Below are 57,671 nucleotides of genomic sequence, written 5' to 3' on the forward strand. Positions count from 1 at the left end.
GTCCGTGCTTCGCCCTCAATGAACCTACTCATGGAATACTCCAATTAACTGGAAAGTAAAATTATATAACCAATTGGGTTTTCACACAGTCTGGGCCGATTGCTGCCGAAATCCGAGTCAATCCGACCGTCAGCTTTTACTGCCGTTTGACATTATCTGTCAGGTTAGAATGAAATAATACAATTTACTTTACAGCATTCGGGTTCTGTCTCCACCGGAAAAACCAATCAGCGGTTCAGTAATCTGTTTACCAAACGCAATAACCTTGAAGAGTTCACCCATTTCGGCGGGACTGACTAGCTTTTGCAATTGATTGGCCAACGGCAAGTAATTGTGCACATCTTCAGCAGGCGTCCGGGCAAGAATTTCCGTCACGCCACAATTCAACAAAAAATGGGCTTGTGTCGTGTAGCCCAGCAACGTCATATCCGTTTCGACAGCGGCTTCGGTCACTGCGCTGAAATCAACATGACTTGTGATGTCCTGCAGCCCCGGCAGAAAAAAAGGATCACCATGCGCATGATGCCGGTAGTGACACATGAGCGTACCCTGATCGCGTTGCGGATGATAATACTCGCCCCGGCCAAACCCATAGTCGATCAGCACCGCCGCACCCACATGAAGAATTTTGGCCAGTGTTTGCACCAAAAAGCCGGCATTCAGATTGATTTCGCTGATATAGGTAATGTCATTATGGAGTTCAGGATTGATTAAACCAGACAATGCAGTCGCAGCCGTTTTGAGTGCATTGTTGTCAACAGGCTGATCAACCCAGACAAATTCATTCGCCTGTTCATGGTTATTCCAGGCCACGCCACGCTCGTAAATTTCATGGCCCTGCCACTTAACAAGATGCACCGGCAGCGCATCGAATACTTCATTCGCCAGAATGGTGCCGCAAAATTGATCGGGAAGCCGGTCAAGCCAGCTAATACGCGATTGCAAGTATGGCATTTTTTCAGCCAACAGGTGTTGCTGACGCTCGCGCAACTCTGCGCTGACTTCGAGAATATAATAGTGCCGCGGCAGGCAATTCTGCCGTTCCAGCTCCTGCAGCAAATCTACCGCCAGCTTGCCGGAGCCTGCGCCTAATTCAAGAATATCGGCTGCACCGGTTTTCTTGTTTACGCACTCGAAAATCTGCCGTACCTGTGCTGCCAGCGCGTAACCAAATAACGATGAAATTTCAGGCGCAGTAACAAAGTCGCCGCTGCCGCCCAGCTTGGTTGCGCCGCCATTGTAATAACCGAGCCCGGGATGATACAGGGCATACTCCATATAACGCGCAAAAGAAATCCAGCCACCGGCTGATGCTATTGCGTCACGAATAAGCGACTGCAGTTTCCGGCTGTGCGCCAGCGCGTTATCATCACATGCTGGCAAACCCGAGGGCATTGTGCGGGTTGAAGATGTAGTATCGGCAAACATCGTTAATTTGTTCTCAATATGATAAATTTCACTTGGATAAAATCTGTGGTTTTATAATACGCTCAATAAGCAATCAGTATGTATTTTACGGGAGATCACCGTGCAGGGAAAAGTTGTTCTGGTAACCGGGGGCGCGAAACGCGTGGGCGCGGCAATTTGCCGCAGGCTCCATGCGCACGGAGCTACGGTTGTCATTCATTATCGCAGCTCGATTGAAGAAGCGCGTGCGCTACAGCACGAGCTGGACCAAAAAAGAACGAATTCGGCTTCTCTGGCCCAGGCTGACTTACTGGATACCGGGCTGCTGCCGGACCTTATCGAAAAAACCGTGGCGCGCTATGGCCGGCTGGACGTATTAATCAATAACGCTTCCAGTTTCTTTGCAACACCACTGCACGCATGCACAACTGATGCATGGCACGACCTGGTAGGCAGCAACCTGATGGCACCGTTATTCCTGATACAGGCAGCCGAACCGCATCTCAGGGAACAACGCGGTTGCGTGATCAATATCGTGGATATCCACACCGAGCGGCCGCTGAAAGATTTTGTCATATACAATGCCGCCAAAGGCGGGTTGCAGGCACTCACCAAATCTCTGGCGCTGGAAATGGCACCCGATGTGCGCGTAAACGGTGTATCGCCCGGGCCCATATTATGGCCCGAAGACAGTACATGGTCGAATACGGAACAACGTGAAAAAATCATTCAGGGAACGCTCTTAAAACGCACCGGCGAACCGGAAGACATCGCAAAAACGGTGCAGTTCCTGATTGACGATGCGCCGTATATCACAGGCCAGATAATCGCCGTGGATGGCGGGCGCAGCATTCACTTGTAACTGATCGCAGCCGTTTGGTCTATGATTCACCAAACGCATTTTCGATCCAGTTTATGACCGGATTGCGAGTGCCTGTAATCAGTACCACATCGAAACGACAGGCAGGCTCGGCATCGAGTCGGGACGACAGGTAATGCCGTGCCGTGCGCAATAACCTGTTCTTTTTGGTGGATGTTATACTTCCGGCAGCACCGCCAAAAGCCTCGCTGGTTCTCATCCTGACTTCGACAAATACCAGTCGCGCTCCATCTGACATTATCAAGTCGATCTCCCCGAAACGACAACGGTAGTTTCTTTCTCTCAATACAAGGCCTCGACGCAACAGATAGTCTGCCGCCATTTGTTCAGCATCACGGCCTTTCATTTGCAGTAATTACCGCTTTTTTTCCAGTATTCGGACTTTACCCTGATCAAACCGGGCAGCAACTGGTTCACGAATGAAATGTGCCGGCGGGGTAAAACGGATATCGCCGGTAACGCCATCAAATGCGATGCTGTACGGCGAATGCGTTTGCAGCATATGACGCATTAAACGAAATGCATCAATACCCAGTGCAAAAAGACGCTCTTTATCCTCGTCTCTGGTATTGTCTGAATCCCGGTACGCCATAACGGCAGGGTGATCGGGCTGCAACAACCAGGGCATATCCATAAATCGAACGCCGTTCAGATCATGATTGAACAATGGGTCCTGATTTGTGAAAAAAACCTGTGAAGTTGCAAACACCGGTGTTTGCGGATCGAGATACGGCCTGACGCGGCGCACTTCGTCAGCATCCAGTGTCAGAAAAACAAGGTTCTGTTCACCACCCGTATATTGTCTCAGTTGTGAAAAAAAACCCTGATGATCATCATAGTCAATCGACTCCACCGTATTACCGTATTCTGCAAGCCAGCGATCGGCGAACGCCTGTTGCAAACGCTGCGACAGGCCGCTTCTGTCCTTGATAATAATGGCATGGTTTTTTTCAGTAGACAGCGCCATTTCGGCTATATGTGCAGCCTCGGATTCCGACTGCAGACCAAACAGGAACAAGTTCGGTGGCAGCATCATGTCCTGGTCCGTTGCATTCAACGCCAGTGTGGGTACCATGACCACATGACTGGATGCCAGCGCGGTAACGCCATTGCGGGTAAGCGGGCCGACGATGAATACTGCGCCGGCATCCAGCGCCTGATGATAGGTTATCAGAATATCCAGCGGATCTTCCGTCGTCGAATATATGCGCACTATCAGTGGCAGCGCCGCTTCGCGTTCAGCCGCGATAGCAAAGCCCTGTTTAACCATTTCCGCCGCCGGACCGAATGACCGCGATTGCAATGGCAATAGCAGCGCAACATGCGGTACAACTGTCAGCTCCGACATGGGCCTTGGCGCGGCAGCTTCTGGAAAATACCCATCCGGGTGAGTAGCAAAAACAAGCTGGCTGCCGTATAGTGTCACGCATGTCAGCCAGACAACAAGACAGAAACGAACGATGATAAAACGTCGCATTGTATTCAAATATGTCAGTCAAAAGTGCATTATATGTGGTAGCAACGCCAATAGGAAACCTAAACGACATCAGCCTGCGCGCAATACAGATGCTGGGTCATGTTGATGTTATCGCTGCTGAACATGTTCAAAACTCCATGCACCTGTTGTCACATCATGGAATCGCCGTAAAAAAAACCCAACTGATTGCACTGCACCAGCACAATGAAAAAAACGCCGCTGACAGAATCATCACTTTTTTGACGTCAGGAAAATCTGTTGCATTGCTCTCTGATGCGGGCACGCCGTCAATCTCGGACCCAGGCGCTCTGCTGGTGCAACGTGTTCTTGAGCATAGTTTTGCAGTTATTCCGATACCTGGGCCCAATGCGGCCGTCTGCGCGCTGTCTGCCGCGGGTATAGCATATCCGCACTTTCTGTTTTATGGATTTCTGCCGGCAAAACCCGGCCTGCGCCGACGTGCATTAGCCGAAATTGCTACATTTCCCTATACACTGATTTTTTATGAAGCGCCGCATCGAATCGTCGAATGTCTCGCAGACATGGTTATCATTTTTGGTCCTCAGCGCAAGCTGGTCATCGCTCGTGAATTGACAAAATTGTTTGAAACAATTCATGCATGTACACTCGAAGAGGCAACCATATGGATCGACGCAGACTGTCACCACCAAAAAGGAGAGTTTGTTCTGCTGGTGCACGGCACGCAAATCGAGAAAAAATCCAGCATCAGTGAACATGCCCAACATACGCTCAGTGTGCTGCTGAACGAGCTGCCACTGAAACAGGCGGTCAAACTGACTGCAGAAATTTCTGGAGAAAACAGGAATGCGCTCTATCAGCTCGCATTGTCACAAAAAAACTGATCCGCCAACAGAAAAAATACACTTTGTATACTATGGCCACTTTGATAACACACTGAAACCATTTACCAGATATGCTCCATACACTGACTATCACCCGACCCGATGATTTTCATCTGCATCTGCGAGACGGAACGCAAATGCAGGCGATACTTCCTTTTTCCGCTAGGCAATTCGGGCGTGCCATTATTATGCCCAATCTGAAGCCGCCGGTTGTGACGACCGAGCTGGCATTGGCTTATCGGCAACGGATTCTGGCAGCGCTGACTGATGAACAAAAAAAGACTTTCGAACCGCTGATGACGCTCTATCTGACCGACAATACCAGTCCCGAAGAAATTACACGCGCAAAAGACAGCGGTTTTATTCATGGAATCAAGCTTTATCCCGCCGGCGCCACAACCCATTCCGACGCAGGAGTCACTGACATTACACGCTGTTACGCCACGCTGGAAGCAATGGAGAAAAATAACCTGCCTCTCTTGATTCATGGTGAGGTAACCGATCCTGAAATTGATATCTTTGACAGAGAAAAAGTTTTCATTGACTGCATACTGTCACCGCTAATACACCAGTTTCCCGGGCTTCGTATTGTTCTGGAGCACATCACAACCCAGGATGCCGTTGCATTCATATCTGCTGCCCCCGACAATATTGCCGCCACGATAACCGCACACCATCTGCGCTATAATCGCAACGAGATTTTCCGTGGCGGTGTGCGTCCACATTATTACTGCCTGCCGATATTAAAACGTGAGAACCATCGACAGGCCCTGATCAGAGCGGCAACGGGGGGATGTAAAAAGTTTTTTCTGGGTACCGACAGTGCTCCGCACACGCGCTTGTTGAAAGAAAACAATTGCGGATGCGCGGGAATTTTTACCGCGCACGCTGCGATCGAACTCTACGCGGAAGTGTTTGATCAGGCTGGCGCACTGGACAAACTGGAAGCGTTTGCGAGTTTCCACGGCGCGGATTTTTATCAATTGCCGCGTAACACATCGTCAATTACGCTCCAAAAAACCGACTGGCAGGTCCCTGGAAAAATACCGTTTGTTTCCGATACACTGATTCCGCTTTGCGCGGATGAACAGCTCCATTGGAAAATGGCTGCAAAGACATAGAAGGGATCATCAGGTTAGAAGAAGTCGATAGTTCCAGCCTTCTCGTGTTCTACCAGGTATCCGCGTCTGATAAGATCCTCGTAAAAATGAATCTGGTTTTTGCCATTCTTTTTTGCAAAGTATAGCGCTTTGTCCGCTCTGCCTATTATTGTGGTCGCAAACAGATTATTCTTTTTAATCATTGTAGCGCCAACACTGACCGTAACCGTTCTGACTTTCGGGAAGCGGTAGTCGGCAGTAACTCTTCGAAAACGGTCGAGCACTGTATGCGCGTTCTGTTCGTTTTCAACGCGGCAGATCACAACAAACTCTTCTCCACCGAAACGAAACAATAAATCCCTGGTGCGAAAATTCTGTTTCATGATGTACGATATTAACAGCAGCACTTCGTCACCGATAATATGCCCGAAATGATCATTGATCTGCTTGAAATCATCAATATCCATAATGGCAAGACAATAACCCAAGCCATCAAGGGTCTTCCTTCTGTTTTCACTGTTCCATAGCTGGCCGCAGTTATGCCCGGCATTAAGTGACAATGATTGAATTTTAAGAATGCTTTCCTCAAAGGTGTGCCGGTTCAGCAAACCTGTTAACTTGTCTCTCTGATTCTCATCCAGAAGACTACGAAAATTGTGTGCGATACCGAGTAGATTGGCTAAAATCTGAATTTCTTTTTCAATCAAGGCATGTGAAAGCTCAAAGGATAACAGGCTGTCAACCTTGTTGTCCTCAAACACAGGATATACAATCGAGTATTGCTGGTTCTGCTTATCACTGATATACGGTTCACCAGTCGTATTTATCCGTTTAAATGCGGATTCAATATCAGGTGGCAGGATGATTTCACTTGTGTAGTTTTCGTGGGGTCGGCTTGAGTTTGTTTCAGGATCTTCTTCTGCACTGACTGCCGATGAATAAACCATCAAAGTGCATTTTGAACTCGCCCCCCTCACTTTATACATTGAAATCTCTTTGATTTCCAATAGCTCGGCCATCGTTTTCAACAGGCTGAACTCAAACTGCTCGATATTCCGTATCGTCGTTAATGAGGCCAGTTTGTCCAACAGAGAAGGCTCTTTCTCAGCACTCTGAATATTCGGCTCTGAAGAATGTTCAGTCACATAGTCACCTGATATTATGAAAAATTAATAGGTATTCATGCTCAGCACCTCATCAATATAAGTTACATGAATTAGGTTCAGAAAATTAACTATCGAATAATTACCGGATACACATTGGTCATTTAGATAGATCTGCAAACTTTGAATACCGGGTTTCAAAAAATTTCATGTAAAAATTGAGTAATTGATTGATAAGCGCGAATCGCAGCTGTTTCGTTATAGACTGTACCGAAATCCGGATTGTTCGCCACAGGATTGGTGAATGCATGCATAGTGCCGCCATACACATGCACCTGCCAGTCAACACTGGCATCAGTCATTTCCCGTTCAAAATCCAGCACCTGTTCGGGCGGCACCATTGGGTCGTCATGACCGTGCAGGCACAGGACCTTGGCGGTAATCCTCTCATTCACCACATTCCCGGGCGCGAAGATGCCATGAATGCTGATGACACCTTTGACATCGGCGCCTGATCGCGCAAGTTCCAGTACGCACATACCCCCAAAACAATACCCCATGGCCGCCACTCGTGAACTATCGACCTGCGGCAAATTCCGCACAGCCTGTAAGGCCGCATTGATTCGACGTCTGAGCAATGCCCGGTCGCTGGCAAAGGGGCTCATCAACGCGCCATTACCTTCAATATCTCCATCCTTGCCATATACACCCTTTCCATACATATCCAAGGCAAAGCCGACATAACCCATCTCGGCTACTTTTTCGGCGGCATTGCAGGCAAATTCGCGCCGTCCGCTCCAGTCATGCGCCACAAGTACGGCCGGTTTCGGTGCACCCGTTTCAGCATTGTCAGCAAGATAACCTTCAAGCAGAGTATCGCCGTCATGATAATCGATCGTTTGCGTTTTCATCGTATCATTGCCCTCACATTCATTCATATTTGCCAATTGTTCATCACGTTCAGCTGCCCTGAAAAAACGCCCAGGTGTTTCAGAAGCGGTCAGGCACACGAACTAACACGAACTAGGGTATTGATTAATTCTGGACTTGCCAAGTGTAAAAATAATATTTTTGTATCCGGCCGATGCGCTACCGAATAGTGATATTCAAAATTAATGCAAGTACGGCCCGACTCCGTTACAATTGATGCCATGGGAAAATTATACACAAATTAATACACGATCGAATGACTATAAAAACAAATTCCGGGATTTTTTCATCATCTAAACCAGCGTTGCAACAAACAGAGATAACAGAGATATTCAATTAACAGGATTAACAGGAGTCATGCAATGAATTATTTAAAAATCAGGTTGCTTTCAATTCTGGCCTTCATTTGTGTATTTGGAGTCATCAATATCGCATGGGCCGAGCAAGTGGTCATCAAACGCGATCTCATCTTCATTGCCGATCGCGGCTTGACCGTCAAAGATCTGCATACCGGTGCACTGAATCAATGTGCGGCACCGCCATTACTTGATCCCGCCGGCAGCGATGTTACCGGACTGCTGGCTACCGCGACCGACGTAGCGATTAAACATGACTATGCAGTTGTCACGATACACCCGCTGGACAGTGAGGGTAATCCGTATGTCGATACTGTAACGGTCGATATATCGCACTGTTTCGAAGTTGAAGCTGTCACTGTGGACAAGTGTATTTCAACAGTGGATATCCAGCACGGTCTGCTTATTATCCCGTGTGTTGAATATAACGGATCATACCTGACCGTTCATATGGACCGTCGTGGTAATTCCGATAACTGGGAAGTCACTTTTTTCGGGAACAATCTCGATCTGAAACATTATCGTCGATACGATGACGACCATTACCATCATTATCATGACGACGACGATGATGACGACGATGACGACGATTAATTTTCTGCCGGTTGTGTGTGTCGCATAACCTGTTGAAGATTGATCAATACTGATCGCGCAGTCTGCTGCCAGTCAAGCGTTCGAACTGCGCGATCAGTAATTGTTCTGTCTGTTACCGTCGTGCCTGTGATCACAAATCGTTATTTTGAAACGGCAGTATTTCAAGGTAAATGACATTCAGTACACATAGGCAATTCAGCAACCCAGGCTGACACTAGCCCCTCAGTTCCTTAATGTTTGCTTACCCGTTTGAAAGATTATATTCATCTGCGCCGGAATCATTGACCAGCTGCACCAATTCCAGAAGATTCGCAACGCCTGATTTACGCATGATATTTTTTCGATGGATTTCAACGGTTCTATGGCTGATACTCAAAAGTGCGGCTATCTCCTTGTTTGCCAGCCCCTGCACAACCAGAGCCATGACTTCCTTCTCGCGTTCAGTCAGCTTTAAAAAAAATGATTTTGCTTTACGGTTATGTTTACTCGCCCGCATTTGCTTTTCACATTCCGAGAATGCTGAGCGAATACCCGCGACCAGTTCGGTACGGGCAATCGGTTTAGTCAGAAAATCAAGGGCGCCCGCTTTCATGGCTTTTACGCTCTGCGGTATCGTGCCAAAACCCGTGAGGAAAATTATCGGCAGTGTGCACTGACGGTTTTGCAGTATTTCCTGAAGACGCAAACCATCCATGCCGGGCATATGGATATCAACAATGATGCAGCCCTTGTCATGCAGGCTATATTCATCAAGAAAAGCTTCAGCGCTGTCGAAAACCCGGACGGGTATGCCTTCCTGTTCGATCATCAGCATCAGCGAATGACGAACAGCGGCATCGTCATCAATAATGAAAGCAGTGTAGGCGTCTGTCATGATGCATAAGGCAGCGTGAAATGAAACTGCGCCCCTTCCCGAAAATCGGGGTCAATCCAGAGCTGCCCACCGTTGGCCTCGATCAGGGCGCGACTGATTGACAGTCCCACACCAAACCCTGTGGGCTTGGTGGTAAAAAAGGGATCAAATACATGGCTGATCGTCTTCTCGTCTATACCGGGACCGTTATCCCTGATGGTCACGATGGCCATATTCTCGCCCGGCAATGTTTTCAAAATAATAGCAATCTCTGAATGAACAGTACCCTCACCCCGCATCGCCTGCACTGAATTTTTGATCAAGTTCACCAGCACTTTCTGGACTTGAATCTTGTTTGCCGTGATCAGGGGCATATCCGGCTCCAGGTCCAGCGCCAGATGAAATGCCCCGTATCCGTCACTGTGCAACTGTAGCAGCGCATCCTCTATGATTCGATTCAAATTCAGTTTTTCAGTTTGAATTTCGCGTTTTTGTAGAAACTCGATCAACTCATGCAGTTTTCTTCCAGCCTGCAGCGCCTGTTGTATGCACCCTTCAAGCGCTTCCTGTGCTTTATCTTTTTCTATCGGCCGATGACTCAACGCCCGATGCGCCACATCACTATAGGCAGCAACGGCCGTCAAGGGTGAATTGATTTCATGCGCAATCGCAGATGCGGTGATAATGGCAACCTGTTGACTAAACAGCGTTTCTATTTCGCTTCGCTGCTGCTGTAGCGCCTTTTCCAGCAATTTCCGTTCGGTAATATCACGTGCAATACCGACAACGCGTTTGGCCTTCCCGTTTTCAAACTGCGCCTGCCCCAATATCGCAACCCAGCGCTCTCTTTGATCCGGTGGCTGCATGACCCGAAACTCTCCACGACAGGTATTACCGGTTGACAGGTCAATCACATCATCAAAGATCGCCCGGAATTTAACGCGATCATCAGGATGAACCACGGCAAAGAATTTCTCCAGCGCCATGATTTCTTCGGTTCCGTTATTCAATAGCTCGCACATGCGGCTATCACAATAAACACGATTATTCGCGCAATCGATATCGAATACGCCCGCACCCGCCGCCTGCTGTATCAATCGGAAGCGTTCCTCACTTGCCTGCAATGCCTGTTCCACCTCACCACGCCGGTCCAGCGTACTGATGGTAACCAAAATATAGATTTTTGTCTCGACGTAGATAGGGCTCAGGCTTGCACGCATCGCCATCTCCTGTCCGCCATGCTTCAAAAGCTTCAGTTCGCAGGAGTTGCCCATCGATCGCTTATAAGGTTCGGCCAGATACATTTTACGGTACTTCCGATGGTGTTCCCGGTAACGTTCCGGTACAAGCGCTTCTATCTCCAGACCAAGCATTTCATCCAGTGAATATTCAAACACACGCTGCGCAACGCAGTTTGCCATCACGATATGCCCCGCTGCATCTACCAGTAACTTGGCTTCAACTGCAGCATCAAATAATTCCCGAAAGCTGATTTTGTCAAGGCAGTCGTGCCGCGAAACATTGGGGACTAATGAATGATTTGCCATAAACAGTCCGTAAAAAAAACAACTACCTGAAGATATAAACAAACGACAAATCGCCACGTTGTCAAGCCTGAACCGTAATCGTGTAACCGGTTTAATTGAACGATATAAGGGTTAACCCTTACGTGTCAATACGTATTTTCTTTTATTTTCATTTTGCTAGACTGTCTGCAAGTAAAGCAAAAAACAAAAACAATCCAGTTTTTACTTTTTTTTATTAATTTTTAAGATTCAGGAGAGCTGGATGAAAACATCAGAAACAGGGCCTCGGCAACGTAGCAGAGCGACTTCCAAGACAATCGGCGCACGCATCAAGACGGCCACACTCCAATCCGCGGAAAACCTCGAACTGCAATCCCAAATTAGAGAGGCCGCTTATTACAAAGCACTCGAACGCGGCCTTGCGCCCGGGCACGAACTGGATGACTGGCTGACAGCCGAGAAGGAAATTAACCAATGAACATAACATCGGAAAATACAGCGGAACTGTACGATAGCCGCCTGCAGCTGCGTAATAAAACTACACCTGTGACTTTGATATTAACCGAGAACGGCACGGTCATAGAATCCAACGAGAAAAGTGAAAAATTGCTGGGGCTTACCATTGGTAAAACAGGAAGAAAACATATCTCAAGCCTGATACCGCTACTGACCGAAATCGACCTTCTGGAAAAAGGAAACGAACGCGTCAATCCCTATTTGCGCTTCCTGTCACGCATCGGTCACCGTTTCAAAGTAACCGGTGCACAAGGCAGGGAACTATCATGCCTGCTATATTTCAGTGATATTGAATATGACAATCAGCATTTGATCATGGTCATGATTCATCCCGCATGACGAATGCCCAAACTGATTCGCACAACCGACAGAAACCGGTGACTGGTACATGCACTGGCTTTCGGTCGGTTCGTATCGGTTGCTCCCAAGCGTGACTCAGTGCCGCGAACAGTGATGGAAATGGTTGCGTTTACTGTTTAAGTTGACAACCAGCTTCAAGCAAAAAACAGTTCCAGCGCACGCCTGAATTGCTGCCGCAGGAGAGTGGTTTTGTCGGGATTAAACGGGACATCTCCATCTTCTTCCCGGCAACCGGCTTCAAGATAGAGCGCACGGTTCATTTCGATCTGAATGCACGGCAGCGGATTATGACCGTACTGTCGGGTAATATAACCACCTGCGAATGGCTGATCTATCACAACCTGGTTTTCTTTGAGGCCAAAAGCACGACGCATCGCTGCTGCCAGCCGACTCACGGTCGCATGACTGCAGCTGTTGCCATGCCGACTTCCCAGACACAGCGCCGGGCGTACGGCACCATGATCAGGACCGATTACAGGGCCGACCGCTTCCATCGAATGACAGTCAAGCATTAATTCCAGATCCTGGCGGCTGTGAAGAACGGACTGAATGTCCTGATGGTAGGGATAGTAATATTTTTCCAACAGGATGCTGACCAGTGCTTGGTCGTTCCATACCGCATCACGATAAATTTGTACGCCATGACAGCTGAGTCGCTTGATCACGCCATCGGGATTGACTGGCGGCAAATCGGCTGGAGCGCGATTCAAATCTACAAAGATACGTGCTATCGGCGTATCAAGCACAACAGCGGCCTCATCCCCGAGACCGTATATTTCACGTGTGAAAATATCGCTGTCAGCCAGCATGGCATGCCTGGAAATCACGATATGCCCGGCCAGTTCAGGTGGCGTTTGATCGCCACCGTGCGGAATGGAAATCAGAACAGGAAATGACATTAAACTGACCCATTAAGGTTTGATACACCGGCTGCACTGCCGTCCCTGCGTATCTCTGCGACACCCTGAAATAGCGTGCTGGTCTGACATTTGAGCACAGCATGCACAGCGCCAAGATAAAAGGAATAAGGTTCGCGCAAATCCATTTTGTAACCTGCAGACTGCAGATAATCGAGCACTTCCGGCGGAAAACGGTCGGCTTCGATACTCAGCGTTCCACCAACAGAACAGTGAAATCTGGGATAGGTCATAGCCTGGCTGATCGGCATGCCGCCGTCGACGATATGAAACAGAAACTGGCTCATGGTTGAAAATATCCGCTCACTGCCCGGACTACCTGCAACCAGCCAAAGTTTATCCTTGTAAAAACAGATAATCGGCGCCACAGAACTCCAGGGTATTGCATTCGGGCGCAGATAATACGGATGCGACGGATCGTTAAATTCAAGCGAGCTCATATAGTTGTTATACAAAAAGCCGAGGCCTGATGCCGCCGTTTTAGAGCCATACACCAGTTCTATCGACTGGGTGATGCCGATTGCGTTGCCCTGATTGTCCATCACCGACAGATGCGTGGTATCGTATTGACTGGGATAGATATCCTGCGACGGCAACGAGGCATCGATCACGTCGCAAATCGATGCAGACAGCCTTTTGGCATAATCACTGCTTAACAGTTTCTTGTCGTCCGGCAATTGTGGATAAACGTTAGGATCAAATGGTCGCTCTTTATGATTCAGCAGCGCTTTCCTGAATGCTTCAGCGATAAAGTGAAATGATTTCGGATCGCGTTCCAGCAGTAAATGCGGCGGCAGATACTTGAGAATCTGCAACATCAGCAGTAGCGTTCTGCCAGCCGAGGGCGGCGGACAGGTAAATACTTTTATACTGCGATAATTTCTGCGCAGCGGCTTTCGTTCCACGGGCCATGGAATATGAGCCAGGTCCTCTGTCCTGAGAAATCCGCCATGTTGGCGCATATCCTGATCTATCTGCTCAGCGACCGATCCTGTATAAAATGCCTTGACACCATGCCAGGCAATTTTTTCGAGCAATCTGGCCAGATCGGGTTGTTTGAACAGGTCACCAACTTCGTAAGCCCGCTTACCATCCTTGAGAAAGTATTGTGCACCGGATTGTCCAGGTATTTTCAAAAAACTTTTCAGTTCACGTTGTTGCAAATCGTGCTGCAACTGAGTGATCCGATAGCCGTCGGATGCCAGTTGAATTGCCGGCTGCAGTATTGCGGACCAGTCAAGCGAACCGTACCGGAAATGCAAATAACCGAGTACAGCTGGTGTACTGGGCACGGTTGTTGCGCGATGTCCTTTGATCAACTGATGGTTTCCAACGATCTGATCCAGATGGGCCAGTGAAGGAACGCGGCTGGAACCGTCTAAGGCAATGGTTTTTCCCTGAAAATGCAATATCGCATGTGACTGGCCGCCCAGTCCGCTTGCTTGTGGCTCGCAAACACCAAGCGCAAACGCCGCAGCGCAGGCCGCATCAATAGCGTTACCGCCTTTACGCAGCATGTCAACGCCGGCCTGGGTGGCCTGAGGAAAAGCGGTTGACACCATACCATCCGATGCAATGGCGCATTTGTTGTCATCGGACGGTGCAAAACGCCCCTCAATAATATTCAGATCCATCAGCCGAAATTTTTTCCGATTTTATAAATCAGATAAGCCAGTAAAACACTACGGTCGATCATGCTGTCGCGGACGATATACTTGTCTCTCGAACCATAACCACCGGTTCGCGGCCCCATGCCATCCACTGCTGCGACTCCTTGAGCAACGTTGGCCAGCAAAGATGTTATGCCGGCATTTTCCTGAGTGACACGCACCTCGACTATTTGGGCGATTTTCTCGATATGATCGTAAAACTGCAGCGTTTTCTCGTTCAGCAAAAACGGTTTTCTGTGCGCCCCTTTGGTAATATTAACACGGATGGCCGGGTGCATTCTGGGATCGAACATCCGCGTTATCTGGCTGTCCAGCTTGATACTTTGTTCCGGATTCTGAAAATGTAAGATAAAAGACAATGCGGCATGATACGCCGGGAAATCGGTATTGCTTCGTGTCTCGAATCCGGTCAGGGTTACATATACACTGGTTTCTGCGGAATTCAGTTTTTTCAGCTGATTGATTTTCTGGGCACAATATAGAATCGGATCATGCTCATCCGAAAAAAACTGATTGGATACCTTCCCTTGCTTGCGGTTGATCTCGATATTGAAGCAGGTGGCACCAAGACTCGCAGTCACTATCTCACCACCGAGACCGGCACCGCTCAACCCCAGTATATAATTAGACCGGGAGGAAAATTCGTGCATTAATTTGCGCGATGCCACACCGCCTTTTGAGTCATCCGTGATAAACAGCAGGCCGATCTTTACGCGCTTTAGCATTCGCGTATAGCGTAATGCTTTCAACGCGCCCAGCAGAACGGCGATCCCCCCTTTTCCTCGGGCCACGCCGGTTCCGTAGATGCGTCCGCGTTCCTCGGAAAAAGGAATATAGTCTTCATAATCCACTGGATTATCGAGATTGCCAACAATCAGCACGTCATTGTTTTCTTCTGCATGATTGGAGAAATAGAGCATATTGCCGAATTCGGACATCGAAAACACCTGCCTGTCGAATCCGGCGCCAGACAACTGGCTTGAAATCCACCGCCCCAGTATATTGACACCCTCGGTATTTTCAATAAAGGAATTAATATCCACCATTTTGGACAGATAATCTTCCATTGTGTCGATATTGCTGCGCAGATAACTTCTGAGCCTGATTCGCAACGGGTCTTTTTTCGGCGTAATCGCCGAATGCGCAAGACCCGATGTGACTTCTTCAAATTCTTTGCCGAAATAACGCTCAACCGCGACATCCAGCATGCGGTTAATTAATGATTCATACGTATAACCGGCAGACTTTGCCGCGCTGACATAGGTGCCTGTCAGACCAAGACTTGCCATTGAATTCAACTCAAGAATATACAAATTGCCGTCCTGGTCCATACGAAAATCAACACGGCAAAAATCGAAAATTCCGAGTACCTTGAATGTTTCCAACGTGAGCCGACGCAGTTCGCCTGCAAGCTTGTCATCAATCTGTGCCGGACAAATCTTGTTTCTGGGTTTTTTCAGCTTGTCCTCCAGACTCTGGATGCCGCAGGGATCGCCTTCCAGATCGATTTCAACAATCGGAAATACTTCCGGATTCAGATTACCCAGTACTCCCACAGCAAATTCTCTGCCGGGAATAAACTGTTCAACCAGAACAGGCTGCTTGAACTGGTCAATCAATCCGGTAATCGCTGTCCTTAGCGAATTCATGTCGTGAATCACCTGGATACCAAGCGAAACCGCTTCCATTTTGGGTTTCGTGATCACAGGAAATGGCAGATCGCCCTGAATCTGATCCGCATTGTTAAACACCCAGTATGGCGCCGTCGGGAGCCCCGCCGCCTGAACCATTACTTTGGTGGTCACCTTGTCCAGGGCGATACCGTGACCGGCAGGACTTGACCCAACATAGGGAATACCAAGCATTTCCAGCAGTGAAGGTATATGCGTGTAACGACTCACGCCCTGAATGCCGTACGCCATATTAAAAACCATACCAGGTTGATCACCTTGAACCACCCGCGGCATAAATTCCTGAAGCTGTTCAATGACATGAATATTGCCGTCAATAACGCGCACATTATGCCCCCCCTGCTCCAATGCAGCCGCAACACGTTCTACAGTTGCAGGGTTATAAGTTTCCTGATTCTGCGCGCCAAAAACATTGATCACGCCCTCGCCCGTGCTTTTTTTGCGTTTATTGAAAATAACCGCCACTTTCACCGCACCACCCCCATCATCAAATCACCATCCCCTTCGGTAACGAGCAATAACATAGCGAATCATGCCGACCAGAATGCCTGCTTTCGGCTCCACGCAACTGTTCCGGTCTTTGACTCGGTCAACATCAACAGACCCTGCCAATCGATCTGCGAGATTAGCATAAATCATAATGTTTGAAACCAGCCGCCATAAAGGACATACGCAGAAAAAGCCTGCACACTTGAACAATCAGTTCAGGCAACCCGGATCGGAATGTCGAACAGCCGGGTCATGCGAAGGCAAACTGGCACAGAGCTTGTAGTACAGAATGGCTGCCGGCAGGTATCTTAAAAAAACCCTAATAATTGCTTGTTATTTACCATATCACCCCCGGTTGACATCTTTCATAATGCATAGCAATCAATTTCGGAGTCAATGAAATGTCTGATACCAAAGCAGAAAAGACCAGCAGTAAAAAAGGGCTGATTATCATGATACTTGTCTCAGTCATCGCTATCGGCGCAGGCGCGGGCGGCACATGGTTTTTTATGCAAGGGCAACAGGATGACGAATACGAACCTGCGCGCCCGAAGAAAATACCCACAGCGTTCAAGGAACTGGACCTCTTTACGGTCAACTTGCAGCCAGAGGGCAGAGATCAGTATCTTCAACTGGGCCTGACTGTGAAAATCCGTGCTACCGATGTAGCGCTGGAAATCGACCGTCAAATGCCCGAGATACGTAACCGCATTCTGCTGTTATTAACCAGCAAAACCGCCAACGATCTCTCAACTTTGATAGGAAAAAAGCAGTTGGGTCTTGAATTGACCAATGAAATCAAGAAAGCCATGGATTCTGAACTATTTCGCGAAGAAATACTGGAAGTCTTATTCACATCGTTTGTTATTCAATAAATCAAAATGGCAGAAGATTTTCTCTCACAGGATGAAGTCGATGCACTGCTGAGAAGTGCAACGGATGAGCAGGACGATATCAACCAGGAAGATAACGATTCCGGCATCAAAACGTACGATCTTGCAACGCAGGAACGAATTGTCCGCGGGCGCATGCCAACATATGAAATTATTAATGAGCGTTTTGCGCGCCTGCTGCGTATCGGGCTTTTCAATTTCATCCGCCGGACGGTCGACATTGCTGTTGGTCCTGTCAGAGTAATCAAATTTAGTGAATTTATCCGCAATCTGGTCGTGCCGACCAATCTGAACATGGTCCATATTAAACCGCTGCGCGGCACTGCCTTGATGGTTTTTGAACCGGACCTGGTTTTTTTGATTATCGACAATCTGTTTGGTGGCGACGGCCGCTATCACTCGCGAGTCGAGGGACGCGACTTCACTGAAACCGAACAGCGCATGATAAGACGGCTACTCAATGTAGTTTTCGAGGAATATGAAAAATCCTGGAAAGCAGTTTACCCGGTGCATTTTGAATATGTCCGCTCTGAGATGAATCCGCAGTTCGCATCAATAGCCACACCCAATGAAGTCGTAGTCTGCGTCTCATTTGACCTCGAAATCAGCGGAAACAGCGGCGAATTTCATGTCTGCATTCCTTACTCGATGGTCGAACCGATTCGCGACGTATTGTATAGCACATTGCAAGGTGAACAAATGGATATTGATAAACGTTGGGTGAGATCGCTGTCAAAGCAGATACAAGGGGCCGAAGTGGAACTGATTGCGAACCTGGGCCAGGTCAAAATGACATTTGACCAGATTCTCAGCATGCAGATTGGTGACGTTATTCCACTAGATGTCCCTGAAACTGTCGTTGCACAGGTTGACAACGTACCGGTGATGGAATGCCGCTATGGCATCATCAACGGACAGTATGCACTCAAGGTCAATTCAATGATTTCGCAAAGAGAAGCCGATTAAATTACCGGAGAATCAAATGACAGATACATCGACACAACAAAACGAAATGGACAGCTGGGCAGAAGCCATGGCTGAGCAGGAGGCAGCAACACAGAATGCGGGCGCCGACAGCGTCGGAGCAACGTCCAATCATGGATCGGCACCTGAAGCCGACACAAAACTGGACAGAAATCAATCTGCAGACTCTGACAGTCAAACCACTGCTTTCCGGGAACCAAAAAACACCAACAACTCAATTTTCAAGGAATTCAGCAACGACGGCGTATTGAGCAATTCGTCTAATGACATCGATCTGATTCTGGATATTCCGGTACAACTGACGGTGGAACTCGGCCGCACCAAAATCGCCATTAAGAATTTACTGCAACTGGCCCAGGGTTCGGTTGTTGAACTTGACGGACTCGCAGGAGAACCGATGGATGTACTGGTTAATGGCTGCCTGATCGCCCAGGGTGAAGTTGTAGTCGTAAACGACAAATTTGGTATCCGGCTCACCGATATCATCACACCGAGCGAAAGAATTCGCAAACTCAATCGATAACCGGTTTTTCTGTCATGTTAAAGCATTTCTGCCTGTTTCTAGTACTTACCTGCCCGCTGGCGGCATTTGCCGAGGCGGAAACTAAAGTTCCGTCACATCCTGAATCGGTTATTGCTGCTGAAAGTATAACGAAGATGATTACCGGTCTGCTTTTGGTATTGGCAGTCATTGTTGTCGCAGCATGGTTGCTCAAGCGCTTTGGCAATGTCCGGACCGCGGCGACAGGACACATAAAAGTTGTCGCTGCAGCGAGTATCGGCCAGCGCGAACGCGTGGTGATTGTAGAAGTCGGAGATACCCGGCTGGTACTCGGTGTGGCCCCCGGTCATATCAATACACTGCACCGCATGGCGGCATCACCTCCACAAGCAACCGAACAGGCGTCCGGGAAATCAGGCGAGCAATTTTCAAAAGTTTTGGACAACCGTATCAGCCAGGCAGACTCGCAAACCAGGGACTGTGGCTGACTTTCAGTTTAATCACTCAGGTATATGAATCCAGATGCGACCTAACCTGCACAATATTTTCAAGCTAGCCTGCCTGCTCTCGGGATGCGTTGCCATGCCGGCAATGGCACAGCAAGCGGGTTTTCCCGCATTCACCAGCACACCTGCAGCCGATGGCGGGGCCACCTACACCCTCAGTCTGCAAGCACTGATACTGCTCACCTCACTGACGTTTATTCCGGCGGTCGTGCTGATGATGTCCAGTTTTACACGTATTATTATCGTCCTGTCATTGCTGCGCATGGCACTGGGCACACAGTCTTCACCGCCCAACCAGGTATTGATAGGCATTGCCTTGTTCCTGACTTTCTTCATTATGTCGCCTGTCATCGATCGTGTTTACAACGAAGCGTATCTGCCTTTCTCGGAAGACAAAATCGACATCATGGAAGCCGCCGACATTGCCGGCGGCCCGCTGCGTACGTTTATGCTGCACCAGACCCGGGAGAGCGATCTGGCACTGTTTGTGCAGATTACCGGACACGATGACATCGAGTCTCCGGACCAGGTGCCATTCAAGATACTGGTACCGGCCTATATCACCAGCGAGCTAAAAACCGCATTCCAGATCGGTTTCATTATTTTTATTCCATTTCTTATCATTGATATGGTGGTAGCCAGCGTGTTGATGTCAATGGGTATGATGATGCTGTCGCCGATGATTATCTCTCTGCCATTCAAGCTGATGCTGTTTGTTCTGGTGGACGGCTGGCATTTACTGATTGGATCGCTGACACAGAGTTTTTTTACCTGACAGAAAAAGATAAAGGAAAACCATGACTCCAGAAAATGTAATGACCATCGGCCGGCAGGCACTCGAAATCACTTTTATGATTTCCGCGCCATTGCTGCTGACCGCTCTGGTTACGGGCCTGATTGTCAGTATTTTTCAGGCCGCGACACAAATTAATGAGATGACATTGTCTTTCATACCAAAGCTGCTAGTCATGTTTTTGGTCATGTCAATTGCCGGCCCGTGGATGCTCAGCATCATGACCGACTATATGCACCGCTTATTCACCGGTATTCCCTGGCTCGCAGTCAGTTAATCGATCGCTGTCTCTCAGGAATCACATAAAAGCTGAAACATGATCAGCATCACCAGTACTGAATTGAGTGCAGTCATGGCGGCACTCATATGGCCGTTGTTCCGCATTCTGGCATTGATTGCCAGTGCACCAATCCTTGGCAATCCCAGCGTGCCTGTCAGAGTAAAAATCGGACTGGCCGCACTGATTACCATACTGGTCGCTCCAACGATCGAACAACCTGTCCCTTCAGTAGACCCTTTTTCGGGTACAGGGTTATTAATTCTGGTTCAGCAAATGATTATTGGCACAGCAATAGGGCTTGCCATGCGAATCGTTTTCGTTGCCGTTGAAATGGCCGGAGAAATAATCGGTTTGCAAATGGGGCTTGCTTTTGCCATATTTTTTGATCCGCAGAGTTCAGGACAAGTCGCCCTGATCGGTCGATTTCTTGGAATTATAGCAAGCCTGGCATTTCTGGCGATTGATGGACACTTGCTTATGATTGCCCTCATCGCTCAAAGCTTTAACACGCTGCCAATTGGCACAGATGGTATCACTACGCTGTCACTCAGTCTGCTGGCGGAATGGGGCGGCGAGATTTTCAAGTCAGGTCTTCAGCTTGCCCTGCCGGTACTGACAGCCTTGCTGATTACCAATCTTGCGCTTGGTATCCTGACGCGTGCAGCGCCTCAACTGAATATTTTTGCCGTTGGTTTTCCGATTACGCTGGCAATCGGTTTCCTGATGCTCGCGTTAAGTATTATTTTTTATGCACCGATACTGGAAAATCTGATTCATAACGGTTTCGAATTCATGTCGAATCTGGTCAATCTGCCCAACATCGCACTACCATGAATTCAGTCATGGCGATCATACGAAAAGCTGATCGGCTGATTCATGTTTGTCCACTAACTACCCTTCAGACAAGAAATAACCCTTATTTGGTCTTTTATCCGAATAGTCAAAACAAATATAAATGATACACTGTTCCTATTAACTATTTTGCTTATAGAACAGACTAAAATGAACCGGTTGTTTGTAATCAGCTTTCAGCCCCTAGTGCCTCAACCGATTACTTAACAAGGGTTGCGCTGTATTATCTGGTACCCCGAGACATGACATTCAAATTTCGATTAATTGAATCCTTGCGAAAAAAATCACCTGTGGATGAATCTTCTGGCACGGTAGAAACGGACGCTGCAGACGACGATATTTATTTTCTTGATCCTCCGGCATACTCACCTCGGCAATCCGGCACGCCAGAATCGTATCACTCTGCGTCAAATGACGATATGACACTCGCCGATATAGAGCAGCAAATCAGGCATGAACATCGCGAGCGACTGAGAACAGAAGATCAGGCTATTAAAGAAGCGCAAAAAAGACTGGAAGTAGAGACAAAGGCGAGAGTTGCCGCTGAAGCCAGGGCGAGGGCCGAGGCCAAAGCCAGGATTGCCGCCGAAGAACGGTTAAAGGCTGAAATGCTGGCCACCGAAGAAGCCAGGAAGCGCGCGCAGGCGGAAACATCGGCACTGAACGAAGCCAGAGCAAACAGGCAAAAGGAAATCCAGGCGCAGCAGCTTGCAGAAGAAAAGATCAAAGCCGAGAAAGAACTGGCCGTAATCCTGCATACCAGGCTCAAAACGGAGTCTGCCATAGTAGAAGAAGCCCGGGAACGTGTCAGTCAGGAAGCAGCCGCGCTCGACAAATCGGACGCGAAATTAAACGCAGAAAAAAAAGCGGCGGAAACCGCCAAGGACAGCGCAGAAAAAGCTGAAACAGCCCGCCAGACTGCGCAGGACGTGATTGAGGCCGAGAGCCGGGCCAGGGAAATCGCAGCGGCGAAAATCTGCGAAAATGAAAAGCAGCTGGCTTTGGCTCAGGCAAACGCCGAAGCCGAGCAACAGGAACTTGAGGAAATCCAGCAGCGAACACGCCTGGAAGCAGAAATCCAGCAGCAAATCTCAAAACGTCTGGAGGCAGAAACAAGCGCCCGCCAGGCAGCGCAGGCAAGGTTGCAGGCCGAATCTGAAGCAACACAGACCGCGGAAGAAAAAGCAAAAGAGGAAACGCTGGCCGCCGAGGCTGCACAGCAACGTGCGCAAAAGGATGCACAAGCAGCACAGGCAGCGCGTGAGAGAAAAGAAGCAGAAGCAGCTGCTGCGAAAATTTCGGAATCTATACTGCAAAAAGAATCAGCTGCTGCGGAAGCCATGCAGGCACGTATTGCTATAGAAACCCAGACGCTGGAAGAAAAAAACAAGCGCTTGCAAGCTGAGCTTGAGGCAAAAGCCGCGGCCGAAATCAAACTGAATGCCGAGCGCGATGCACGCACAGCCGAAGAACAGAAAAAAATCGAGGAAATAGAAGCGGCACAGGCGGCACAGGCTCGACAAGAAGCATGCCAGCAAGCCGCCGCGGCAGCACAGGCACGTAAACAGACAGATATCGAGACCAGAGATGCAGCCGAAAAAAAAGCCGAGGCCGATCGTCAAGCAAAAGAAATTGCAGCAGCCAGACTCCAAGCTGACCTTCTGGCTGCCGAAGACGCCAACGCCAAAGCCGAGACTGACCAGCGCTTGCTCGCAGATGCGCAATTGCGCGCCCGGGTTATGGCTGATGCCAAACGCGCCGCAGCCGAACGGCTGGAAACCGAACAGAAAATCACCGAACTCGCTGTTATTCGGGCACAGGCAAAAATAGACGCTGCAAACAAGACCAAAGCACGACTCGAGGCCGAAAACAAAGCCGCTGAAGCAGCAGCAGCAAAAGCCAGAGCCGAATCTGCCACACTGGCCATTATCAGCAAACGCGCAGAACTGGAGGAAAAAGCGTGTGAAGAGGCCTTACGGCGCGAAGCTGTCGAGCGCATGGCCAGTGAAGCGATAATCGCACGAACAGAAGAAGACAAAAAAGCAACTGCCGCAGCAACGGCAAGAATACGCACCGCATTGGCCGCAACTGCACAGCAACAGGAAAAACCACTCGTACCCTCGCTGTCACCTGATGCTGCCATTCAAACAACTCACCAGGCCCTCGACACCACCAGGTCCTGCCCTGCACCTGCTCCAACTGATAAAGATCAGGCAACACCCGCTATTGCTGCAACAACACGCACCCCCCGAAAATCCTGACACACTGGTACAATTGCCTGATGAGCTATCAGGCTCGGCACAGTTGGTGCCAAACAACAACGCGAAATCCAGAAAGTTTTTCTTCTCAGACTTCTGAAACAGGAGTTCAACCATGATTATTACATTTGCCCCCTGCCAGGCTGCTTACACCATGACGCGGCTCGGTCTGCTCGCTGTAACCGCCATGACCGCTTTCAGCCTGCAAGCAGCATTTGCCTCCGCGACGACTGTCACAACCCGTGAGGACCAGACGAACATAACGCTTTCTCTGTACCAGCACGATCTTGCACTGGTTAAAGACACCCGACAGATCAAACTGCAAAACGGCATCAATAATCTGGCCTGGGAGGAGATTTCTGCCAGCATCAAACCGCAAACGGCCTGGATAAGCCATTTAACACAACCTGGTCAGTTGCATACTGTCGCGCAATACTTTGATCTGAATCCGCTGAGCCCACAGCAATTACTGGAAAGCCATACCGGCAAACAAGTCACGGTTATCCAGACAAACCAGGCTACCGGCGAGGAAAGCAGGGAGTCGGCCACGGTACTGACCACTAATGGCGGTGTCATTCTTAAATTTTCCGATCGTATAGAGACAGGCATACCCGGACGCCTGGTGTTCTCAGAAATTCCCGGAAATCTGCGCGACAAACCGGCAATGACAGTCGTATTGAACAGCCACGCAACACCACAAAAAAAACCGCAGCCATTGCGTTTAACTTACCTGAGTCATGGACTTTCGTGGCAGGCGGACTATATTTTAGAAATTGACCAACAGGACCTGAATGCCAGTTTGACCGGCATGGCAACGCTCACCAACCAGAGTGGCATTGATTATCACCAGGCCAAAATTGATTTAATCGCGGGCGATATCAATCTGGCACGACCTGCCAGCCGTCCTGTAGCAAAACAATTCACCCGTGAACTTGAGGCCATGAGCGCAACAACAGCCGGCATCGACAGCGTCCCGCATTTTGAGCTGCACCGCTATCCCCTGCCCGTCAAAACCACATTACGTAATAATCAAAGCCAGCAAATTACTTTTTTGTCCGCACGCGGTATCCCGCTTGAAAAACAGTTTATTTTGACGGGACAGAATCATTATTATTCTGGATACTATCGTCATCCCGAACAAGAACGGGCCGTCGATGTTTTTATCAATTTTCGTAACAGTGATGGCGAACTGGGCACACCGTTGCCGGCCGGCGTCATACGCACCTACAAACAGGACCAGGAAAACAATGCACATTTTGTCGGTGAAGACACAATAAACCACACACCCGGCGAAACCATGGTGCGGTTGCAGCTAGGACAGGCATTCGATATCACAGCTGACAAAAAGCAGACGGAATTCAAAAAAATTCCAACGCCTGACCCCAATACGCGGCAATTCGAAACTGCGCACCAGATTACTCTCAGCAATGCAAAAAAAGAGGCAGTCACCGTAATTGTCCGGGAACCCGTTCCGGGTGACTGGCGGATATTGTCCGAATCGCATCCACATCAAAAAATCGCTGCCGACATGGCCGAATGGCATATTAACTTGCCTGCTGACAGTACCACAACATTGACATTTCGTGTTCTGACAACATCATGGTAATTAGTTTCAGTCCCTTTTTAAGCGTGTGCCGATCTGCTTATTCTTCCAGCGCCATTTCGAGTTCCAGCCAACTTTCTTCCAGATCGGCGATTTGCTGTTCCAGCGCATCGTGCGCCACACTAAGCTGGTCAATTTCGGTCCGCGTACGCTGCGAATAAATAGCCGGATCGGCCAATTGCCGGCGCGTTTCGGCAAGCGCCTGCTGGGCGGCATCAATCGCTGCCTCCAGTTTCGACTGCTTGGCGAGCAATGTTTTTTTGTTAGGTCTTGCAGACGATTTTTGCCTTGTTTTTTCTGCTGCAGGGCGTGATTGCACCGTCTCATCGCGTCTGGCATCAATCCATTGTTTGTAATCGTCCAGATCGCCGTCAAACAACCGTACCCGGCTGTCTGCAACCAGCCACAATTCATCTGCGATCGCACGCACCAGACTACGGTCATGGGATACCAGCACAACAGCACCTGAGTATGCTTCCAAAGCCAGCGTCAATGCATCGCGCATATCCAGATCAAGATGATTGGTCGGTTCGTCGAGCAGTAGCATGTGCGGTTTTTTCCAGGCCAGCAACGCAAGCGCCAGGCGACTTTTCTCACCGCCGGAAAATGTGCCCACCACTCGGTCTTCAGTATTTCCACCCATACCGAAGCGGCCCAGAAAAGTACGCAACTCAAGTTCAGTATGCGCGGGGGCAAGACGTGCGAGATGCTGCAGCGGTGTAGCACCTGCATCCAGCAGGTCAAGCTGATGCTGCGCGAAATAACCGATGCGTAGATTCGGCGCCCATTCCACAGTGCCTGAGCCAGGTGATATATCTTTTGTCAGCAGTTTGATCAGTGTTGATTTTCCGGTGCCGTTTGGTCCCAGCAATGCAATACGCGCACCCGCTTGAAGTATCAGCTGCACGTTCTCGAACAGTGGCTTGTTTTCGGTATAGCCAAAGCTCACCTGATTGACGCGTAACAATACATCGGGGCTGCGTTCAGGCGCGTCGATCTGCAGTTCAAAATGACCGTTTTCCATGTGCACGGGAGCGATACGGGTTAACCGTTCCAGCGCCTTGATGCGGCTTTGTGCCTGCTTTGCCTTGGTCGCCTTGGCGCGAAAACGGCGCACGAAGTCCTCCATGTGTGCAATCTGCTTCTGCTGCTGCTGATACGCCTGCGCCTGTTGTTGCAGACGTTCGGCGCGGGCACGTTCGAAATCATCATAATTACCCGTATAACTGTCAATTCGCCGGTGATGAATATGTGCGATACGATTGACGCAGGTATTGAGAAACTCACGGTCGTGCGAAACTACAATCAGACTTCCGGAATAGCGCAGCAGATATTGTTCGAGCCAGAGTATTGCTTCCAGATCCAGATGGTTGGTCGGTTCATCGAGCAACAGCAGGTCGGCGCGGTGCATCAGTGCGCGCGCCAGGTTCAGACGCATGCGCCAACCGCCCGAGAACCGGTTTACCGGCTGCCTTAAAACGTCGCTTGCAAAACCAAGACCATCCAAAAGCTGCGCCGCGCGTGCCGGGGCGCCATAACCGTCAATTGCTTCAAACTGCTGCTGGGCCTCAAACCAGGCGGTATCGTGCCGCGACTGTCCCAGAATGTCTTCAAGCTGGCGCAATTCGGCATCACCATCGAGTACGAATTCCAGCGCAGGCTGTTCTGAGTCGATAATTTCCTGTTCGACAAACGCGATGGTTTTGCCTGCCTGTAAATAAATCTCACCGGTATCCGGCTTGATTGTGCCGCGAATCAGGCGAAACAGCGTAGATTTGCCGCTGCCATTGCAGCCCACTAGTCCAACGCGCTGTCCCGCGAAGATTTGCAGATGACAATCCTGCAGCAATGGCATGCCACCCTGCAAAAATGTCAGCGATTGTATCGTGAGCATGGGATCAAACGGTCATAAATTACATAGTTTAACCGTTTACGCTTATCAATAAAAACTGAATGCCGGACAATTTTCAGTGAAAGCGCACACAGATGAAAAAAATATTTTTTTCTGTCACACAAATGTCACATAAACGTAAACTTAAAACGATAAACAACAGTCATTTATCATGTTTATTTCAACAATAGGTTGAAAATTTTTACACTTGCTGACAACCAAACAGACGGTTTTTTTTATAAAAAAATGCTTGACAATTTAAAATCATCCACATTTTTTTTGGCGGTTTTTGAATTTAACGCAAACCCGCATGAACACTAGACAAAAAATTATGTCATTGATTTAAAACATAAAATAATCGTATAATAATTAATCGAATTAAAAAAAAACGTTATGTAAAGGGACGTTAAATGCAAAATGTACACGCTGTCCACAGAGTTATCCACAGCTTTTGTGGACAAACGAAAACGACTACCAGAATCCCAAATTGGTTATCAATTTTTTAATAGCGCACTACAATCATCGTCAAAACGGTTTTATCGCAGCAAAACGCTATTCAACAGCACGATAAACGGTATGCCGGTTACAGTTCTGGTACACGATAAGCGAATCGGGTTCTGTGTGCGCCTCCAAGTTCCCATGAATCACATACCAACACAGCCAAGTACATGGCAAACACATGAATTATGCTATAGTTTCAACAGGCAAGGCGTTACTCTCATCTAACGGAGACTCACCATGACTGAAGATATGAATCTGCGCGAGGCGATCGTCGATCAGGCGGTTACTATTGCGGAACGTTCGTGTTGGGAGGCTGTACGGCTGTTTGACGTGGCGGCCGAACTGAAGATTACGCTCGACGATATCCGTCCGTATTTCCGCGAAAAGGAAGATATCATCGATGCCTGGTTCGACCGCGCCGATGGTGTCATGCTCAAAGTTGCCGAACAGGATGATTTCCTGGCGCTATCATCGCGCGAGCGCCTGCATCGTCTGATCATGGCATGGCTCGACGCACTGCATGCACATCGTACGGTAACGCGTCAGATGATCGGATCCAAGCTCGAACCCGGACATATCCACATTCAGATTCCGGCAATCATGCGCATCAGCCGCACGGTGCAGTGGATGCGCGAAGCGGCACAGCGTGACGCTACTTTTTTACGCCGGGCACTTGAGGAAACCGCGCTCACCACACTGTATCTTGCAACTTTTACCCACTGGATGTTCGACGAATCTGACAACACACAGCGCACACGCACCTTTCTGGCGCAGCAACTGCAAATGGCGGAAATTCTTGACCAGGTGATACATGGCCGCCCACGGGCTGACAACAGCCACGGGAAAAACCCCGCATCAGCTCAAAAAATCAGACAGATTACATACACCGCCACAACCGGCGCCGACACCAGCCAGTCAGCGGCCGCACCACCCAGCGAGAATGCGGCGGCCGGAACGAACGCGCAACCCGAATAATTCATGGATCCACTCACACATGCGCTGAGCGGCGCATTGCTGGCCCGCGCCGCCGCGACTGACCAACAGCAGCGACAAGCGACCGGATCAACCGGGATCAGGCCGCTGCCGGTTCGTCTGCAGGTCGCAGCCGGTTTTACTGCAGCGCTATTTTCCGATGTCGATTTTGCGCTGCGTATGTTCGATACCCTGACCTACCTGAATTGGCACCAGGGTCCGACGCATTCGCTGGTACTGCTGCCAGTCTGGGCATGGTTGCTCGCGCGGCTGCTGGCCTGGCTGAGCAGTTTGACCGATTCAGATCGATTTGGCTGGCGGCAGTTTTATCTGCCCGCATGCCTGGGACTGGCCATTCACATTGCCGGCGATCTGATCACATCGTATGGCCTGATGCTGTTCGCCCCGCTTTCAACCGAACGCTACGCGCTGCCACTGGCGTTTGTGATCGACCCATGGTTCACCCTGATCATACTTACCGGTCTGGTGATTTCGTGGCGTTATCCATGCCAAAAAACAGGTGCAACGGCGGCCCTGTTCGTTCTGGCCGGATACCTGACGTTTATATTCATGCTGCGTACGCAGGCGCTCGCGATCGCAGAAAATCACGCCGATTCCCTGCCGCACACACGTATCAGCGCACTGCCGCAGCCGTTGTCGCCTTATCACTGGACCGTCATCATTGAAGAAAGCGAACGGTATCATGTCGCGCTGATTGATCTCGATCCGGGCAGCACTTCCTCGAACGAACCTGAGAACGGTTGGCTGCTGAAGAAAATTGCAGCCGCATACCGGCCGGTATCGAACATTCACTGGCGAAAACTTGAACGATTTGGCAACGAAACCGAACGAACCGAAGCGATCCGGACCGCCTGGCAGCATGCTGCATTTGAACCGTTTCGCCGGTTTGCCCGTTATCCGCTGCTCCAACGCATCGATAATTCTGACGAAATGCTGTGCTACTGGTTTTATGACATACGTTTCAAATTCCCGGAGCTACCGCCCTCGTTTCAGTTCGGATTATGCCGTGCAGACGATACTTCGAACTGGCAGATGGTTCGGCATCGGGGGCTGTTTTACATTGACTGAAATCGATTCGTGGCAGCTGCCGGCTATTCCTCAAACTCGGGCACAGTCGATCCGGCTGCAAGCAGTCGACCGTACTGAATGAAAATTTCCTCCAAAAACAGACGTTCATTAACAGGATGACGCGATAGCGACTGACGTGCATTCAAAAACTGCAGAAACGACAGGCAGGCCCTCAGATTAATCCGCTGGCACAGTGACTGAATCCGTGCCTCCAGAAAAGGATGATAGCGCACACGTTCGGCAGCATGGAATGCTGCCAGATCGTAGCACCACTTTTGCAGCCAATCGATGGTCACGGTCAGTTCCTGTTTCTGCATCGCCTCGGCCAATGTCAACGGATCGAAACGTCCATGCGTGCTGACGGCGTCAATAAACTGCCGATGCTGCTCCATCGTCTCCAACAACGGCAATGCTGCAAACGGTGAAAAACCGGACAACGCCAGCAACCTGTGTGCATCCTGCTGTTTATTCAACTGCTGCGGTTCCGTGCTTTTTTTGGCATCAGCCTGCTGCGGCCAGTGTTGCAATAACCATTGAACCGCTGCATCAATATCCGGCGCAGGCATCGCAATTTGCAGACAGCGGCTGCGAACGGTTGGCAACAAACGCTGCGACTGATGCGTAACCAGAATAAAAAGCGTGTTCTCGGGCGGCTCTTCCAGTTTTTTTAATAACGCATTTGCCGCCGGCGTATTCATCGTCTCCGCCGGATAGATCAACACAATCTTGTAACCGGCCTGATGGCCAGTGAGATAGACAAAATCGTCAAGACCGCGGATCTGATCGATACTGATCTGCTGACCGGTTCGCGGCTTCGTTTTTCGTTCGCCCGCGGTCTGCAGGCGCGTTTTAGCCGAATGGTCCTCAGTACCGGCCTTGTTGTCCAGCGCCATCGCCAGCGACATGGCATCTGGTGTGATCAGCTTGAAATTGGGATGTGTATGCTGATCAAACCAGTTGCAGCTGGCGCATTGCCCGCAGGCAATACACTGCGGGCCCGTACGAGTACATAACAGCGATTTGGCCAGCAGGCTCGCGAACCAGTATTTTCCGATTCCGCGCCTGCCTTTGAGCAGCCATGCGTGACTGCGTAGCGCTCCATGGTGCGTCAGTGTTTTCCAGATACCCTGTTGCCAGGCCGGCAGTAAATTCATAACAGATGGTCTGCAAAGAACGCTTCAATGATACCGGCCACCTCAGCCCTGACGTCGTTGACGGGCTGACGCGCGTCCAGAACGCGGATACGCTCCGGGAATTGACGTGCGCGCGCGTGATACGCATCGCGCACGCGCTGAAAGAAATCCTGCTGTTCCCGCTCAAACCGGTCTGGCGCTTTCACTGTGCTGACGCGCTGTTGCCCGATTTCGACCGGTACGTCGAAAAAAAACGTCAAATCGGGTTGCAGCTCACCCTGAACCCATTGTTCAAGCAACGCCAGCTTGTTCCAGTCAAGTCTCCTGCCACCACCCTGATAAGCAAAACTGGCATCGGTAAAACGATCGGATATCACCCAGCTGCCGTTTCGCAGCGCCGGTTCAATGACCTTGTCGACATGCTCGCGCCGGGCCGCAAACATGAGCAAGGCTTCGGTCTCCGGATGCATAATACTGGATTGATCGAGCAGCAGCGCGCGCAGCCGTTCGCCCAGCGCCGTGCCGCCCGGTTCACGGGTTACGACCACGGTTTGTCTTTTCTGCTGCAGCAATGCAGTCAGGTATTCAAGCTGGGTCGATTTACCCGCACCATCGATGCCCTCAAGGGTGATAAATTTGCCTGGTTTCATAACCGGTATTGTAGAGCATCGGCTGCGCAATCAGGTATCATTCGCTCATGCATGTTCAATCCAGGCGTGAACCATTTGAGCAAATTCATGAAAATAGACACTGACGGATGCCTTCAACAAGCTGATCGCTGCCGTTTCATTGCCTCACCCAATTACGACGAGCGCCCCGACAACGCTGAAATCACCCTGCTGGTCATCCACAGCATCAGCCTGCCGCCGGGAAAATTCGGCGGCGAAGGGGTCATTGAACTCTTTACCAACCGGCTCGATCCGGAAATACATCCGTACTATGTAGCCATCGCGGACCTGAAGGTTTCCTGCCACTTTTTCATCCACCGCAATGGTGAAATGATCCAGTTCGTCCGCTGCCGTCACCGCGCCTGGCATGCAGGACTTTCAAACTGGCGGGGAAGATCATGCTGCAACGATTTTTCCATCGGTATCGAGCTTGAAGGCAGCGACGCCACGCCGTTCACCGAAGCGCAGTACAGCACGCTGACCGCTTTGACCCGGTGTCTGCAACAGCACTATCCGATCGCAGACATAGCCGGCCACGCAGATATCGCACCCGGGCGGAAAACGGACCCCGGACCCTGTTTTGACTGGGCCCGTTACCAGGCATCATTGGAAAAACCATAATGGAACCAGACTTAATACAGCGTTGGAACCAGGTTTTTATAGGCCGCGAAGAAGAACTGCAATGGCTGCAGGACAAATGGAATCTTGCCAAAAAAGGCAGACCACAATTATGTGTTTTACGCGGCGAAAGCGGGTTTGGAAAAACCAAAATAATTCAGAAATTTTATAGCTGGTTGAGCAGCAGCAAAGGAGAAGACCCCAAGCACTACTGGCCTGACACCCTGCTGCGGGAACAAAACAATCTACGCATCAATCCGTGCCCGGAAGAATTTGGCCAAACCACGAAGATCCCTTGGCTCTGGTGGGGCATACGCTGGACCAACCCGGAATTGACCAATCGCGACGAAGCGAATTCCTGCGCGCTACTAGCCAATCTGGATCATCTGAAACCGCACGAGATAGCCCTGATCGAACATGAAAAACGGCAACGCCGTTTTACTCAGATCATCGGAGAATCATCACCTGAAATTACAGAACAGGTTTTAAACACCGCCACTGGCGGCCTGGTCGCCGCATTCAAATCGCTTTTCAAGCTCGGAAAAATCGCTCATGAAGAATATCAGGATAATACGCGACAAAATCTGACCATTGCAGAAAAACAGCAACAAATTATTGACGAACGCCTCGACACTATAATGGATTTTTTAAGCCATGTTTTATCTGTCAACGACCAGTCTGCAGAACTGCCACTTGTGTTGATACTCGATGACACGCAATGGATCGATTCACAGTCGGCACGCTTTATTGAACGATTGTTAAATAATGCAGTTCGGTATCACTGGCCGTTGCTCGTCATAGCAACCCACTGGGAACAGGAATGGAACCTGGCACAGGATCGACAGGATGTGCGACACACGTTGCCATGGTTCTATAATCGCGTCCGGGCAAACAATCCAAACACCACCAGCATACGCAATATTGATCGTCTGTCCGGACTTCGAGAAATAATTACACGCGCCCTGCCCGGTCTGACTGGCTACCAAATTGAATTTTTGCTGCACCGAGCCGACGGCAATCCGGGCTTGCTCCATGAGATCATCCTGGAACTGCTTGACGACCCATGGTATTTCCTCAACCAGGATATCACGCAGGCGCTCAATCCCACCACAGTAGAAGCAATGACGCAAAAAAGCTTTCAGTTACATGATATACAGAAGCGCCGTTTTCGTCGTCTGGATAATCAATTGCAAACTTTGCTATCTTATGCGAGTCACCAGGGCATGCGCTTTTTGAAAGACTTGTTACTTGAAATAGCCGTTCAACTTGACCAATCGTTCGACAATTCAGATTCAGATCATTTGTTATCCACTGCTATCAATCCATATGCCATACTGGCAGATTTGAGCACTGTCACTTATGAATTCCGCCATCGTGTTTTTTACGATCTGGCACAAGAACGTTTTGAACGACTGCCTCACATCAAACAATCATTGTCTGAACAACTCATTCAGACCGGAAAGCACTGGATACATCACGGCAGGACTCAATTGCTTCCTGCTGATGAGCTGTTAAGCTTTTACCAGCTGATGCTGCAACAAAAAGAATCGCTACAAAATCAACCGGATTTTCATCTGCAGTTGCTGGCCTATCTGCTTCAATCCTGCTTTCAAAGCGGTTATTATCACTATACCACTGATTATTTGTATCAATTCAAACAGCAATTGCCGCCGGACCGAATAATCGATTTTTCGGTTATCGACATCTGGACACAGTTCGACATCATCAATTTATTCAAGGAACACGGAGACTTAGAAACTGCTGAGAATTTGGCGCACGCTGTGCTGCAACAGAATTCGATTAATTCTGAACAAGATGAACCCGGCGAACAACAGCTGCGTAACGAATCTGTTTCACAAATCAAGAATGCTGATTTAATGTTATTACGCGATCAAATTGATGCAGCTGCCATTCTATTTGAGGCTTCACTTAAAACCTGTAAACTCATTCTCAACACCTACGGGCAAAGCGAACAGCGATTGCGCGATGTATCTATCTCTCAGGACAGAGTCGCCGATGTGCTGCTCAAGCGCGATGACGTCGATCAGGCTTTGACGCTCTATCAGGATTCGCTCAAAACAAGTGAACTCATTCTCAACACCTACGGGCAAAGCGAACAGCGGTTGCGCGATGTATTTATCTCTCAGAATAAAATCGCCGATGTGCTGCTCAAGCGCGATGACGTCGATCAGGCTTTGACGCTCTATCAGGATTCGCTCAAAACAAGTGAACTCATTCTCAACACCTACGGGCAAAGCGAACAGCGGTTGCGCGATGTATTTATCTCTCAGAATAAAATCGCCGATGTGCTGCTCAAGCGCGATGACGTCGATCAGGCTTTGACGCTCTATCAGGATTCGCTCAAAACAAGTGAACTCATTCTCAACACCTACGGGCAAAGCGAACAGCGGTTGCGCGATGTAGCGCTATCCTGTTTGAGAGTTGCCTGTTGTTTTTCCGAACGTAAACAATGGCACTGGCTGCAACAGGCATTAAGTCATAATGAAATACGGCTGCAAACCTACCCGCAATACGCGCACGCGATCATGAATGAACATGAATTGCTGCTGGAATTTGCCTTTGCAAGCATTAAATCCGTCAACGACGCTTCTTTAAACGCGCAATTATCGGCATTTCAAGAACGATATGCGGTTTTTAAGGAAAACAGATAACCTGCAAACTTCCTCGATCAGTCTGGATAAATTCTGTCTGCAGTGCAGCTCAAAAGCATATAACAATGTTTCACCGCGTGCCGCATGATAATCCGGCAACCAGTTTCTTATTGCCGTAAAGCTTATAACCGGGCAGAATAAACAGGATCAGTGACATGCACTGTTATCGGCAGTGTATTGTTTCAGTCCTGCCATTAATGGCTTAGCGTGTTTACAATAACAAAGGAGTTTTTTCATGGCGAATTCGAGTAATGCGCTCTGGATCGGCGGTATTGTGATCGTCGCCGCTTTAACCGTGGTTGAGCTGATGTCGACCCGGGAAAATGGCGATGCCACTGAAACTGCCGGCAGCGCAGCGCCTGCCGGTACGCCGGCGCCCAATTCAGTGCAGCAGGACGCCGGTCAAATTACAGCGGGCACCATCGGCACACCTGACCCAATTGGCGTACCTGACACAAAAGATACAACGATCGTTCCAGGCACCGATGCACCCGGCGCAGAATTTGGCGCCGACTCCGAATTCGCATCCAATCTGATTATAGACCTGGACAATCCACAGACGAATGTCGAGGCCATCACAAAAGATCTGCTGCACACACCCGAGGCAGACACAACTGAATCGGACACCAGCATGGCGGGCAACGATACGCCTGTCGACACGTCAACTGACGCAGCAGTCGATTTTGATACGGCTGGCGATGGGACCAGGGCAGCGAATTCAGATTCAGTCGCACCTGCACCGGCAGCATCCGCTTTATCCGGTTCGAACGATAACGAAACCCAACCAGAGCAGACAGCATCTCCTGTTCCTTCCGCCGGTACTGCTGATGCACTGGCACCGGCTCAATCCGCCGAACCTGCGCAAGCCGGAACCGGCTCCACACACACGACGATCGCGCAGCATTTGGCCGCTGCCGAAGCTGCGCTTAAGGACTTGCGCATGACCACCCCACCAGGCGACAACGCTTACGAGCATTACCAGGCGGTACTGGCTGTCGAGCCCGATAACGCCGAAGCGCGCGCCGGCATCCAGAAAATGGTCGACATGTATATTTACTTTGCGGAAAAAGCGATTACCGACGGCGAGGAAAATACCGCCCGGGTCTATCTGCAACGCGCCGAAAAACTCTCGCCGGGTTCACCCCGGTTGAAAAATCTGCATAACGAACTGGATTGACAGACGAGCCATAGACAACAGCGCTGGGGACGTACGCGACAATCTGTCCCCATGACACCCTGTTCAATGGGGCGGCAGTTACTGGCCGGACAGTTTTTTCCTGAGTATGGTGTTCACCTGCGCCGGGTTCGCTTTTCCCCGGGTCGCTTTCATTACCTGACCGACCAGTGCGTTAAAGGCTTTTTCCTTGCCACTGCGAAAATCGGCTACCAGGTGGGCGTTTGCCGCAAGTACATCATCAACCTGCTGCTCGATTGCGCTGTCGTCCGAAATCTGCTTCAGCCCTTTCGCTTCGATAATGACATCAACCTGCCGATCCATTTCACCCTGCCACAAACTGTCAAAAACAGTTTTTGCAGCTTTGCCGGAAACCGTGCCGTCTTCGATACGTGACAGCAGCGCCGCCAGTGTTTCCGGCGCAACCGGGCACGACGCCACATCCATGTCCGCCTTGTTCAGACGCGCGCTGATCTCGCCCATGATCCAGTTGGCACACAACTTGGCCTGCGCAGGTAGCCGTTGTATTGTTGCTTCAAAATAATCGGACAGTTCCCGCGAACCGGTCAGTACCGAGGCATCATACGCCGACAAGCCAAATTCGGTCACATAGCGCTCACGTCTTGCCTGTGGCAATTCCGGCAACGTCTCCCGCAACTGGTCAACCCAGTCGGGCGAGATTTCCACCGGCAGCAGATCCGGATCGGGAAAGTAGCGATAATCGTTGGCGTCCTCTTTGCTGCGCATGGTGCGCGTTTCGCCTTTATTGGCGTCATAAAGCCGCGTTTCCTGCCGCACGCTGCCTCCATCCTCGAGAATATCGATCTGGCGTTCCGCCTCAAATTCGATCGCTTTCTCCAGAAAGCGAAACGAATTCAGGTTTTTGATTTCGCAGCGTGTGCCGTATGTGGCACTGCCACGCGGGCGTACAGACACATTGGCATCACAGCGGAACGAACCCTCCTGCATATTACCGTCGCAAATGCCAATCCAGCGCACCAGCGAATGCAGTGATTTCGCGTAGGCAACGGCTTCTGCGCTGCTGCGCATGTCCGGTTCGGAAACGATTTCGAGCAACGGCGTACCCGCCCGGTTTAGATCGATACCGCTCATGCCGTGAAAATCTTCGTGCAGTGATTTGCCCGCATCTTCTTCGAGATGTGCGCGCGTCAACCGGATGGTTTTTTCTGCTTCTTCCGTCTGAATGCGGATATTGCCGCCTTCTACAATTGGCAGCTCATACTGGCTGATTTGATAGCCTTTGGGCAAATCGGGATAAAAGTAATTTTTTCGTGCGAAAATCGACGGCGAATTAATTGTTGCGCCGATTGCCAGACCGAATTTGACCGCGCGCTCAACAGCGCCTCGATTCAATACCGGCAATACGCCAGGCATCGCCAGATCGACTATGCTGGCCTGTGTGTTGGGCATCGCGCCATAAGCAGTCGATGCACCCGAGAAAATCTTGGATTGTGTAGACAGTTGCGCATGAATCTCAAGACCGATGACAATTTCCCACTGCATGTTTGATATTCCAGTTCGATGAGATTGATAAAGATAGAATGATGCTGAGTTATAAATCAGGCATTTTAAGATGCCAGTCCGTTGCCCGCTGATACTGGTGTGCCACGTTAAGCATTCGGCTCTCGGTGAAATAATTACCGATGATATGCAGCCCGATCGGTCTGTTCTTTTCCCCGAACCCAACCGGAATCGACATGCCTGGCAGTCCCGCAAGGCTTGCTGCACTGGTATAAATATCCGACAGGTACATCTGCACCGGATCGCTGCTTTTTTCACCTATATCAAAAGCCACCGACGGCGCTGTCGGGCCCATGATGACATCGCACTGAGCGAATGCGTGCTCGAAGTCCTGCGCTATAAGGCGGCGTACCTTCTGTGCCTGGATGTAATAGGCGTCATAGTAGCCGTGCGAGAGTACATACGTGCCGATCAGGATGCGGCGCTTAACTTCTGCACCAAAGCCCTCCGCACGGGTTTTGCGGTACATGTCTGCCAGATCCTGATAGGATTCGGCGCGATAGCCATAACGTACACCATCAAAACGCGACAGGTTGCTGGAAGCCTCGGCAGGTGCAAGCACATAATATACCGGTATCGATAATGGCGAATTCGGCAGCGAAACCTCCAGTGTCTCCGCGCCGAGCCTGCGGTACTCGTCAATAGCGCTTTCGATCGCCCGCGACACATCGCCATGCATGCCTTCGGCGAAATATTCTTTGGGCAGGCCGATACGCAAACCGGACAAGGGATTTTCCAGATCGCGCGTATAATCTTCCGCATCGCGTTGCAGGCTGGTTGAATCACGCGCGTCAAAACCGCTCATGACATTGAGCATTAACGCCAGATCCTCAGCAGACCTGGCCATCGGACCACCCTGGTCCAGACTCGACGCAAATGCGATCATACCGTAACGCGAAACCGTGCCATATGTTGGCTTGATTCCGGAAATACCGCAGAATGCCGCTGGCTGCCGAATCGAACCGCCGGTGTCTGTGCCCGTTGCCGCCGGCGCCATGCGCGCCGCAACCGCGCAGGCCGAACCGCCCGAACTGCCGCCCGGAACTGCACCAATGTCCCAGGGGTTTCTCACCGGGCCGTAATACGAGTTTTCATTACTCGAGCCCATGGCAAATTCGTCCATATTGGTCTTGCCGATATTCACTGCACCGGCCGCATTGAAGCGTTCAATAACGCCGGCATCATAAGGCGAAACAAAATTCGACAGCATTCTGGAACCGCATGTTGTTAACCAGCCTCGAGTACAGAAAATATCTTTCTGCGCCACTGGAATCCCCGTCAATGGGCCTGCATCGCCGGACGCAATTTTCTGGTCTGCAGCATGTGCCTGCTGCAGCGATTTATCAGCATCCACGGTTATAAATGCATTGTATTCCGGATTGAGCCGTTGAATTCGTTCAAGATATTCTGTGGTCAGTTCCACGCTGGATACTTGTTTATCCGCAAGCCGCCTGGAAAGTTGCTTAAGACTGTCATTTAACATGTTATTATTGATGAAAAATTCAAAAAGCTTGAGTGGGTTAAAGGCTATTGAGTGATATCGGGTTATCCTAACCGGATTGTCATTTGTCTGTGATTTGTAATTTTGTGCCGGGATGTATTAAAGCATTGTCGAGCGTTCATCCGCGTTAAATCCGATACTGCCGGATTATAATTCAACAAACCATGAAAGTCCGCCGGCATGATGTTACGCTCCTATCATCTCGGTGCTGCATCAATGCAGTCATGACCGGAAAGTTGTATAAATCTTGAAATTTATGAATGTCACATACACGCTCCGCCAGGTAACAGAAACGGTCGCTGTTCGAGGACAAAAGGCGAAAAAGGCGAATTTACTCAATCACTTTGGGTACCAGATACAGGCCTTCCTCGACCTGCGGCGCGATCGACTGATACAATGCACGCTGATCGGAATCACTTATCCGGTCTTCGCGCAGACGCTGCACGACATCCTGCGCGTGGGACATCGGTGTCACACCGGATGTATCGACCGCCTGCATCGTTTCAATCAATTTAAAAATATCAGACAACTGAATCAGTGCGGCTTCCGTTTCATCTTCGCTGATCTTAATGTAGGCAAGGTCAGCAACTTGTTTTACATCGTCAATCGATAAAGTCATATAACGTGAGAATCTTATATTTAAGGGAGTAATAGGGTATCATGACGCCGTTTGTTTGGCGTACCAATTTTTACTCATTTTCTACGATCTACTAATGATGATATGTCCTCTACCTTTCACTAAAAACGGATATTGCCACCATGTTTAATTTTCTCAGCAACAATTTATTAGGCAGCTATTTTTCAACCGATATGGCAATCGATCTGGGCACGGCCAATACACTGATTTATGTTCGCGGTCAGGGTGTTGTGCTTGACGAGCCATCCGTGGTGGCGATTCGCGAGGAAAGTGGCACAAACGGAAAGAAAATGATTCAACAGGTTGGCCTGGCGGCAAAGCAGATGCTTGGTCGCACACCCGGCAATATCACGGCCATTCGACCCATGAAAGACGGCGTTATCGCCGACTTCACAGTCACCGAACAGATGCTCAAAATGTTTATCCGTAAAGTGAATCCTCCCCGGCTTTTTTCCGCCAATCCGCGCATCGTCATTTGTGTACCCTATGGTTCAACACAGGTAGAGCGGCGCGCAATTCGAGAGGCCGCATATGGTGCAGGAGCGCGCAAGGTAGAATTAATCGAAGAACCCATGGCAGCAGCCCTGGGTGCCGATTTGCCTGTGGAATCACCGACGGGATCCATGGTAGTTGACATTGGCGGGGGCACCACCGAAGTCGGCATTATTTCGCTGGGCGGCATTGTATATTCAAATTCGGTGCGTGTAGGCGGCGACAAATTCGATGAAGCGATCATCAATTATATACGCCGCAACTACGGCATGCTGATCGGCGAGGTAACAGCCGAATTTATCAAAAAGGAAATCGGCTCGGCATTTCCGGGATCAGAAGTACGTGAAATCGAGGTCAAAGGGCGTAACCTTGCCGAAGGCATTCCACGTAGCTTCACCATTTCAAGCAATGAAATTCTGGAAGCGTTGAACGAGCCGCTCAACAGCATTGCAAGTGCTGTGAAAACGGCGCTGGAACACACGCCACCCGAGCTGGGGGCCGATATCGCCGAAAAAGGTATGGTAATGACCGGGGGGGGTGCCCTGCTTCGCGATATTGACCGACTGCTGATGGAAGAAACCGGCTTGTCTGTTATAGTTGCCGACGACCCGTTATCATGTGTAGCGCGCGGCGCCGGCATTGCACTGGAAAACATGGATCAATCCATCGGCATCTTTGCCAGCGATTGACATACGGCACCAATTGTATTGATAACCTATTCGCTGAACAGGCAGCTCAAATTTGTTGAACGTTTGTAACTGTCCAGTTAGCATTTGAATTTATTATAAATTTTGCACGACTGAATAAATGGATTCAACGCCTCAGTTTTTCAGGCATGGACCCGGCCCGCTTGCGCGTTTACTTTTATTTGTACTGTTATCCTGTCTGCTCATGGTCGAGGACCTGCGCTTCAAAGTCATACCGGAATTGCGCCAGGCGATCGCGATGATCATTTATCCTATACAGCAAGTAGCGCTTTTACCTTCCGAAGTGCATGGCACGGTGATGGATTTTATTAACAGTTTTCATATCATTGAAGAGAATACTTATCTCAGGGAACATTACCTGCGCAACAGTGAAAAACTGTTACGCTTAAAAGCACTGGAAGCTGAAAATACGCACTTGCGCAAACTGCTTGGCGCCGTTAATACCATCCATGCAAAAACAACAGCCAAGGCAGTAATGGCGGAGATTCTCTATACTCCGCGCGATCCATTCAGCCACAAAATCACGGTCAATAAAGGCCGTCAACATGGAATTCAGCCGGGTCAGATTGTTATCGATTACAAGGGCATCATCGGGCAGATCACGCGTGTATACCCTTTAGTATCCGAAGTCACGCTGATTACAGACAAAGATCATTCAGTACCGATACAGATCGTCCGTAACAATATTCGGACTGTCATTTCGGGAACCGGGAAAAACAATGAAATCGAGCTACGCTATCTGTCGGTAAATACCGATATCCGCGAAGGTGACCTGCTCGCAACTTCAGGTATCGGCGGCGTTTATCCACGCGGATTGCCTGTTGCTGTTGTTACAGGAATCAAACGGCATCCATCGGATAATTTTGCGCAGATTACCGGCACGCCGGTCGCGGGCGTCGATCGTAACCGGCAGGTACTGATTTTATCACTGTCTCCAGCCTTACCGACTTCGCCAGAAAATCTTGCTGAGGAATCCAGCGTTGAGTCTGAAAATAATTGATGAATCCAAAATTAATCCTAAAAAGTATATCAGTAAGGATATGCTTGCTCCTGCAAATTCATGGTATGTGATTGTCAGCCTTGTTGCAGCATTGATCCTGAATTTTGTGCCACTGCAGTCATTTGCGCTGGCCATGCGTCCTGATTTTACCGCGCTGGTTATTCTATACTGGGCTATCAATCAACCACAACGACTGGGCATGAGCCTTGCGTTCTGTACCGGTTTGATGATGGATGTGCATCACGCCTCGGTTTTGGGGCATCACGCACTGGTCTATTGTGTTATCGTATATATTGCTTCAGTTTTTCGCCGTCGTATCAATGTGTTCAGCCTTGTTCAGCAGATCCCCCAGATTTGTGTGATCCTTCTGGTTATGCAAAGCATACTTATCGTTATCGAATTGCTCGGCGGCGCCAATCTGCCAGGCTGGCATTATTATCTGAAATCTTTGAGCGGTGCGATTGTCTGGCCTATTGTAGCATTTCTACTGAGTTATCCGTTGAAGCACAGGTCTAACCCCGATGCATTATGAGATCCATTGTTGAACTTCGAAATCATCCGCTTGAACTGTACAAATTCCGTAAACGCCTGACCATATGCGCTGGCTTCGTTCTGCTGCTGTTTCTGACACTTTTTACCCGTTTTTTTTATTTGCAAGTCACGCAGGGTGAACACTACCATACACTGGCGGAAGCAAACCGCATCTCCATTGCACCGCTGGTACCAAACCGGGGGTTAATCCTTGATCGCAACGGTAAAATTCTGGCGCAGAACTATTCAACCTATACGCTCGAATTAACTCCCAATAAAATTCCGGATCTCGATGCTACTCTGAAAGAACTGGCCAACTATGTCGAAATCACTCCCAGCGATCTGGAACAGTTCAGAAAACTGTTGCGTGAAAATAAACGCTTTAAGAGTTTGCCTATCCGGAGCCGGCTGACCGATGAAGAAGTCGCCCGTTTCGCAGCTAACCGCTATCGGTTCCCCGGTGTGGAAATTCAAGCCCGCATTTTGCGCTACTATCCTTACGGTGAACTGGCTGCGCATGTTGTCGGCTATATCAGTCGCATCAGCGATAAAGACCTTGAACAGCTTGAAGCATCCGGTGAGCTTGATAATTACAGGGGTTCGCATTTTATTGGCCGCATTGGCATCGAGCAGAGCTATGAGCAGGAACTGCATGGCATCACCGGTTTCGATGAAGTGGAAACCGACGCGGCCGGCCGGTCGATCCGGGTATTATCGCGTACTCCGCCAATTTCAGGAAACAATCTGGTTCTCTCGCTGGATATCGATTTACAGCAGGTCGCTAATGACGCCTTTGGCGACCGGCGCGGCGCTCTGGTTGCTATCGACCCGACTAACGGCGAGGTACTGGCATTCGTCAGCAAGCCGGGATTTGACGCCAATTTGTTTGTTGGCGGCATTGATCATAAGAACTGGAAGCAGTTGAACGAATCAATTGACAGACCATTAAATAACAGAGCGTTACGTGGTGTTTATCCACCCGGTTCCACATTCAAGCCGTTTATGGCGCTTGCTGCACTTGAACTTGGATTACGTTCGCCCTGGTATACCATCAGTGATATCGGCTATTTCAGTCTGCCCGGCACGGAACGCCGTTATCGCGACTGGAAAGTCGGCGGGCACGGCAGGGTCGATCTGCATAAATCACTGGTCGTTTCCTGTGATACTTATTATTACGGTCTCGCGCATGACATGGGCATAGACCGTATACACAATTATATAAAACAGTTCGGGCTTGGTGAAAAAACCGGTATAGACATCAACGGCGAGGTCGATGGTCTGCTGCCCTCGCGAGAATGGAAAATGCGCAGACATAATCAACGGTGGTACGCTGGTGATACAATTTCAGTCGGCATTGGTCAGGGTTATGTACTTGCCACACCACTACAACTGGCTTTTTCGACCGGGATCATAGCCAACAGGGGTAAAGCCTTCCAGCCACATTTTGTCAAACAGGTCACAAACAGCCAGACAGGGGTTACGCGCGAGCTGCCTAAAAACCTGTTGTATACTGTCGATCACGAAACACAGAATATGGAACTGGTTCATCGAGCGTTAGTTGATGTCACCAAACCCGGCGGCACCGCCGCCAGCGCGGCTGCCGGTGCACGATACACATTTGCAGGCAAAACCGGTACTTCCCAGGTAATCGGTATCAAGCAGAACGAGCGTTATAAGGAAGAACTTGTCGCAGAACGCCACCGTGATCATGCCATGTTCGTCGCTTATGCTCCCGCCGACAACCCGAAAATTGCCTTGTCAGTGCTCGTCGAAAATGGCGGCAGCGGCGGTTCAACCGCAGCTCCGGTAGCGCGTCAGGTCTTGGATTATTTTCTGCTTGGTATACTACCGGAATCAAAAACAGCAGACCCTGTTGCAGCTTCGGAGCATACGCACCCGCACTAATCTTATCTTATGTCCAGTTTATCCGATTCAAAACTAAAAATGCCGCTGGTTGGCATCAGAAAGCTCTGGCATTATCTGACGCGCTATATTGACAGTTTTCTGTTGACAGGAATATTACTCCTGATGGTCGTTGGTCTGATTACGCTTTACAGCGCTACTGGCGGCGACATCAACAGAGTCATCAAGCAGGCAGTTCACATGTTTATCGCACTGAGCATCATGTGGCTGGTCGCCAATATCCCACTGCAGCAAATCATGCGGCTCGCACTTCCCTTGTACGTGCTCGGATTCGTTCTGCTGATCGGGGTCGCACTCTTTGGCGAAATCAATAATGGCGCGCGCCGATGGCTAAATATTGGTATAACACGGATCCAACCCTCTGAAATCATGAAAATTGCTGTACCGTTAATGATGGCATGGTATTTTGATAAACACGAAATAACATTACGCCTGAGAGAGTATCTGGGCGCCGCGATCATTCTGCTACTGCCGGTCCTGCTGATATTGCGCCAGCCTGACCTGGGGACAGCGCTATTGATCGCAGCCAGCGGCTTTTATGTACTTTTTCTGGCCGGGTTGTCATGGCGCATTATAGGTGGCCTGATTGTTGCTGCAGCAGGCAGCGTACCCGTACTCTGGTCATTCATGCACGATTATCAGCGCCAGCGTGTATTAACATTGATTGACCCCTCTCAGGACGCCCTGGGTGCCGGTTATCATACCATACAGTCGTCAATTGCCATTGGCTCCGGAGGTATCGTCGGCAAAGGCTGGCAAAACGGCACCCAGACTCAACTGGACTTTTTGCCGGAGCAAAGCACTGATTTTATTTTTGCTGTATTTTCAGAAGAATTTGGCCTAATTGGCAATTCTCTATTATTATTACTGTATTTAATAGTCATAGGGCGTTGCATGGTAATCACTGCAAATGCATCGACACAGTTTACACGGCTGATTGCCGGTTCAATCACACTGACATTCTGCACGTATATATTTGTCAATATGGGCATGGTCAGTGGTATCTTACCTGTTGTCGGTGTTCCACTGCCCCTTATCAGTTATGGCGGCACATCCCTGGTAACCATGTTACTCGGTTTCGGTATTTTAATGAGTATTCAAACACATCCTAAACTCGTAAAAACATGATGAGCAAAATACACTTTCAGAAAATTTTTACACAATTAATACGCTTACGATTTCCCTCCTTTTCAACGCTGTTTGTAAAAATAATCGTACCTGCAGTTTTATTATCTATCTCTGGCTGCGCAAGTACGTCCCAATATAATGCAAATAACGACGGCGACATATCGGACACAAGCCCAGTCCAGCAACACACCGCCAAGCAGAGCGAAGGCGGCGGCTATTACCTTGATGACGGGCCGGGAGACAATCCACCCGACGATCTGCATCTGATACCGAATGCCATACCCAAACTGGAACCACTGCGTGAAGCGAATATGCGACCCTACGAAGTCATGGGACAGACATTCGAGCCGATGACGACGCTCGAGGAATATAACGCTCAAGGCACGGCTTCATGGTATGGACGGCGATATCACGGCAATCAGACTGCATCGGGTGAAGTTTACGATATGTATGCAATGACTGCAGCGCACCCGACATTACCACTGCCAAGTTATGCGCGTGTTACCAACGTTGAGAACGGAAAAACAGTGATTGTAAGGGTCAACGATCGCGGCCCGTTTTTATCCGAACGTTTGATAGATCTCTCATATACAGCAGCCTACAAACTCGATATTATTGAAAACGGGAGTGGCGAAGTGATTGTTGAATCCATACTGCCCAAAGAAATCAAACAGCTTGCTTCAACGGATACCCAGTCAAACCGTTCCAGTGAAAAATCAGGAAGCGAGACCGGCGCTTATCTTCAGCTCGGCGCATTCGGCAATGCAGACAATGCGCAAACCTACCTGTCCCATATCCAGACCCGTATTCCCTGGCTGCGCAAGGTAACCGGCATTACCAAGCAAAACGGTTTGTTCAAAGTTCATGCGGGGCCCTATGCCAGTCATGTACTGGCACGACAAGCCGCGAATACAATCACTCAGCGGCTGGCCATCAGGCCACTGATTGTTGTTGACTGACTTTATCAACAACGTATTTAACTGCAACCAAATGGTTTATCTACCGCAAAAAAATCCCTACCTTTCAGTAGGGATCAAAGGGCCTCGTCATAAAACCATTAACTAAACTCAAATGACGTCAACTAATCGGTATCATCAACACGCCGTCAATATTACTCTACCTGTCCATTGATTCAAAAGATTAGGCATCACGTGGAATACACTATAATACGATTTGAATCCGTACAAAGGCAGAAACAGGTGCAGAAATTACCCGTTGTTCTGTTGAAGTGCCGTGATTTTTGTCACATGCTTTCGTTAAAATAGGCCAGAGCCATTATTATTACGATCATGGCAATCTGATAATTCCAACAACAAGCTGATTGACAGCAGTGGTTGTACCTAACAGGAACCATTCTCTGTCATCACATAACCAGTAAGCTTTTTATCCATGAGCACTAACCAATCACCCGAACTCGCAATTCCACAAAATAATGCCCCGGTGACCGAGCCGATAGAAACGGTTCTGATTGACCAACGCAGCATCACGATGCTGGGTACCGCACATGTATCAAAAGCCAGTGCCGATAAGGTTCAGGAACTGATCGCAACGGGAAACTATGATGCAGTTGCTGTCGAATTATGTCCGAGTCGTCATAAAGCCATCGTTAATCCGGACGCCATGGCAAAAATGGACCTTTTTCAGGTAATCAAGAACGGCCAGGCCAGCATGGTGGCTGCCAGTCTGGCGTTAGGCGCTTTTCAGCAACGCATGGCAGAACAATTCGGAATCGAACCCGGTGCAGAAATGCGCGTTGCGATCAAGGATGCACAAGCCGCCCATCTTCCTGTGATATTGATCGATCGCGAAATTGGCGTCACTTTAAAGCGCATCTATAATAATGTGCCTTGGTGGAAACGCATGGGTTTGCTAGGAGGCTTGATCCACAGTGTCATCAGTAAAGAAAAAGTCAGTGCTGAAGAAATTGAAAAACTAAAGGAAGGAGACGTGCTGGAAAGCACTTTCTCTCAGTTTGCAGAAGATGAAAAAGATTTGTTCAGGCCGCTGATCAGCGAACGTGACGAATATATGGCCGCGCGTCTTATTAAAGAAAGTCGGGAAAATAACTATCAACATATTCTTGCAATTGTCGGCGCAGGTCATATGAGTGGCATACAACGAATCATTTCGCACCAGCAGATCAGCAATCCAGAAGAAACTATTGGCAGACTGGATACGCAACCGGTGTCCTCAGGCTGGCTGAAATACCTGCCCTGGGTGATTGTCCTGCTCATTCTAACCGGTTTTGCTATTGGGTTTATGCGCAGTCCGGATATAGGTACTGCCATGATACTGGACTGGATACTTATCAATGGCGGCTTATCCGCTCTAGGGGCAGCGATAGCATTTGCGCACCCGTTAACTATTATTACCGCGTTTTTGGCCGCGCCGCTGACATCTCTCAATCCTACAATCGGTGCAGGTATGGTAGTAGCTGCCGCTGAAACCTATCTGCGCAGGCCCAAAGTGGAAGATTTCAATCGCCTGCGCAGCGACACCACCAGTCTGAAGGGCTGGTGGAACAATCAGGTTACTCGCATATTGTTAATATTCATTTTATCGACAATGGGCTCCGCCATTGGCACGTATGTTGCAGGCTTTCGCATATTTGAGCGGTTAACCGGCTAGGTTCTATGAAAACCATGTTCGGTTTTTTTGAACGGCTGATCAGCCCTTTTCCACCAGAATTCCCAACCGAACCACCAAAGGGTGTATATCAATTCTGCCGTCATTATGTCCGGGGCATCGAACCATACCTGGTATTGCTGGCCATTCTGACCACTTGCCTCGCGATTAGCGAAGCCATGCTGTACGGCATTCTGGGGCAAATGGTTGACTGGCTGGCGCAACAGAACACACAACATTTTTTTGATACTGAATGGCCGACATTACTGGCCATAACCATTTTTATTCTGGTCTTTATACCGATTATTGTTTTGTTGCATTCCATGATTATTCAACAGACGCTCATGGGAAATTTTCCGATGCGCGTTCGCTGGCTTGCACACCGTTATCTGTTAAACCAGAGTTACGCTTTTTTTCAGCATGAATTCAGCGGACGCATTGCGACCAAAGTCATGCAAACGGCACTTGCGGTTCGAGAAACAGTGCTGAAACTGCTTGATGTGCTGCTTTTTGTAGCCGTTTATATCATCACAACATTGATACTGATAGCAGACGCCGATCTGCGCTTATGTATACCGCTAGCGGTATGGTTGATTGCTTACATCAGCATTTTGTGTCATTTTGTACCACAGCTAAAACGTATCTCCACCTTGCAGGCTGATGCGCGTTCCTTAATGACAGGACGCATCGTAGACAGTTACACAAATATTCTTACGCTAAAGCTGTTTTCCCACAGTGAACGTGAATCAGCATATGCCAGAGCAGGCATGCAGGAATTCATGGACACGGTTCATCCACAAATGCGACTGGCTACCTGGCTGAACATAAGCGTCTGGACGATCAATATGCTGCTTGTATTTGCGACATGCGCTCTGGGTCTGTATCTCTGGATAAATCACGCCATCGGACCGGGCGCAATTGCTATCGTAATGAGCCTGGCAATCCGTTTGACGGGAATGTCGCACTGGATCATGTGGGAAGTCAACAACTTGTTCGAGAACATCGGTACCGTGCAGGACGGTATCAACACCCTTTCCAATCCGCAAATCGTCAGGGATAAACCCGATGCTGACACATTACACGTTACACGGGGAACAATTCAGTTTAGCAATGTCGGCTTCTCCTACTACCCGAATCCAGAGTCTGTCCTGACAGAAACCGGCATGCCATCCCAATCCATTAGTACACCCAGAATCTTTCATAACCTGAATATAAAAATCAATCACGGTGAGAAGGTCGGTGTCGTGGGCCGGTCCGGTTCAGGCAAATCCACGTTCGTCAGCCTGCTACTACGTTTTTACGATCTTCAACAAGGCACCATAACCATTGACGGGCAGGATATTCATTCTGTCACTCAGGAAAGCCTGCGACACAACATCGCCATGGTGACACAGGACACCTCCTTGTTACATCGATCCGTTCGTGACAATATACTTTTCGGAAAACCGGACGCATCTGAAACACAGATGATTGCTGCAGCCAGGAAAGCACAGGCGCATGAATTTATTATGAGTTTGCAGGATATCAAGGGACGACGCGGATATGATGCGCATGTGGGCGAACGTGGCGTAACATTATCTGGCGGACAACGGCAACGTATCGCGATAGCACGCGTATTGCTGAAAGACGCACCGATTCTTGTCTTGGACGAAGCCACCTCGGCGCTGGATTCAGAAGTGGAAGCAAGTATTCAACAAAGTTTGTACCAGCTGATGCAGGGAAAAACCGTTATTGCCATTGCACACCGTCTGTCTACCATCGCAGCAATGGACCGGCTGATTGTTCTTGACAAGGGACGCATCGTCGAACAGGGTACGCATGCGATGCTGATTGCCAACAATCAGTTGTATGCGCAGCTATGGAATCATCAGTCGGGCGGTTTTCTTGGATTTGAATAAAATGCCAGTAATCTGCTGCTTCAGCCAGGACTGCTGAAGTACTCCGGCAATTAACTTATAAGCAAACCAACCAACAAAAAATTTAATCGGTTTTTTGATACATGTCGACAACGCCACTGAAACCAGCCGAGCTTCGTAAAATTATTGATCCAGTTACGCTTGGATTTAAAGATACTTCCACGTTATTGCAGTATCCAATGTCATGGATAGGGCAGGAACGTGCAAAGACCGCTGCAGATTTTGGGCTGGCCATGCATCTCCCTGATTATCACCTGTTTGTACTTGGCGAAGTTGGCAGCGGCAGATCATCCCTATTGCATCAAGCGATGATTGAAGCGGCAGAGAAAAGTCCCACTCCTCCAGATTTATGTTACCTCTATAACTTTACAACACCTGAGAAACCCATCGCTTTGCGTACACCTGCAGGGCAAGGACGTCTGTTGCACACCTCACTGGAAAAATTGGCTGATACGCTTTTTGATGAAATAACCCATTGTCTGAATGGACAGGATTTTAAAATCAAGTATGAGCAACTGTTAAAAAAATTCAAGAAAAAGGAAACTGAACTCTATGCGCAACTGGATGCTTATGCAGAAGCCAGGCACTTCTCCATACGTCGCGAAACCGAGCAGATCGTATTTACGTTGCGCGACAATCAGGGAAAAATTTTAACCGAAGATGCGCTTTTTAAACTTCCCAAAACACGGCGAGCCAAAATAGACCAGGCTGAACAGGAACTGCACGCGGAGATTATCCGGTATTTTGAAGCGATCAAACGCGTTGAAAATGATAAAAAGAATGCGCTTGACGGCCTTAAACGCGACAGCATTCAACCCCTTCTCAATCAACGTTTCAGCATCTTGCGAAGCAGCCTGCATGCTGAACTTAAAAAAAACGCGCGACTGCAGCTTTTTTTTGACCAGATCATCCAGGATATTCTGGAGAATTTGGATTCGTTTGAATCAACCGATTCCAATGCTGAAAGAAGACGGGCCGACACGCTCGGCGAAACATTATCCCGATACCGGATCAATCTGGTTGTCGACAATTCAGAGCTTAAGGGCGCGCCAGTCATAGTTGAAGACAATCCGCACATCCATGCACTCTTTGGCAGTATTGACTATCAAGTCGAGGAAGGCAGAATCAAGACCGATTTCATGCGTATCCGTGCAGGCAATCTGCACAAAGCGCATGGTGGATTCATTATGCTGCATTTGAACGATCTGCTTTCAGATGGGGCGGTGTGGACCAGGTTGCGACGTTTATTACGCAGCAACCGGTTACAAATAGAAGAACCCGCTTCCGCATTCGCAGCGAGCATTCCCACTACGATTGAGCCGGAAGCTGTGGATGTCAATATTAAAATTATTTTAATTGGTGCACGCGAGGATTACTATTGTCTGCAACATGAAGACCCTGAGTTCATTCGCCGCTTTCGTGTCAAAGTCGATTTTACCGACAGTTTTAATGCAAATCAGGACACATATCTTGCTTCATCCGTTTTCATTGCACATATTTGCCATACCAGAAAACTGCCTCATTTCTCAGCTGCCGCAGTGACCCGACTACTGGAAGAATCGCATCGAGAAGTTGACGATCAGGCACGTCAAAGCGCTATTTTTTCGCATATGGAAATGCTTGTTCTGGAGAGTTCGGTACAGTGTCAGTCGCGCAACGGAAAACTGGTGGAAATTGCTGATGTATCAACAGCTTTGCAAACACGCACCATACGTCATAACGCACCAGATCAATGGCTGCAGGAATCGATCACCGATGGTGACATACTGATTTCTTTGAATGGTGAAAAAACAGGTCAGTTAAACGCGATTACCCTGATCGAAATGGGCGACCATTGTTTTGGTGTGCCGGTTCGGGTTACTGCACGCACCTTTGCAGGCGATAACGGATTGCTGAACATCGCACACGAAGTTGACATGTCAGGACCGATTCATGACAAAGGTGTATTAATATTGCAAAACTACGTATCCGCCCTGTTTGCACATATTGCGCCGCTTGCACTGAGTGCTTCCATTGTTTTTGAGCAGGATTACACAGGTATTGAAGGTGATTCAGCATCGTGCGCAGAATTTTATGCGTTGCTTTCATCCTTATCCCGGCTACCGGTCAAACAAAGTATTGCGATAACCGGCGCTTTAAACCAGTATGGCGAGGTGCTTCCTGTGGGTGGTATCAATGACAAAATTGAGGGCTTTTTTAGTATCTGTGAGAAAACCGGCCTGAACGGCGAACAAGGTGTATTGATTCCGTACCGCAACAAAAGACATCTGATGCTCAACCATGATGTAATCAGAGCAGTTGAACAAGGCCTTTTTCATATTTACACCATGCAGCATGTGACTGAGGGGCTTGAATTACTAACTGGCGTTCCTTCCGGAATAACGGACAAAAGAAAAGTAAAAAAATACCCTGCCAAATCAGTACTTGGTCATGCCGAAAAAACGCTCATCGACTTCCGTTTTGCCTGCCAGGCGTTTCATAGCAAACCGGATGCATCCTGATTTGCTCACTGTTGATCGTTCAACCCTACCAGAACCTGTGCTTTCAGCGATTTTATCAATCGCATTTCATTAGTTGTGATCCCCTCATGTGCAATCACTGAACGGTCTCCATAAATCAAACCGGCCGGCTTGTCTTGCTGAACAACCAGTGGTAATAAAATAAAACTTCTGGTGTCAGGTAAAAATTTTGTATGCCAATCCGGCAACGCACTACGAATTTTAGGTTCTGTTGCATCGGTGATGGATAAATCAACGTTCCGTTTCAGTGCCATACTGAACAAATCACCACCCTTACTATCCGGAAACATAAAATTATCCCGAATATTTTCATGGTTAAACCCAAGCGAATATCGTGCACGGTACGAATTGGTATTGCAATCTTTCAAACAGATAGTGACAAATTTAAATCCCAGACTGTGATAGTATTTTTCCAACACCAGCATCATTAATGAATCAATATTGAATCTACTGGACGCGAGTATTTCTGCGACTTCCAGTACGCCCGACAACAACCTGTCTTCCGAATTTAATGGCTTACCGCTTCTATGACAGTCATCTGACTGTTGCTGCTGCCGGCTGTCCGTTCCGGCTTCAAAAAAATGACACCCTGTAACTTCATCGTCCGATTCTGTCCTTTCTTCATGGCAGCATGTCTGTGTTTCCGGATTATCAGCCAGCGTACTTGAAATCTGGCTGCAAATATCCTGGATCTGTTCTGCGGATTCATCGACTAACACCCTCAACCGGGAAGCATCCAGTTGCAGCGCTTTGCCAAAACGGTTTAACAAATCCTCGGTTGACGGAATCATATTCGGTTCGTTGTCTGACCCAGCCATCTGTGCTGCATAGTCACTGAATTCGGTTACCTGTTGCATCCATTCTTTGCGGTTTTTCGGTTTTTGGAGCACTTTACCCGGCAGCAGCTTCATCGCCTGTATAATCGAATCCGGAATATGCCATTCGCGCAGTGCAAACTCTGTCAACCAGTGAAAAGTACAGCCGAGTTTTTGCAGCGAGGCCTGTGACTCGGAATACCCTTTCTCTCTGGCAAGCGACATTGTTTCATCATACAAACGGTCATCATAAGCGGCCACGATAAGCCGCCCAATGTTTTTAAACAGCGCAGCAATCGCCACTTCGTCTGCGTTTGGATATGCGCTGCGTTTAGCCAAATTACGGCCAATCAGGCTGGCCGACAACGCTAGCTTCAGTTCCTTGCGCACGGCTCTGGCATGCCTGCGCGGCATGTGGTCGACCATAATCATTGCCAATGCGCAGGTTTTAATCGTATTCAACCCCAGCAGCTGTATCGCGGTCGTAATACTGGTAACCGCCGTCGACGTCGAACGATAGGTAATCGAATTGGACAAACGAAGGATTTTCAGCGTCAACGACGGATCGGACAAAATAAAGTTGCTTAACTGCTCCAGCGACTGTCCTTCGGAAGAGGTCAATTGAACGACTTTGGATATTGAGGTGCCAAGCGTTGGCAAATCAGGATCGTTCTTAATCAAATCAACCAGCTTATCCTTGATTTTTATCACTTCGTTTCCATTTGAGGTATTCATCAGGGCCTTCGATTTCATCTATTACTGAATTTAATGAGTTCTATTTGACGATTTATACTGAGTCAACGCACCTTGTGGTCACCGGGCGAACCAATTACCATTGAATGTGGTAACTGCAATTAACATTCTGATTATTCGATCTGTTAAGTATTATCTTTTAACTTCCTTGACACTGCGACGTAATGCTCACACTAATATGTATTTACGGCAAAATACGTAATAATTGAGTAAAAAAGTAACCCAAAGCCGGGAATCTCCTCCCGAGATTATATCCCGGGCATACTACTACTCAGAAAAATCCAATAAGATACATTTGATTACATACTTACGATTCTGAATCCTAACCGCACCGCAAAATGACATATAATATTGCGCCATAGCATTACCACATCATCGTGTCATCGCGTTAGATTATGATGCAGCGATGCACCCTGAATAATTATTTCATTGTATGCCTTACCCGTTTATACAACCATCTCCTGGACAGATCCTGCGTTATAGCAGTTACGCTGGATCCAGCGATTCAATGATTCTGGCGCAACTTGCGCAGCAGAAAAAGCCATTTGCCGTCATCACGGCAACCGCCCGCGAAGCACAGCGTCTGCTGGAAGAAATACCATTCTTTGATCCCGAGTTACGCATTCATTTACTGCCCGACTGGGAAACACTGCCCTACGATACATTTTCACCGCACCATGATCTTGTTTCAGAGCGGCTCGCAGCGCTTTATCAGATCATGAACAAATCCTGTGATGTCCTGATCGTGCCGTTAACGACGGCGCTATACCGCATTTTGCCGCGTGAATACCTGGCCGCTCACACCTTTTTCCTCAAGAAGAACGAATTGCTGGATATCACTGCCTTGCGCAATCAACTGACTGAAGCCGGCTACTCCCATGTATCACAGGTATTCTCCCCGGGAGAGTACAGCGTGCGGGGCGGACTAATCGACCTGTTCCCGATGGGCAGCGCAATACCTTATCGTATCGATCTGCTGGATAATGAAATCGACAGCATCCGCACTTTTGACGTAGACACGCAGCGCAGTATCTATCCAGTCAATGAAATACGCCTGCTGCCCGCACGTGAATTTCCTTTGGATGATAATGGCCGTACATGTTTTCGCGGTAAATTCCGGGAAAAATTTGAAGGCGACCCGACCAAAAGACAGATTTACAAGGACGTCAGTAAAGGCATTGCGCCGGCCGGGATCGAATACTACCTGCCGTTATTTTTCGATCAAACAGCGACACTGTTTGATTATCTGTCTGAAGAAACAGTCATCTGCCTGCATCAGGATATACGGCCGGTACTTGATGAATTCTGGCGTGATACCCAGTCCCGTTATCAGTTGCTCCGGGCAGATATCGACCGGCCGTTACTGCCACCTGATGAATTGTTTTTATCGGCCGACACATTTTTTGGCAGATTGAAACCCCATGCCCGCATCGAAATACTTCCCGACGCACAGGAAAAAAAAGCAGAATCGGTTGCAACCGTTCCACTGCCGACAATAGCTGTCAACCGCTATGCGGACAACCCGCTCGAACAACTGGCAGCATTTGTGGACACATTCACAGCCACCGGCGGACGTATCCTGGTCGTCGCAGAAAGTAAAGGACGACGCGAACTGATTGCAGAATATTTCAACCAGCATGGTCTCCATCCGCATACCTGTGAGAATTATGCACAGTTTCTGGTAGGCACACAGTCTTTTATGCTCGGTATTGCGCCGCTTTTCAACGGTTTTATTGACAGCCAGAACAAGCTCGCTTTCATAACAGAGAGCGAACTATACGCCGCATCGCATGTACCCGGACGCCGCGAGAGAGAATCACGCAAAACCACTTCGACAGACAATATTCTGCGCGATCTGTCCGAAATCAAACCAGGCGATCCTGTCGTGCACGAACAGCATGGTATCGGCCGGTATCTGGGGCTGGTCAGTATGGATCTCGGTGATGGTGAGGAAGGCGAACTCAGTGAGTTTCTCACGCTGGAGTATGAAGGCGGTGACAAGTTATACGTGCCCGTTTCCCAACTGTATCTGATCGGACGTTACAGTGGCGCTTCCCCTGAAGCAGCGCCGCTGCACAAACTGGGCAGCAGCCAGTGGGACAAGGCCAAGCGCAAGGCCATGCAGCAGGTGCGTGATACCGCTGCCGAACTACTCAATCTGTACGCTCAGCGCGCAGCACGACAGGGACATGCATTTGATTTTAACCAGCATGATTATGAAGCTTTTGCGGAAGGCTTCGGTTTTGAAGAAACAACGGATCAGGCGTCCGCCATCAACGCGGTCATCGAGGATTTGAAGTCAGATAAACCGATGGACCGGCTCATTTGCGGCGACGTGGGTTTTGGCAAAACCGAAGTCGCCCTGCGTGCTGCATTTATCACCGTGGCCGACGGTAAACAGGTTGCCGTTCTGGTGCCGACAACACTACTGGCGGAGCAGCATTTTCAGAACTTTTCTGACCGCTTCGGACTGATCACTGAACACTGGCCGGTAAAAATCGCCGAACTATCGCGCTTTCGCAGCGGCAAAGAACAAACCAGAACCTTGCAGGAACTGGCACAGGGCCAACTCGATATCGTCATCGGCACGCACAAACTGATACAGAAAAGCGTCAAATTCAAAAATCTGGGTCTGGTGATTATCGATGAAGAACACCGCTTTGGCGTCCGCCAGAAAGAGCAGCTCAAGAAACTGCGTGCTGAGGTCGATGTGCTGACACTGACCGCCACACCGATTCCGCGTACACTGGCCATGTCGCTGGAAGGCCTGCGCGATTTTTCCATTATTGCAACTGCACCGCAACGACGGCTGGCCATCAAAACATTTGTCAGCAATTTTTCCATGGCGCTTATTCGCGAAGCGTGCCTGCGCGAACTCAAGCGCGGCGGCCAGATATATTTCCTGCATAATGAAGTCAACACGATTCGGCATATGTATGACAAGCTGGCCGACCTGCTGCCCGAAGCACGCATTCAGATTGCACATGGCCAGATGCGCGAACGCGAGCTGGAACACGTGATGCGCGATTTTTACCAGCAGCGTTTCAACATACTGCTGTGTACCACTATTATCGAAACAGGCATTGACGTACCCAGCGCCAATACCATTATCATCAATAACGCCAACAAATTCGGCCTGGCACAGCTGCACCAGTTGCGTGGCCGGGTCGGACGATCCCATCATCAGGCATACGCCTATCTGCTTACGGCCGACATGCAGACGCTCAACGCACAGGCCAAGAAACGTCTCGAGGCGATTCAGGCCATGGAAGAACTGGGTTCGGGTTTTTATCTGGCCATGCACGATCTGGAGATCCGCGGGGCCGGCGCCGTACTGAGCGAGTCCCAAAGCGGGGAAATGCAGGAAATCGGGTTCAGCCTTTACAGTGCCATGCTCGACACCGCCATTCAGTCGCTTAAAAAAGGCCAGGAACCCGACATGCAATATCCGCTCGGCGTTG

General features: G+C 49.2%; 48 protein-coding genes (1 of these 48 running past the window's edge). 30 read left to right on the forward strand and 18 right to left on the reverse strand.

Annotation, left to right across the window (positions count from 1 at the left end):
- Positions 1 to 189: 189 nt before the first annotated feature.
- Positions 190 to 1,428: a class I SAM-dependent methyltransferase gene (locus BMX44_RS12815; RefSeq protein ID WP_245738928.1), complete on the reverse strand. Its 1,239-nt coding sequence runs from the start codon at positions 1,426 to 1,428 to the stop codon at positions 190 to 192.
- Between the two features lie 100 nt (positions 1,429 to 1,528).
- Between BMX44_RS12815 and BMX44_RS12820 the strand changes: the two genes are divergently transcribed.
- Positions 1,529 to 2,269: a pteridine reductase gene (locus BMX44_RS12820; RefSeq protein WP_090633696.1), complete on the forward strand. Its 741-nt coding sequence runs from the start codon at positions 1,529 to 1,531 to the stop codon at positions 2,267 to 2,269.
- A 19-nt stretch (positions 2,270 to 2,288) separates the two neighbouring features.
- On the opposite strand, the gene BMX44_RS12825 is transcribed toward BMX44_RS12820, so the two are convergent.
- Both BMX44_RS12825 and BMX44_RS12830 read right to left on the reverse strand, forming a co-directional pair.
- Positions 2,289 to 2,633: a YraN family protein gene (locus tag BMX44_RS12825; RefSeq protein WP_090633698.1), complete on the reverse strand. Its 345-nt coding sequence runs from the start codon at positions 2,631 to 2,633 to the stop codon at positions 2,289 to 2,291.
- Positions 2,634 to 2,642: 9 nt separating this feature from the next.
- A complete protein-coding gene (locus BMX44_RS12830; protein ID WP_245738929.1) occupies positions 2,643 to 3,764 on the reverse strand; it encodes a penicillin-binding protein activator in 1,122 nt (373 codons plus the stop codon).
- Positions 3,765 to 3,775: 11 nt separating this feature from the next.
- Between BMX44_RS12830 and rsmI the strand changes: the two genes are divergently transcribed.
- Both rsmI and pyrC read left to right on the forward strand, forming a co-directional pair.
- Positions 3,776 to 4,627, forward strand: a complete 852-nt coding sequence (gene rsmI, locus BMX44_RS12835; RefSeq protein ID WP_090633700.1) for a 16S rRNA (cytidine(1402)-2'-O)-methyltransferase — start codon at positions 3,776 to 3,778, stop codon at positions 4,625 to 4,627.
- Positions 4,628 to 4,698: 71 nt separating this feature from the next.
- Positions 4,699 to 5,748: a dihydroorotase gene (gene pyrC / locus BMX44_RS12840; RefSeq protein ID WP_090633702.1), complete on the forward strand. Its 1,050-nt coding sequence runs from the start codon at positions 4,699 to 4,701 to the stop codon at positions 5,746 to 5,748.
- A 14-nt stretch (positions 5,749 to 5,762) separates the two neighbouring features.
- Here pyrC and BMX44_RS12845 read toward each other — a convergent pair whose 3' ends face one another.
- Complete coding sequence (locus tag BMX44_RS12845; RefSeq protein WP_090633705.1) at positions 5,763 to 6,872, reverse strand: GGDEF domain-containing protein; 1,110 nt, start codon at positions 6,870 to 6,872, stop codon at positions 5,763 to 5,765.
- Between the two features lie 155 nt (positions 6,873 to 7,027).
- Complete coding sequence (locus tag BMX44_RS12850; protein WP_245738930.1) at positions 7,028 to 7,768, reverse strand: dienelactone hydrolase family protein; 741 nt, start codon at positions 7,766 to 7,768, stop codon at positions 7,028 to 7,030.
- Between the two features lie 354 nt (positions 7,769 to 8,122).
- Between BMX44_RS12850 and BMX44_RS12855 the strand changes: the two genes are divergently transcribed.
- Positions 8,123 to 8,710, forward strand: a complete 588-nt coding sequence (locus tag BMX44_RS12855; RefSeq protein WP_090633707.1) for a hypothetical protein — start codon at positions 8,123 to 8,125, stop codon at positions 8,708 to 8,710.
- Positions 8,711 to 8,951: 241 nt separating this feature from the next.
- Here the strand turns inward: BMX44_RS12855 and BMX44_RS12860 are convergent, their stop codons facing one another.
- Both BMX44_RS12860 and BMX44_RS12865 read right to left on the reverse strand, forming a co-directional pair.
- Positions 8,952 to 9,584, reverse strand: a complete 633-nt coding sequence (locus BMX44_RS12860) for a response regulator transcription factor (protein ID WP_090633710.1) — start codon at positions 9,582 to 9,584, stop codon at positions 8,952 to 8,954.
- Positions 9,581 to 11,110 carry a PAS domain S-box protein gene (locus BMX44_RS12865; RefSeq protein ID WP_090633711.1) on the reverse strand — a complete coding sequence of 510 codons (1,530 nt, stop codon included), beginning with the start codon at positions 11,108 to 11,110 and terminating at the stop codon, positions 9,581 to 9,583. Before BMX44_RS12865 ends, BMX44_RS12860 begins: the two co-directional genes overlap by 4 nt.
- A 241-nt stretch (positions 11,111 to 11,351) precedes the next feature.
- On the opposite strand from BMX44_RS12865, the gene BMX44_RS12870 reads away from it, so the two are divergent.
- Positions 11,352 to 11,567 carry a DUF2934 domain-containing protein gene (locus BMX44_RS12870; protein WP_090633714.1) on the forward strand — a complete coding sequence of 72 codons (216 nt, stop codon included), beginning with the start codon at positions 11,352 to 11,354 and terminating at the stop codon, positions 11,565 to 11,567.
- Entirely contained in the window at positions 11,564 to 11,944 is a 381-nt protein-coding gene (locus BMX44_RS12875; protein WP_090633716.1) for a hypothetical protein, read from the forward strand. The genes BMX44_RS12870 and BMX44_RS12875 overlap by 4 nt, the downstream gene beginning before the upstream one ends.
- Before the next feature lie 155 nt (positions 11,945 to 12,099).
- Here the strand turns inward: BMX44_RS12875 and BMX44_RS12880 are convergent, their stop codons facing one another.
- From BMX44_RS12880 to BMX44_RS16895, 4 genes are read right to left on the reverse strand one after another with little or no spacing between them, the layout of a single operon-like run.
- Positions 12,100 to 12,864: an N-formylglutamate amidohydrolase gene (locus tag BMX44_RS12880; protein ID WP_090633718.1), complete on the reverse strand. Its 765-nt coding sequence runs from the start codon at positions 12,862 to 12,864 to the stop codon at positions 12,100 to 12,102.
- On the reverse strand, positions 12,864 to 14,516 hold the full coding sequence (locus BMX44_RS12885; RefSeq protein ID WP_090633720.1) for a gamma-glutamyltransferase family protein: 1,653 nt from the start codon (positions 14,514 to 14,516) through the stop codon (positions 12,864 to 12,866). The genes BMX44_RS12880 and BMX44_RS12885 overlap by 1 nt, the downstream gene beginning before the upstream one ends.
- Complete coding sequence (locus tag BMX44_RS12890; RefSeq protein WP_090633722.1) at positions 14,516 to 16,714, reverse strand: M20/M25/M40 family metallo-hydrolase; 2,199 nt, start codon at positions 16,712 to 16,714, stop codon at positions 14,516 to 14,518. The genes BMX44_RS12885 and BMX44_RS12890 overlap by 1 nt, the downstream gene beginning before the upstream one ends.
- 21 nt (positions 16,715 to 16,735) lie before the next feature.
- The gene (locus tag BMX44_RS16895) at positions 16,736 to 16,882 is read right to left on the reverse strand and encodes a hypothetical protein (RefSeq protein WP_177167760.1); all 147 of its coding nucleotides are present in this window, start codon (positions 16,880 to 16,882) and stop codon (positions 16,736 to 16,738) included.
- 251 nt (positions 16,883 to 17,133) lie between these two features.
- Here BMX44_RS16895 and fliL point away from each other — a divergent pair, with 251 nt between their 5' ends.
- The 9 genes from fliL (at position 17,134) to BMX44_RS12935 (ending at position 25,406) form a co-directional block, all read left to right on the forward strand.
- Positions 17,134 to 17,607 carry a flagellar basal body-associated protein FliL gene (gene fliL / locus BMX44_RS12895; RefSeq protein ID WP_090633724.1) on the forward strand — a complete coding sequence of 158 codons (474 nt, stop codon included), beginning with the start codon at positions 17,134 to 17,136 and terminating at the stop codon, positions 17,605 to 17,607.
- A 6-nt stretch (positions 17,608 to 17,613) separates the two neighbouring features.
- Positions 17,614 to 18,591 carry a flagellar motor switch protein FliM gene (gene fliM, locus BMX44_RS12900; RefSeq protein ID WP_090633726.1) on the forward strand — a complete coding sequence of 326 codons (978 nt, stop codon included), beginning with the start codon at positions 17,614 to 17,616 and terminating at the stop codon, positions 18,589 to 18,591.
- Positions 18,592 to 18,607: 16 nt separating this feature from the next.
- A complete protein-coding gene (gene fliN, locus BMX44_RS12905; protein WP_245738931.1) occupies positions 18,608 to 19,132 on the forward strand; it encodes a flagellar motor switch protein FliN in 525 nt (174 codons plus the stop codon).
- Between the two features lie 14 nt (positions 19,133 to 19,146).
- Positions 19,147 to 19,599: a flagellar biosynthetic protein FliO gene (gene fliO / locus BMX44_RS12910; RefSeq protein ID WP_090633728.1), complete on the forward strand. Its 453-nt coding sequence runs from the start codon at positions 19,147 to 19,149 to the stop codon at positions 19,597 to 19,599.
- A 34-nt stretch (positions 19,600 to 19,633) separates the two neighbouring features.
- Complete coding sequence (fliP, locus tag BMX44_RS12915; protein ID WP_090633730.1) at positions 19,634 to 20,392, forward strand: flagellar type III secretion system pore protein FliP; 759 nt, start codon at positions 19,634 to 19,636, stop codon at positions 20,390 to 20,392.
- A 22-nt stretch (positions 20,393 to 20,414) separates the two neighbouring features.
- Positions 20,415 to 20,687 carry a flagellar biosynthesis protein FliQ gene (gene fliQ, locus BMX44_RS12920; RefSeq protein WP_090633733.1) on the forward strand — a complete coding sequence of 91 codons (273 nt, stop codon included), beginning with the start codon at positions 20,415 to 20,417 and terminating at the stop codon, positions 20,685 to 20,687.
- 39 nt (positions 20,688 to 20,726) lie between these two features.
- Positions 20,727 to 21,524, forward strand: coding sequence for a flagellar biosynthetic protein FliR (gene fliR, locus BMX44_RS12925; RefSeq protein ID WP_090633737.1), 798 nt, complete (start codon positions 20,727 to 20,729; stop codon positions 21,522 to 21,524).
- A 260-nt stretch (positions 21,525 to 21,784) separates the two neighbouring features.
- Entirely contained in the window at positions 21,785 to 23,803 is a 2,019-nt protein-coding gene (locus BMX44_RS12930; protein WP_090633739.1) for a coiled-coil domain-containing protein, read from the forward strand.
- A gap of 112 nt (positions 23,804 to 23,915) precedes the next feature.
- Positions 23,916 to 25,406 (forward strand): DUF4139 domain-containing protein, encoded by a 1,491-nt coding sequence (locus BMX44_RS12935; RefSeq protein ID WP_090633742.1) that lies wholly within the window; start codon positions 23,916 to 23,918, stop codon positions 25,404 to 25,406.
- A gap of 37 nt (positions 25,407 to 25,443) precedes the next feature.
- Here the strand turns inward: BMX44_RS12935 and BMX44_RS12940 are convergent, their stop codons facing one another.
- Positions 25,444 to 27,297, reverse strand: coding sequence for an ABC-F family ATP-binding cassette domain-containing protein (locus BMX44_RS12940; protein WP_090633744.1), 1,854 nt, complete (start codon positions 27,295 to 27,297; stop codon positions 25,444 to 25,446).
- Between the two features lie 735 nt (positions 27,298 to 28,032).
- Between BMX44_RS12940 and BMX44_RS12945 the strand changes: the two genes are divergently transcribed.
- A complete protein-coding gene (locus tag BMX44_RS12945) occupies positions 28,033 to 28,770 on the forward strand; it encodes a TetR/AcrR family transcriptional regulator (protein WP_245738932.1) in 738 nt (245 codons plus the stop codon).
- Between the two features lie 3 nt (positions 28,771 to 28,773).
- Entirely contained in the window at positions 28,774 to 29,856 is a 1,083-nt protein-coding gene (locus BMX44_RS12950; RefSeq protein WP_090633746.1) for a metal-dependent hydrolase, read from the forward strand.
- 23 nt (positions 29,857 to 29,879) lie between these two features.
- On the opposite strand, the gene holB is transcribed toward BMX44_RS12950, so the two are convergent.
- Together holB and tmk are read right to left on the reverse strand one after the other, a co-directional pair.
- Positions 29,880 to 31,010 (reverse strand): DNA polymerase III subunit delta', encoded by a 1,131-nt coding sequence (gene holB, locus BMX44_RS12955; protein WP_090633748.1) that lies wholly within the window; start codon positions 31,008 to 31,010, stop codon positions 29,880 to 29,882.
- Positions 31,007 to 31,639, reverse strand: a complete 633-nt coding sequence (tmk, locus tag BMX44_RS12960; RefSeq protein WP_090633750.1) for a dTMP kinase — start codon at positions 31,637 to 31,639, stop codon at positions 31,007 to 31,009. Before tmk ends, holB begins: the two co-directional genes overlap by 4 nt.
- An 87-nt stretch (positions 31,640 to 31,726) precedes the next feature.
- Here tmk and ampD point away from each other — a divergent pair, with 87 nt between their 5' ends.
- The 3 genes from ampD (at position 31,727) to BMX44_RS12975 (ending at position 36,124) form a co-directional block, all read left to right on the forward strand.
- Positions 31,727 to 32,278, forward strand: a complete 552-nt coding sequence (gene ampD, locus BMX44_RS12965; protein ID WP_090633797.1) for a 1,6-anhydro-N-acetylmuramyl-L-alanine amidase AmpD — start codon at positions 31,727 to 31,729, stop codon at positions 32,276 to 32,278.
- On the forward strand, positions 32,278 to 34,947 hold the full coding sequence (locus BMX44_RS12970; protein ID WP_090633753.1) for a tetratricopeptide repeat protein: 2,670 nt from the start codon (positions 32,278 to 32,280) through the stop codon (positions 34,945 to 34,947). The genes ampD and BMX44_RS12970 overlap by 1 nt, the downstream gene beginning before the upstream one ends.
- 235 nt (positions 34,948 to 35,182) lie before the next feature.
- Positions 35,183 to 36,124, forward strand: coding sequence for a hypothetical protein (locus BMX44_RS12975; RefSeq protein WP_090633756.1), 942 nt, complete (start codon positions 35,183 to 35,185; stop codon positions 36,122 to 36,124).
- A 78-nt stretch (positions 36,125 to 36,202) separates the two neighbouring features.
- On the opposite strand, the gene gatB is transcribed toward BMX44_RS12975, so the two are convergent.
- From gatB to gatC, 3 genes are all read right to left on the reverse strand, one after another.
- The gene (gatB, locus tag BMX44_RS12980; protein ID WP_090633758.1) at positions 36,203 to 37,645 is read right to left on the reverse strand and encodes an Asp-tRNA(Asn)/Glu-tRNA(Gln) amidotransferase subunit GatB; all 1,443 of its coding nucleotides are present in this window, start codon (positions 37,643 to 37,645) and stop codon (positions 36,203 to 36,205) included.
- Positions 37,646 to 37,694: 49 nt separating this feature from the next.
- The gene (gatA, locus tag BMX44_RS12985) at positions 37,695 to 39,146 is read right to left on the reverse strand and encodes an Asp-tRNA(Asn)/Glu-tRNA(Gln) amidotransferase subunit GatA (RefSeq protein WP_090633760.1); all 1,452 of its coding nucleotides are present in this window, start codon (positions 39,144 to 39,146) and stop codon (positions 37,695 to 37,697) included.
- A gap of 349 nt (positions 39,147 to 39,495) precedes the next feature.
- Positions 39,496 to 39,783, reverse strand: coding sequence for an Asp-tRNA(Asn)/Glu-tRNA(Gln) amidotransferase subunit GatC (gene gatC, locus BMX44_RS12990; RefSeq protein WP_090633762.1), 288 nt, complete (start codon positions 39,781 to 39,783; stop codon positions 39,496 to 39,498).
- A 140-nt stretch (positions 39,784 to 39,923) separates the two neighbouring features.
- On the opposite strand from gatC, the gene BMX44_RS12995 reads away from it, so the two are divergent.
- From BMX44_RS12995 to BMX44_RS13035, 9 genes are all read left to right on the forward strand, one after another.
- Positions 39,924 to 40,982, forward strand: coding sequence for a rod shape-determining protein (locus tag BMX44_RS12995; RefSeq protein ID WP_090633764.1), 1,059 nt, complete (start codon positions 39,924 to 39,926; stop codon positions 40,980 to 40,982).
- Between the two features lie 118 nt (positions 40,983 to 41,100).
- Positions 41,101 to 42,000, forward strand: coding sequence for a rod shape-determining protein MreC (mreC, locus tag BMX44_RS13000; protein WP_090633766.1), 900 nt, complete (start codon positions 41,101 to 41,103; stop codon positions 41,998 to 42,000).
- The gene (gene mreD, locus BMX44_RS13005; protein WP_245738933.1) at positions 41,981 to 42,532 is read left to right on the forward strand and encodes a rod shape-determining protein MreD; all 552 of its coding nucleotides are present in this window, start codon (positions 41,981 to 41,983) and stop codon (positions 42,530 to 42,532) included. The genes mreC and mreD overlap by 20 nt, the downstream gene beginning before the upstream one ends.
- A complete protein-coding gene (gene mrdA / locus BMX44_RS13010) occupies positions 42,529 to 44,436 on the forward strand; it encodes a penicillin-binding protein 2 (RefSeq protein WP_090633769.1) in 1,908 nt (635 codons plus the stop codon). Before mreD ends, mrdA begins: the two co-directional genes overlap by 4 nt.
- Before the next feature lie 9 nt (positions 44,437 to 44,445).
- Positions 44,446 to 45,582, forward strand: a complete 1,137-nt coding sequence (gene rodA, locus BMX44_RS13015) for a rod shape-determining protein RodA (RefSeq protein WP_425433717.1) — start codon at positions 44,446 to 44,448, stop codon at positions 45,580 to 45,582.
- Positions 45,579 to 46,541 (forward strand): septal ring lytic transglycosylase RlpA family protein, encoded by a 963-nt coding sequence (locus tag BMX44_RS17450; RefSeq protein WP_281246254.1) that lies wholly within the window; start codon positions 45,579 to 45,581, stop codon positions 46,539 to 46,541. The genes rodA and BMX44_RS17450 overlap by 4 nt, the downstream gene beginning before the upstream one ends.
- Before the next feature lie 430 nt (positions 46,542 to 46,971).
- A complete protein-coding gene (locus tag BMX44_RS13025; protein WP_090633773.1) occupies positions 46,972 to 48,210 on the forward strand; it encodes a TraB/GumN family protein in 1,239 nt (412 codons plus the stop codon).
- Between the two features lie 14 nt (positions 48,211 to 48,224).
- On the forward strand, positions 48,225 to 50,105 hold the full coding sequence (locus BMX44_RS13030) for an ABC transporter ATP-binding protein (protein WP_090633802.1): 1,881 nt from the start codon (positions 48,225 to 48,227) through the stop codon (positions 50,103 to 50,105).
- A 101-nt stretch (positions 50,106 to 50,206) separates the two neighbouring features.
- Positions 50,207 to 52,624, forward strand: a complete 2,418-nt coding sequence (locus tag BMX44_RS13035; RefSeq protein ID WP_090633776.1) for a Lon protease family protein — start codon at positions 50,207 to 50,209, stop codon at positions 52,622 to 52,624.
- 5 nt (positions 52,625 to 52,629) lie between these two features.
- Here the strand turns inward: BMX44_RS13035 and BMX44_RS13040 are convergent, their stop codons facing one another.
- A complete protein-coding gene (locus tag BMX44_RS13040; protein ID WP_090633778.1) occupies positions 52,630 to 54,210 on the reverse strand; it encodes an HDOD domain-containing protein in 1,581 nt (526 codons plus the stop codon).
- A 433-nt stretch (positions 54,211 to 54,643) separates the two neighbouring features.
- Here BMX44_RS13040 and mfd point away from each other — a divergent pair, with 433 nt between their 5' ends.
- Positions 54,644 to 57,671: the 5' portion of a transcription-repair coupling factor gene (gene mfd, locus BMX44_RS13045; RefSeq protein WP_090633781.1), read on the forward strand. Its footprint extends 431 nt past the window's final position; the window shows 3,028 of its 3,459 coding nt (coding positions 1-3,028); its start codon is at positions 54,644 to 54,646; its stop codon lies beyond the right edge, outside the window.

This window comes from Nitrosomonas marina (genome assembly GCF_900110145.1).
Lineage (GTDB): Bacteria > Pseudomonadota > Gammaproteobacteria > Burkholderiales > Nitrosomonadaceae > Nitrosomonas > Nitrosomonas marina.

What these genes read in the sequence shown, in the direction of transcription:
- BMX44_RS12815 (WP_245738928.1), bottom strand. Translation starts at nt 1,428, where the DNA reads ATGTTTGCCGATACTACATCTTCAACCCGCACAATGCCCTCGGGTTTG.
- BMX44_RS12825 (WP_090633698.1), bottom strand. Translation starts at nt 2,633, where the DNA reads ATGAAAGGCCGTGATGCTGAACAAATGGCGGCAGACTATCTGTTGCGT.
- BMX44_RS12830 (WP_245738929.1), bottom strand. Translation starts at nt 3,764, where the DNA reads ATGCGACGTTTTATCATCGTTCGTTTCTGTCTTGTTGTCTGGCTGACA.
- rsmI (WP_090633700.1), top strand. Translation starts at nt 3,776, where the DNA reads ATGTCAGTCAAAAGTGCATTATATGTGGTAGCAACGCCAATAGGAAAC.
- pyrC (WP_090633702.1), top strand. Translation starts at nt 4,699, where the DNA reads ATGCTCCATACACTGACTATCACCCGACCCGATGATTTTCATCTGCAT.
- BMX44_RS12850 (WP_245738930.1), bottom strand. Translation starts at nt 7,768, where the DNA reads ATGAATGAATGTGAGGGCAATGATACGATGAAAACGCAAACGATCGAT.
- BMX44_RS12855 (WP_090633707.1), top strand. Translation starts at nt 8,123, where the DNA reads ATGAATTATTTAAAAATCAGGTTGCTTTCAATTCTGGCCTTCATTTGT.
- BMX44_RS12860 (WP_090633710.1), bottom strand. Translation starts at nt 9,584, where the DNA reads ATGACAGACGCCTACACTGCTTTCATTATTGATGACGATGCCGCTGTT.
- BMX44_RS12865 (WP_090633711.1), bottom strand. Translation starts at nt 11,110, where the DNA reads ATGGCAAATCATTCATTAGTCCCCAATGTTTCGCGGCACGACTGCCTT.
- BMX44_RS12870 (WP_090633714.1), top strand. Translation starts at nt 11,352, where the DNA reads ATGAAAACATCAGAAACAGGGCCTCGGCAACGTAGCAGAGCGACTTCC.
- BMX44_RS12875 (WP_090633716.1), top strand. Translation starts at nt 11,564, where the DNA reads ATGAACATAACATCGGAAAATACAGCGGAACTGTACGATAGCCGCCTG.
- BMX44_RS12880 (WP_090633718.1), bottom strand. Translation starts at nt 12,864, where the DNA reads ATGTCATTTCCTGTTCTGATTTCCATTCCGCACGGTGGCGATCAAACG.
- BMX44_RS12885 (WP_090633720.1), bottom strand. Translation starts at nt 14,516, where the DNA reads ATGGATCTGAATATTATTGAGGGGCGTTTTGCACCGTCCGATGACAAC.
- BMX44_RS16895 (WP_177167760.1), bottom strand. Translation starts at nt 16,882, where the DNA reads ATGATTTATGCTAATCTCGCAGATCGATTGGCAGGGTCTGTTGATGTT.
- fliL (WP_090633724.1), top strand. Translation starts at nt 17,134, where the DNA reads ATGTCTGATACCAAAGCAGAAAAGACCAGCAGTAAAAAAGGGCTGATT.
- fliM (WP_090633726.1), top strand. Translation starts at nt 17,614, where the DNA reads ATGGCAGAAGATTTTCTCTCACAGGATGAAGTCGATGCACTGCTGAGA.
- fliN (WP_245738931.1), top strand. Translation starts at nt 18,608, where the DNA reads ATGACAGATACATCGACACAACAAAACGAAATGGACAGCTGGGCAGAA.
- fliO (WP_090633728.1), top strand. Translation starts at nt 19,147, where the DNA reads ATGTTAAAGCATTTCTGCCTGTTTCTAGTACTTACCTGCCCGCTGGCG.
- fliP (WP_090633730.1), top strand. Translation starts at nt 19,634, where the DNA reads ATGCGACCTAACCTGCACAATATTTTCAAGCTAGCCTGCCTGCTCTCG.
- fliQ (WP_090633733.1), top strand. Translation starts at nt 20,415, where the DNA reads ATGACTCCAGAAAATGTAATGACCATCGGCCGGCAGGCACTCGAAATC.
- fliR (WP_090633737.1), top strand. Translation starts at nt 20,727, where the DNA reads ATGATCAGCATCACCAGTACTGAATTGAGTGCAGTCATGGCGGCACTC.
- BMX44_RS12930 (WP_090633739.1), top strand. Translation starts at nt 21,785, where the DNA reads ATGACATTCAAATTTCGATTAATTGAATCCTTGCGAAAAAAATCACCT.
- BMX44_RS12935 (WP_090633742.1), top strand. Translation starts at nt 23,916, where the DNA reads ATGATTATTACATTTGCCCCCTGCCAGGCTGCTTACACCATGACGCGG.
- BMX44_RS12940 (WP_090633744.1), bottom strand. Translation starts at nt 27,297, where the DNA reads ATGCTCACGATACAATCGCTGACATTTTTGCAGGGTGGCATGCCATTG.
- BMX44_RS12945 (WP_245738932.1), top strand. Translation starts at nt 28,033, where the DNA reads ATGACTGAAGATATGAATCTGCGCGAGGCGATCGTCGATCAGGCGGTT.
- BMX44_RS12950 (WP_090633746.1), top strand. Translation starts at nt 28,774, where the DNA reads ATGGATCCACTCACACATGCGCTGAGCGGCGCATTGCTGGCCCGCGCC.
- holB (WP_090633748.1), bottom strand. Translation starts at nt 31,010, where the DNA reads ATGAATTTACTGCCGGCCTGGCAACAGGGTATCTGGAAAACACTGACG.
- tmk (WP_090633750.1), bottom strand. Translation starts at nt 31,639, where the DNA reads ATGAAACCAGGCAAATTTATCACCCTTGAGGGCATCGATGGTGCGGGT.
- ampD (WP_090633797.1), top strand. Translation starts at nt 31,727, where the DNA reads ATGAAAATAGACACTGACGGATGCCTTCAACAAGCTGATCGCTGCCGT.
- BMX44_RS12970 (WP_090633753.1), top strand. Translation starts at nt 32,278, where the DNA reads ATGGAACCAGACTTAATACAGCGTTGGAACCAGGTTTTTATAGGCCGC.
- BMX44_RS12975 (WP_090633756.1), top strand. Translation starts at nt 35,183, where the DNA reads ATGGCGAATTCGAGTAATGCGCTCTGGATCGGCGGTATTGTGATCGTC.
- gatB (WP_090633758.1), bottom strand. Translation starts at nt 37,645, where the DNA reads ATGCAGTGGGAAATTGTCATCGGTCTTGAGATTCATGCGCAACTGTCT.
- gatA (WP_090633760.1), bottom strand. Translation starts at nt 39,146, where the DNA reads ATGTTAAATGACAGTCTTAAGCAACTTTCCAGGCGGCTTGCGGATAAA.
- gatC (WP_090633762.1), bottom strand. Translation starts at nt 39,783, where the DNA reads ATGACTTTATCGATTGACGATGTAAAACAAGTTGCTGACCTTGCCTAC.
- BMX44_RS12995 (WP_090633764.1), top strand. Translation starts at nt 39,924, where the DNA reads ATGTTTAATTTTCTCAGCAACAATTTATTAGGCAGCTATTTTTCAACC.
- mreC (WP_090633766.1), top strand. Translation starts at nt 41,101, where the DNA reads ATGGATTCAACGCCTCAGTTTTTCAGGCATGGACCCGGCCCGCTTGCG.
- mrdA (WP_090633769.1), top strand. Translation starts at nt 42,529, where the DNA reads ATGAGATCCATTGTTGAACTTCGAAATCATCCGCTTGAACTGTACAAA.
- rodA (WP_425433717.1), top strand. Translation starts at nt 44,446, where the DNA reads ATGTCCAGTTTATCCGATTCAAAACTAAAAATGCCGCTGGTTGGCATC.
- BMX44_RS17450 (WP_281246254.1), top strand. Translation starts at nt 45,579, where the DNA reads ATGATGAGCAAAATACACTTTCAGAAAATTTTTACACAATTAATACGC.
- BMX44_RS13025 (WP_090633773.1), top strand. Translation starts at nt 46,972, where the DNA reads ATGAGCACTAACCAATCACCCGAACTCGCAATTCCACAAAATAATGCC.
- BMX44_RS13030 (WP_090633802.1), top strand. Translation starts at nt 48,225, where the DNA reads ATGTTCGGTTTTTTTGAACGGCTGATCAGCCCTTTTCCACCAGAATTC.
- BMX44_RS13035 (WP_090633776.1), top strand. Translation starts at nt 50,207, where the DNA reads ATGTCGACAACGCCACTGAAACCAGCCGAGCTTCGTAAAATTATTGAT.
- BMX44_RS13040 (WP_090633778.1), bottom strand. Translation starts at nt 54,210, where the DNA reads ATGAAATCGAAGGCCCTGATGAATACCTCAAATGGAAACGAAGTGATA.